Origin of the sequence: Stenotrophomonas sp. GD03819 (genome assembly GCF_029841665.1) — a bacterium.
Lineage (GTDB): Bacteria > Pseudomonadota > Gammaproteobacteria > Xanthomonadales > Xanthomonadaceae > Stenotrophomonas > Stenotrophomonas geniculata.
Map to the genome: position 1 here is coordinate 1 of NZ_JAOCEW010000036.1, position 49,410 is coordinate 49,410.

Below are 49,410 nucleotides of genomic sequence, written 5' to 3' on the forward strand. Positions count from 1 at the left end.
CCCCGCAACCGGACCCACCCCGCCATCCCTCAGGAAACCAGCTTTTGCTTCGGCTTCGGCTTCGGCTATGGCTGTTGCTTCGGCGGGTGCAGGGCGCAGCCCTGCCGTACCCCTACCCCCGTGCCATTGCCTGCCACCACTGCGACAGCAGCTCCGGCCTGCGCAGGCGCTCGCGCCACCAGCGCAACGCGGCGCCGTCCTCGCCGGTGCGCCAGGCCAGCCAGAAGGTTTCTTCCGGCTTGTGCTCCTCCACCTCACGGATCACCAGTTGGCCGCGCGCGACCGCGGCGCGCGCGCACGGCTCGGGCAGGAAACCGAAGCCCACGCCTTCGCACTGCAGTTTCAGCTTGCTGGCCATGTCAGGCACCGTCAGCATCTCCTGCCCCATCAACAGGCCCACCGTGCGCGGCAGCAGCCGTCGCGCCGAATCCGAGACCGCGATCGCGCAGTGCTCGACCAGGTGCTCGCGACCCAGCACACCCGGCACTGCAGCCAACGGATGATCGGGCACGACCGCGAACACGAACTCCACCGTGCCCAGCGGCTCGACCACGTAGCCACCGCCGCTGGGGCCCTCGCCCGGCGCGCCGACCAGCAGGTCGGCGCGGCGGTCCAGCAGGGCCTCCCAGGTGCCGGATAGGGCCTCGCCGATCAACCGCAGCCGGGTCGGTGCCTCGGCCTCACGAAACGCGGCGATGTCCGGGCCGAGCAGCCAGGTCGGAAACACCGAGTCCACCGCCAGCGTCAGCTCGGTCTCCCAGCCCGACGCCACCCGGCGCACCCGCAGTTCCAGCTCGCGGGCCGCGCGCAACAGGTGACGGCCCTCGTCCAGCAGGGCGCGGCCAGCGTCGGTCGGCTCGGCGCGCGGGCCAACCCGGTCGAACAGCTGCACGCCCAGGTCCTCCTCCAGCTTGGCAACGGTGTAGGAAATGGTCGAGGGCACCTTGTGCAGAGCCTTGCCGGCGCCGGCAAAGGAGCCGCGGCGGTCGATGGCATCCAGGATCTGCAGGGCATCGAGGCTGAGCTTGAGCATTCGGATTTTTCGATGATGGCTGTCAAAACTATCCGTTTTTCAAACCCAGGGCGCAAGCGGATACTTCTCTCCAACGGGGAAACACAGCGGCTACCGGCCCACCCCGCCCCATCGAAACCATCGAACAAGGAGATTCCATCATGCTGCAGATCCGCAAGAGCGCTACCCGTGGCCTGGCCGAGCATGGCTGGCTGTCCTCGCGCCATACCTTCTCCTTCGCCAACTACTACGACCCGCGCTACGTCAGCTTCGGCCCGCTGCGGGTGATCAACGAAGACAAGGTGATCGGCGGCCAGGGCTTCGGCACCCACGGCCACAGCAACATGGAGATCATCTCCTACGTGCTGGGCGGTGCGCTGGAACACAAGGACTCGATGGGCACCGGTTCGGTGCTGCGCTATGGCGACGTGCAGCGCATGAGCGCCGGCAGCGGCGTCACCCACAGCGAATTCAACCACTCGGCCGACGAGACCGTGCACTTCCTGCAGATCTGGATCTTCCCGGACACCGAGAACATCACGCCGTCCTACGAGGAGACCCACTTCGCGCCGGAGACCAAGCGCGGCCAGCTGCGCCTGATCGCCTCGCCGGACGGTGCCGACGGTTCGCTGCGCATCCACCAGGATACCCGCATCTTCGCCACCATCCTCGATGGCGGCCAGAAGCTGCACCATGCGCTCGGCAACGGCCGTGGCGCCTATGTGCAGGTGGCGCGTGGCCAGCTGCAGGTCAACGGCATCACCCTGGAAGCCGGCGATGCACTGCAGGTCAGCGACGAAGCCCAATTGACGCTGGAAAACGGCAACGATGCCGAAGTGCTGGTGTTCGACCTGCCGCTGTAACGACGACGCCCGCGATGCCATCCAGCATCGCGGGCGTACTTGTAGAGGCGAGCCCACGCTCGGCTGGTTGTCAAACCGCAGCCGAGCGTGGGCTCGGCTCTACAGAACCCGTGTCAGAACCTGTAGTTCAAGGTCAGCCGCACATTGCGCGGCTCACCCCAGGTGTAGGTGCTGTACCAGTTGAAGATCGTGTAGTACCGCTTGTCGAGCAGGTTGTTGACGTTGACCGTGGCCGACAGGCGATCGTTGAACTGGTAGCGCGCCATCGCATCGAGCAGCCAGTACGGCTGGGTGCGATGCACGACCTGCGCGCTGGTGGCCGGGTTGGTGATCTCGCCAAACGTGGAATCCTGCCAGCGCGCGCCACCGCCCAGCGTGAGCCCCTGCCAGGCACCGCGCAGGCGGTAGCTGGTGTGCAGGCTGAACTGGTTCTCCGGTTCCAGCGTGGTCACCTTGGTTCCCGCCTGGCGGGCGATCTTGTGGGAGAACCCACCCTGCACCTGCCAGCCCTCGGCCAGCTGACCCGACATTTCAAGCTCATAGCCCTTGGTACGCACGCCCATCAACGCGCGGTAGGCATCCTGGCCATCCGGCGTCTTGCCGCCGGTGGGCTGGGCGAAGTTGTCCTGATCAAGCTGGAAAAGCGCCGCGCTGGCATTGAGGCGTCCATCGAAGAACTCGGCCTTCAGCCCCATCTCGTAGCTGCGGCCTTCCAGCGGATCCAGTGCTTTGCCCTGCTCGTCGCGCTCGCTGTGCGGCTTGAAGATGGTGCTGTAGCTGGCGTACACCGAATAGTGCTCGCCGAGGTCGTAGACCACGCCGGCATACGGCACATAGACGCCGGTCTCGCGCGTGTCCGGCGAACGGTAGCTGGCCAGGCGGCTGCCGACGATCAGCTTCAACGGATCGGCCACGTCGAAGCGGCCGACCACGTACAGGCCGTTCTCACGGGTCACTTCATTGTTGTCGTAGCTGCGCTGCCATTGCGGCTCGGCAATGTCGCCATTCCAGCTGCGGTAGTCCGGCACCGTATCCGGGAACCCCGCCTGCGGGCCGTAGCCGGTATTGGTCCAGCGCTTGCGCGAGGCACTGCCGCCAACCACCAGCTCATGCTCACGCCCGAACAGGCCGAAATGCCCGCTCACGTAGAAGTCGGCGGCATTGCTGACGGTCTTGCCGACGTACTTGCCGAGCCACAGGCTGACGCCCTCGCCGGTCAACGGATCGGGATTGCCGGCGGCGGCACCGGCCAGTGCGGCGTCATAGCCGTTGACCTGGTGGTTGAACTGCAGCTTGGCGATCCAATCGTTGGCGAAGGTGTGCTCCAACGTAGCGAAACCGGTACGCACGTACTGGCGCCAGCCGGCCCATTGCGCACCATTGTTGAACGAGCGCGGCATGCGGTTGAAGTTGCCGGCGCTGTCCAGCAGCGGAATGCCGCCCCACGTCGAGCCCTTCGGGTCGCTGTCCATCACGTCGCCACCGACCGACAGCAGCGTGCGTTCGCCCAGATCGGCTTCCAGCACGGCATAGCCGACCTTGCTGGTGCGCTGGTAGTTGTCCAGGTTGGAGTGCTTGTCTTCCCAGGCCCCCACGGCTCGGCCACGCACGCGGCCATCGGCAGTCAGCGGACCACCGACATCGAGCTCGGCGCGGTAGTCATCCCAGCGGCCGACACCCAGTGAGGCACTGCCGGCGAAGTCCTTGCCCGGCTTCTTGCGCACCAGGTTGATGGTCGCGCCCGGATCACCCATGCCGGTCAACAGGCCGGTCGCGCCCTTGAGCACTTCGATGCGGTCATAGATCGCGGTATCACTGAGCGTGTTGCCCGCCGAGTAGGCCGAGTCACGCGACATCGGAATACCGTCGTACTGGAAGTTCTGGATCGCGAAACCACGCGCGTAGTACTCGGTGCGTTCGCTGTCGTAGGTGACGATGCTGATGCCGGGGGTCACCCGCATCACGTCATCGATGCCGTGCAGGCCGAAGTCATCCATCTGTGCGCGGGTGATCACGCTGATGGTCTGTGGCGTCTGTCGCGGCGTCAGCACCAGGCGGGTGGCGGTGGCGATGGTGCCGGGCGTGTAGGCGCCGCTGCCCTCGGTGATGGTACCGAGCAGGTTGGCGGTGACCTGCACGGTCTGCAGGGTCTGCGAGGCGGGTGCCGGTTTGGCCTTGTCCTCGTCCTGGGTGGACTGGGCAGCAGCGGTGCCGCTGCTCAGTGCAAGCAGTAGCAGGCCTTGAGCCAGTGCATGCGGCAGCGGCAGGCGACGCGGAAACAAGCGCGGAAAACGGACAGGCACAGACAGCACGGCGGGACCTCCACGATAGGGTGGGATCCTCTGGCGGCGGCTGGAGGGAAGAGAGGGACGCGGCCGGATGGCCGCAGGCGCAGGAGTGTACTCCCCTGCGCCCCGGCTGTCGTGCGGTGTACTGGTGCGGGATCAGGCGCCGATGGCGGCGCAGGCCTCCAGGATCAGCGCGGTCACTTCCTTCGGCTGCGAGGCCAGTGAGGCATGGCTGGCATCAAGCTCCAGCAGGCGCTTGGGCTGCATTCTTGCGGCCATGGCCTTCTGGTTTTCCGGCGCGATCATGCGGTCGTGGCGGGACAGCTGGTACCAGCTCGGCCGGTGCTTCCACGCCGGATCGCTGACCGTGTCGCCGAAAGTGCTGGCCAGCGGCGCCTTCTGGGTCACCGCCATCACCCGGCCCTCGTCGGCACTCAGGTCCTGGCAGAAGCTCTCATGGAACTTGTCCGCACGCAGCCAGAGGTAGCCATCGCTGTCCGGTGCCAGATTCGGCGCCGCCTCCGGCAGGTGCTGCTGGGTGATGCCACCCGGGCTCTCGCCGGCATCAGGCGCGAAGGCAGCGATGTAGACCAGGCCCTTCACGTTGGGCTCGTTACCGGCCTGGCTGATCACCGCACCGCCGTAGGAGTGGCCGACCAGCAGCACCGGACCGTCGATCTGCCGGATCATTTTCTGGGTGCGTCCTGCGTCGTCGGCCAGCGACGTGAGCGGCAATTCCACCGCCTGCACCCGGTCGTGGCCGTTGCGATGCAGTTCCAGGATCACCTTGGCCCAGTGTGCGGCCCCGCCCCAGAATCCATGGACGAGGAGGATGGTCGGTGTCGTGCTCATGTACGGATCTCCGGCAGCGGCCGGCGGGGTGCCGACCGTGCAGCCACTGTCCGTGGGCGACGTTAATCGCTGGTGACGCGATCGAGTCACTGCAATCGTATGCGTCGCCCGATGTCACGCATGGCACTTGCCGATCCGGCCTGAAAACGTTTTCATAAAAGTCCCCTGGAGCTTCGCATCGCGCATGACGCCTTCATCCCCACGTGCCCAGCAGCACGCCACCCGTGCCGCCTTCTTCATTCCCGGATTCGCCACCGCCGCGTGGGCGCCGATGGTGCCCTACGCCAAGGCCAAGGCCGGGCTGTCCGACGCCAGCCTTGGCGCCGTGCTGCTGTGCCTCGGGCTCGGCTCGCTGCTGGCGATGCCGTTGGCGGGCGCGCTGACCGGGCGGCTGGGTTGCCGACAGGTGATGGTGATCACCTGCGCGATGATGCTGTGCGCCCTGCCCTTGCTGGTGCTGGCGCCCTCGCCGGTGGCGCTGGGCGCGGCCCTGTTCGTGTTCGGCGCCGGCGTCGGTGCGCTGGATTGTGCGATGAACATGCAGGCGGTCGCGGTCGAGCGCGACGCCGGGCGCGCAATGATGTCCGGCTTCCACGCCTTCTACAGCATCGGTGGCTTCGTCGGCGCCGGCTGCATGACCGGCCTGCTGATCCTGGGTACACCGCTGTGGCTGGCCGCGCTGGTGTCGGTGGCGGCACTGCTGCTGGTTGCGGTGCTGTCGGCGCCGCACTGGCGACCGCAACGGATCCTGCACGAAGGCCCACTGCTGGCGCTGCCGCACGGCGTGGTGCTGTTCATCGGCGTGCTGGCCTTCGTGGTGTTCCTCGCCGAGGGCTCGATGCTGGACTGGAGCGCGGTGTTCCTGGCCGAAGTGCGGCAGGTGCCGCGTGACCAGGCCGGCGCCGGCTTCGCGCTGTTCACGCTGGCGATGACCGCGATGCGCCTGTTCGGCGACGGCATCGTCGAGCGCCTCGGCCGCACCCGCACCCTGGTCTTCGGCGGCATCACCGCCGCAGCCGGGTTCACGTTGGCCACGCTGGTACCGTCGTTCCCGGTGGCGTTGGCGGGCTATGTGCTGGTCGGGCTGGGCTGCGCCAATATCGTGCCGGCACTGTTCTCGATGGCCGGCCAGCAACGGGTGATGCCGGAGAGCATCGCCATCACTGCGGTGACCACGCTGGGTTACGCCGGCATCCTCGCCGGCCCGGCAGCGATCGGTGCACTGGCACACGGCACCAGCCTCGGATTCGCCTTCCTTTGCGTGGCCGCGCTGCTGCTGGGCGTAGCCGCATCCGCGCGAGCACTGGCACGACGGGTGGCCTGACAGAAAAAGGGGACGGAGGGGATCAAGTCGTTTCCTGCCTTGGTGTGCGGGAAACCACTTGATCCCCTCCGTCCCCTTTTCTCAGCTACGCGTCAGCCACTCGGCCTGGGCCGGCAGTTGCGGTGCCGGGCAGGCGCTCTTCGGGTGGTGCTCGTCGCGCGCCATCCAGTCGTCGACCACGCCAGCCAGCAGGTCCAGCCGCAGCGGCAGGGTGATGTGGTCCTCGCCGCGCATCTCGATGTAGTGGGCGCGCGGATTGGCCTGGGCCAGCTCGCGGCCCTGGCTGACGGGTATGTGCTGATCGCCCTGCCCGTGCAGCAGCAGCACGCAGGCGCGGGTATCGGCCAGCGCACGCGCTACATCCACGCGGTCCAGATCGACGTCGATGCGGCGGCTGGCGGCGGCGATTACCTGGTTGATGTCCTGGCCGCCGTAGCGCCAGCGCGCGTACGACGCCACCGCCTGCGCCTTCAGGCCTTCCGGCTGCAGTCCCATCAGGTGCGGGATCATCGTGCGGATCGCTACACCGGCATTGGCGAACGATTCCATCGCCACCACGCCTTCCACCTGGTCGCCGAGCTTGTCGGCGGTGAATACCGCTGTGGCGGCGCCGTAGGACACGCCGAACAGGTACAGCGGGCCGGTTACTTCACCACGTGCGCGCAGCTCGCCGATTACATCCACCACATCGTCGGATTCATAGGTGCCATAGCCCGACGGCCCAGTACCGGACTGTCCATGGTTGCGCAGGTCGAGCGTGACCACGCGGTAGCCGGATTCGGCCAGCTGCAACGACCACGGCAGCATCGAATCACCATTCATCATCCAGCCGTGCAGCAGCACCACGGTGCCGCGCGGTGCCTGCGCGCGGAACGGTCGCGGTACTGCCAGGCTCAGGCCGGTATCCAGCGGTAGGCCGTTCTCGTGGCGCTGCGGCAGGTAGTGATAACGCGCGCCGTAATCGCCAGGATCGAACACACGCCAGAAGATCGGCACGCCATCGCGGCCCGGCGCGAAGCCGTGGCGATTGGGCAGTTCGGCAATGGCCGCGGCAATGCGCGGACGATCGAGCAGGGTCGATACGCCACCCGGCGCGATCAGCCGATCGGCGAGCGAGGTGGACGAGGCATTGATCGAGGACGAGCATGCAGCCAGCCACAGGCCGGCGCACGCCAGCAACAACAGCAGCAGGCGCTTCATGGGCAATCGGGGAAAAGGTGCGACAGCGTGGCAGGTTAGCGACGCGCGCGTGGGCCATCTATCGCGCGTGGATGACGGCTTGATGACAACGCAGGAACGATTCAGCTTGGTGTAAAAGCTGTATCCGTTCAGTCATTGATCCGGATCAATGAACGCGCGTGCGGGATTGCCCACAGTGCCGCCATGCGCACCTCGTTCAAGCTCGCCATTGCCCTGGCCGCCACGCTGGCCGCCGCCTACGGCATCGCCCGCACCACGCCCTACTGGTTCGCACCGCGACAGACGGCGCAGGTCGACATCCACGATCCGGCGCTGATCACGCAGGGACAGTACCTGTCGCGCGCGGCCGACTGCGCGGCCTGCCACACCGCGCCCGGCGGCAAGCCGTTCGCCGGTGGCCTCGGCATGCAGACGCCGATGGGCACGATCTACTCGACCAACATCACGCCCGATCCGGACACCGGCATTGGCGCCTACGACTACGCCGACTTCGAGCGCGCGGTGCGCCGTGGCATCCGCCACGATGGCCAGCCGTTGTATCCGGCCATGCCGTACGCCTCGTATGTAATCGCCAGCGATGCCGAGGTCAAGGCGTTGTACGCCTACTTCATGGGCTCGGTGCAACCGGTGAAACAGGACAACGCCGACAGCACCATCCCGTGGCCGGCCAACATGCGCTGGCCATTGGCCTGGTGGCAGCTGCTGTTCGCGCGCCCACGCAGCTTCAGCCCGGATCCGAAACTGGATGCCGGCCAGCAGCGCGGCGCTGAACTGGTTGAAGGCCTGGCCCATTGCGGTGCCTGCCATACGCCACGCGGCCTGGCCTTCCAGGAAAAGGCCATGGCCGACGATGGCAGCCGCCAGTTCCTGTCCGGTTCGGTGCTGGAAGGCTGGTATGCGAAGAACCTGCGCAATGAATCGACCGGCCTGGCCAGCTGGAGCGAGGGCGAGATCGTCGACTTCCTGCGCACCGGCCGCACAGATCGATCGGCGGCCTTCGGTGGCATGGCCGACGTGGTCGAGCACAGCACGCAGTACCTGTCCGACGCCGACCTGCTGGCCATGGCCCGCTACCTGAAACAGCTGCCGGCGCGTGAGGGCCGCAGTGCGCAGTGGTCCCCCGGTACCGACACCACCACCGCTGCACTGCGCAGCGGCGACTACCGTGTTGCCGGTTCGCTGGCCTATGCGGAGCACTGCCAGGCCTGCCACCGTGCCGACGGGCGCGGCATGCCCCGCGTCTATCCGGCGCTGGCCGGCAACTCGATCGTGTTCGCCGATGACCCCAGTTCGCTGGTGCAGGTGACCTTGATCGGCGGCCGCACGCCGCATACCCCGCATGACCGCATGGCCTTCACCATGCCAGGCTTCGAGCAGCTGCCGAACGCGCAGCTGGCACAGATCCTGACCTTCATCCGCAGCAGCTGGGGCAACCAGGCCAGCGCGGTGAGCGAGGTCGACGTCGCGCGCATGCGCCGGGTGGTGCGCGACAAGCCGGTGCACTACGTTCCGCAGGAGACCGCACAATGAAGCGTTCGCGCACGCGTTCCCGCCTGCTGATCGGCAGTGCGATCAGCCTCGTGGTGCTGGCCGGCGCCGGTACCCTCGCCTACCGTCATCTGTATCCGGACCTGGATGCCGCTGTGGCCAGCACGATCGATATCCTCGATGCGCAGGGCAAGGTGGTCGGCCACTACCACGCACCCAGCGCCGAAGAGATCGCCGGGATCGGCAATGCCGAATCGGTGATGCTCGGCCGCCGCATCCTCAACGAGACCGCACGGCTGCTGCCGGACAATGTCGGCAACGATCTGAACTGCAACTCGTGCCACATGGCCGAAGGCAAGCGGCCGTTCGGCAATCACTACTTCAATACCGGCGGCGGCGCCTATCCGCGCTACATGCCGCGCCCGGGCAAGGTGATCGGGCTGACCGAGCGCATCAATGGCTGCCTGCAGCGTTCGATGAACGGCAAGCCGCTACCGAAGGACGCGCCGCAGATGCGCGCGATGCTCGACTACATGGCGTGGCTGAGTAGTCCGGTGCCCGGCGGTGCAAAGGTGGACGCGCCGAGCGAGGGGCCGATCGACAGCACGCTCACCCCGGACCCGATCCGTGGCCAAGCGCTGTACGCCGTGCAGTGTGCCGCGTGCCATGGCGACAACGGCGAAGGACGGCGCGACGCCAGCGGTGACATCGCCTTCCCGCCACTATGGGGCGACCACAGCTTCAACATCGGCGCCGGCATGGCGCGCTTGTACAAGGCCGCCGGCTTCGTCAAGCACAACATGCCGCCGGCGGTGACCCGCGAGCCGCCACTGGGACAGCAGGTGATGCCCGACCAGGACGCGGTGGACATCGCCGGCTATTTCATCAACCAGCCGCGGCCGGACTTCGCCAACAAGGGCAAGGACTGGCCGCGCGACCCGAAACCCAAGGACGCGCGGTACTGAAGCAGGCAGCAGGTGCCGGCCGTCACACAACACGGTTCCTGCATCTCTACGTCATGTCGATGTCATTGGTGCTGCCGACACTCGGGGGCTTCTCTCCCTTCAAGGTCCGGTATCGATGCGAACGATTGCGCGCTTTCCCCGTGTTTCGCTGCTTGCCCTGCTGATCGCCCCCGCACTGGACGCCCTGGCCGAAGCACCGCAGGGCGAGACGGCCGAAGCGCGCAGCAGCGATGCCCGCACCCTCGACCAGGTGCAGGTGATCGGCCAGGCCACCAGCTACGCCAAGACGTCGGTGCGCGCAGAAACACTGAACCGGCAGACGGTGATGAGCAGCGTCAACGATGCGCTCAATGAAGTGCCGGGCGTGGTGGTCAGCGAGGCCGATGCCACCGGTTCGTCGGTGTGGGGCACGCAGATCAGCATGCGCGGCTTCGTCACCAACCGCGATACGCAGCAGATCGGCACCACCATCGACGGCGTGCCGAACGGTGGTTCGGGCTACGGCGGTGGATCGCTGGCCAACCGCTACATCGACACCCTTGATCTGGAGACGGTGGAAGTGAGCCAGGGCACCGCCGATATCTCCTCGCGCTCGAACGAGGCGCTGGGCGGCACGCTCAACTTCCTCACCAGCGATCCGCTGCAGGACAGCCGCCTGCGCTTTGTGGTCGGTGCCGGTGACAACGAGGCACGCAAGTACTACGTGCGCTACGACACCGGCCTGCTCGGCGGCCACACCCGCGCCTGGGTCAGTGCCTCCTCGTCGAAGGTGCACGACTGGATCGACGGCACCGGCCACGCCAGCAACGACCACATCGCCGGCAAGTTCATCACCGAACTGGACCGCTGGACGCTGACCGGCTACCTGTCCTACAACGACGCCGACGAGCCCGAATACACCAGCGTTTCGCCGACGGGCTTCGCAACCAACCCGGAGCGCGACAACCTGGTCGGCACCCTCACCGGCATTCCCTACCTGGACCAGAACTACCGCTCCGGTTCACGCGCCCTGCGCGAGAACACCTTCGGCTACCTGCGTGCGGCCTTTGACGGCGGCAATGGTTTCAAAGCGTCGGTGGCCGCCTATGGGCATCGCATGCAGGGCCGCGGTGACTGGCTGCCACCGTACCTGGCGCAGGTCAGCGATGATGGTGCGGGCCGCCCCGAGTCGGAGTACCTCGGTGGCAAGACCGTGTACGGCGGCAGCAACCGCGGCCAGATCTTCTTCGTCAATCCTGATGGCAGCGCGGCACAGCGGCTGGCCAGCTGCACGCCACGGTTGGGCTTCACCGCCGAGTACGATCCGAACTGCTACGCCGGCAACGTGCTGGGCGCGCAGTCGTATCGCCACACCCACTACGACAACGATCGCATGGGCGTGACCGCCGACGTCGAGTGGCGGCAGACCTTCGGCGCGGTCGACAACACGATCCGCGGCGGCCTGTGGGTGGAGAAGCTGGACCGTTCGGCGCGCCGCGACTGGCACCGCCTGCTCAACGTCGGCCAGAGCATCGACTTCGACCACCAGCCGTACTGGGTTCAGTTCGAAGACAAGTACAAGGTCGACGAGCAGATGTACTACGTGGAGGACGTGGCGCGCTTCGGGCCGTTCAGTGCACGCCTGGGCGTGAAGCAGTTCTTCGTCGACCAGTCGCGTCGCCGCGTGATCGGCGCCAGCGAACACGTGACCTCCGATTCCAAGTCCGACCCGTTGCTGTCGACCGGTTTCACCTGGGCGCCGGGCGTGGAAGGCATGGAGTTGTTCGCCGGCTTCTCGCAGAACTTCGCCGCTATTCCCTCCGGCGTGCTCGGCGAGACCGACCCGCAGCGCTTCCGCAACGTCGAACCGGAGACCGCCGACAACATCGAAGTGGGCATGCGCATCAGCCGCTGGCCGCTGACCGCATCGGTGACCCTGTACAACATCAAGTTCGACAACCGCATCGTCTATCTGCCGGCAGGTTTCGTCAGTGGCATCGACTACCTGGGCGAGACCGACGGTGTCTACGAGAACTTCGGCGGCGTGGAAAGCAACGGCCTGGAAGCCGCGTTCGGCTATGGTTGGGACAACGGCTGGCGGCTCAACGCCGCCTACACCTACAACCGCTCCAAGTACCTGGGCAGTGGCGATGCAGCACGCGATACCCAGCTGGGCATCGTCGATGGCGCCAAGGTGATCGGCCAGCCCGAACAGACCCTGGTGCTGTCGGCGGACTGGCAGGGCGAGAACTGGAACTTCGGCCTGTCCGGCCGTTACCTGGGCACGCGCTATCTCGACGCCGCCAACGTCAACAAGCTGCCCTCGGCCACCGTGTTCAACGCCAACATCGGCTTCGACCTGCAGGGGCTGTCGCCGCGCCTGAAGGGCATGGGTGCCAACCTGGTGGTGAGCAATCTCACCGACAAGCGGTATCTTGCAGGGGTGGACGGCCGCGACAACGCCTTCATCGGCGCCCCGCGCACCGTCGGCATCTCCTTCCGTGTGGACCTGTGAGTGAGCCCGTGACCGATATCGGCCGACGCCGGTTGTTGCAGGCCGGCGTTGCCGCCGGCCTTTCCCCGCTGCTGCCCAGCATCGCCCGGGCCGCAGCGATCGCGCCTGCGGCGCAGACGCGCAGCCTCGAAGACCTGCAGCACATCGTGGTGTTCATGCAGGAGAACCGTTCGTTCGACCACTACTTCGGCACGCTGCCTGGGGTACGTGGTTTCGGTGATCGCTTCGTGGCCCCTGCCGCGGCCCTGCTGGCCGGTGGCCGCACCCGCAGCCTGTGGCTGCAGCCCGACGCGAGCGGCGCGCGCGCGATCGCGCCGTTCCCGCTGGATACCGCCGCGCACTTCGGCTACATGCGGGTGGAAGGCACACCGCACACCTGGCCGGACGCACAGCGTGCCTGGGACCACGGGCGCATGGGGCAATGGCCGAAGGCCAAGCAGAACCACTCGATGGGCTACTTCCAGCGCAGCGACCTGCCGTTCCAGTTCGCGCTGGCCGACGCCTTCACCATCTGCGACGCCTATCACTGCGCGATGCAGGCCGGCACCAACCCGAACCGGGTGTTCCTGTGGACCGGCCACAATGATGCACACGCGCGTGCTGGTGGCCCGGTGATCGCCAACTCGCACGACAATTTCCCCGAACAGGGCGGGTACCCGGCGTCGTACCGCTGGACCAGCCATGTCGAGCGCCTGCAGAACGCCGGCGTGTCCTGGCAGATCTACCAGGACATGGCCGACAACTTCACCGACAACCCGCTGGCCGGTTTCGAGGTATTCCGCCAGGCCCATCGCGCCGCGCCGGGGCATGACCCGCAGTTGCGCGCACGCGGCGTCAGCACCCGTGGCCTGGCGCAGCTGCGCCAGGACGTGATCGGTGGGCGCCTGCCGCAGGTCAGCTTCATCATCGCCGACGCGGCCGGCAGCGAGCATCCCGGCCCCTCCAGCCCCGCCCAGGGCGCGGCCTATACCGCGCGCGTGCTGGACGCGCTGACCGCCGATCCAGAGGTGTGGAGCCGCACCGCGCTGTTGCTGATGTTCGACGAGAACGACGGCTTCTTCGACCACATGCCGCCACCGGCACCGCCTTCACCGCTGGGCACCGGCTGGGCCGGTGCGTCTTCGGTCAGTACCGAGGGCGAGTACCACCGCCATCCGGCACCGGGCGACGAGAAGTACGACCTCGCCGAACTGCGTGGCCGCCCATATGGGCTGGGTCCGCGCGTGCCGCTGTATGTGATCTCGCCGTGGAGCCGCGGTGGCTGGGTCGATTCGCAGGTGTACGACCACACCTCGGTCATACGGTTGATCGAACGTCGCTTCGGTGTGGCCGCACCGGACATCTCGCCGTGGCGCCGCGCGGTCTGCGGCGACCTGAGCAACGCGTTCGACTTCGCCCAGCGCGATACCCGCCCGTTCGTACGCGGCCTGCCGGACGTGAGCGCGGTGGCCGCGCGCGCCGCCGCCCTGCCGGGACGCACCGTGCCCGCGTTGCCCGAGGGACTGAAGCCGGCGAAACAGGAAAGCGGCGTGCGCCCGGCGCGTGCCCTGCCCTACCGGCCGCAGGCATCGATTGCCGCTGTCGACGCCTCGGGTGTGGATCTGGCGCTGTCCTGCGAAGGCGCAGCAGCAGTGCTGCATGTTTACGACCGGCTGCGGCTGGATGCGGTGCCACGCCGCTACACGCTGCTGCCGGGCATGCCGCTGCGCGAGCGCTGGCCGCTGGACGCCCAGGGTCGCTATGACCTGTGGCTGCTGGGCCCGAACGGCTTCCACCGCCACTTCCAGGGAGCGGCCACGGGTCCTGCCGTGCAGGCTTCAACCGATCGTGCGGATGGCCAACTGCGGCTCCGCCTGCGCAATCTGGGTGACAGCGCGCAGCAGGTGCGTGTGCAGCCGGGCGCCTATGCCGGGCATATGCCCGAGCAGACGCTGGTGCTGCCCGCACATGCAGAGACCGCGTTGGCGTGGGACGCAACGCCCACCGCAGGCTGGTACGACCTGCTTGTCGGTGCGGGCGACAGTGCCCTGCGCCTGGCCGGCCGCGCCGAGGATGGGCGCCCCGGCACCAGTGATCCGGCGATGGGCAGCGAGCCATTGCGGTTCGAGCACGATTGAAGGATCTCTGTAGAGCCAAGCCCATGCTCGGCTGCTCTTCGATAACTGACCGGAAAAGCAGCCGAGCATGGGCTCGGCTCTACAGGCCAGACCGGTAGGATCAGGCCTCCTGCAGCCCCGGCCGGCCGTGCTCCACCGCGTAGCGCTTCCAGCTCTGCACCGCGCCATTCGGCTGCATCACGGTATCCAGCGTCTTCATATCGCCGATCCACGCATCGCGGGTGACATCGCACAGCACGTAGCCACGCTTGTCGGTGGTCGCTTTCAGATAGGGGCTGTGCGTAATCTGGTTGCTGGCATACGCGTCCACACCCTGGCCATCGGCGCCGGAAGTGATCGACGTGGCGAGGAACTCGCTGGAGATCACGCCCGAGTCACGGTGGTCCTGCACCAGATCACTCGCATAGTGGCGATGCGCGTCGCCGCAGGCGGTCACCACGTTGCCGAAGCCCACCTTCTGGATGTGGTCAAGCAGGCGCCGGCGGCTGTCCAGATAGCCTGACCACTGGTCGTCGGACGACTGCACCACGCCGTCCTTCTCGCGCATGTAGTTGCCCAGCGCCACCTGGTGGGCAATCGTGTGCCAGCGTGGTGCAGCATCGGCCAGGCCGTCGAACAGCCAGCGCTCCTGCTTCGCCCCCACAATGCTGCGCTCTGGCGATTCCACCTCCTCACGCAACGCCATGTTCACCTGCTTGCTGCGGTACTGGCGGGTATCGAGCAGGTGCAGGTCCATCAGCGTGCCGTAGCGTGCGCGCCGGTACATCTGCATGTGGCCATCGCGCGGGAATGCAGAGCGGCGCAGTGGCATGTTCTCGTAGTAGGCCTGGAACGCCTGTGCGCGACGCAGCAGGAACACTTCGCTGGGCGTGTCATCCTGGTCTTCGGCACCGGCCCAGTTGTTGTCCACTTCATGGTCGTCAAAAGTGACGAACCACGGTGCCGCCGCATGCGCGGCCTGCAGGTCGGGATCGCTCTTGTACTGGGCGTAGCGGCGGCGGTAATCATCCAGCGTGTAGATCTGCGGGCCGACGTGGTTGCGCAGGTTGGTGAACGGCTGGCCGTTCATCTTCCGCAGGCCCGGCTGGCTTTCGCCTTCGTAGATGTAGTCACCGTAGTGGAAGACGAAATCCAGCGGTTCCTCGGCGATGCGCCGCCACGCGGTGTAGTGGCCTTCTTCGTAGTGCTGGCAACCGGCCACCGCAAAGCGCACACGATCCACTGCGGCCGTGGCTGCGGGCAGCGTACGGGTACAACCGACCGCACTGGCGTGGCCGCCTACGGTGAAGCGGTACCAGTAGGGCCGTCCGGGCGCCAACCCGTCCAGCTCCACGTGCACGGCGTGGCCGAGTTCGGGATGCGCCATTGCCGAACCCTGGCGCACCACCTTGCGCATGCCATCGTCTGCTGCCAGTTGCCATTCGACCGCCATCGGCCGGGTCGGCATGCCACCGCCGAACACCAGCGGTTCGGTCGCCAGGCGCGTCCACAGCACCACGCCATCGGCCGAGGGATCACCCGAGGCCACGCCCAGGGTGAAGGGTGTGCTGGCAAAGCGCGGCTTGGCCAGCAGGTTGCGCGGGTTCAGCGCGGTGGCATCGGCCTGCGCGGCCAGCGCGTGTGCCGTGCCCATCCAGGCACCGGCAGCGGACAGGCCGGCCAGGGCCAGGAATCGCCTGCGATTGATCGTCTCCACGGCTGTGCCCTCAGTTGTAGATGATGTGGAAGTAGAAGAAGCGGCCGTAGTCGTCGATCTCGGTACGGAAGCGCCCGTTCGGGCCGGTGCTGTAGGTCGGCTGGGTGTTGAACAGGTTCTTGGCTTCGTACTTCAGCGTCACGTGCCTGCTGAGCTTGTGGCTGAAGGCCATGTTGAACGTCATGTACGGGTCGTAGTACGAATCCAGCCATTCGGTGTCACCGAAGTCGACCAGCATCCGGCTGCGGTAGGTGCCGGACAGGCGCAGCTGCGCGCTCTTCCACGGCATGCGCCAGATCACCGAACCATTGAGCGACCAGTCCGGCTGGTACAGCAGGCGATCCAGGCGGCGCTCGGTGCCATCGCTGATGCGGTAGTTGGTCTGGCCTTCCAGCCGTGTAGCGTTGAAGTACATGTCGAAGCGCTGGCGTCCCCACTGCAGGTTGCGGTTGGCCACCGCGAACTCGACACCGCGCAGCGTGGACTCATCGGTGTTCATCGGCTGGGTCACCCGATAGCGGGCATCACCCACGTTCTCGAAGGTGGTCAGGGTGTAGATGTCGTCCTTGATCACCTTGTCGAACAGCGCCACCGAGACCAGGCCGTTGTTTCCGTTGAAGTACAGGTCCCACGCCAGGTCGATGTTGGTGGAACGTCGCGGCTGCAGATCGGCATTGCCCTGCTTGATGCTGCAGAAGCCCCTGCCCTCCTCGTCATCGCCACAACTGGTACTGGTGGCCTGGGCGATGTTGCTCGGCGTCGGCCGGCCCAGCGTGCGGCTGGCGGAGAAGCGCAGGCGCTGGTCCTCGCTCAGCTTGAACGTCGCATTCAATGAAGGCAGCAGGTTGTTGTAGCCACCGCTCGTATTGCGGAAGGCGGAGGTATAGGTAGTGCCGCCATCATCGCTGAACGGGCTGTAGGCATCGAAGCGGGTGTGGTCGTAGCGCAGGCCGCCGATCAGCAGCAGCCGGTCCCAGGCGTAGTGCGCGGATACATAGGCATTGGTGATGTCCTCCACATACGTGTAGTCGCTGGTGAAGTTGGCATTCGGATACGCCGCATTGTTGTTGCCCAGTTTCGGCAGCAGCTCCTCGTTCCACTTGCGGTTGTCGATCAGCGGGAAGCCCGGCACGCTGCCCAGCAGCGTCGAACCCGGATACAGGTAATCGTTGAGCGTGGCACTGCTCTTGAAGTAGTCGAAGTCGATGTCCTGCCAGATCTTCAGATGGCGGTACTCGGCGCCGGCGGCCAGGCCGAAGCCACGCGCATCGGCGTCGATGTTGTAGCTGAAATCGGCGCGCAGGTTGTCGATGCTCTCCTTGGCATCGCGCGGGGAGACATAGGCCTGCGCCGGATTGAGCTTGAACGCGGAGCTGGTCAGCAGGCTGGAATCGGAAACCGCCACCGCGTTGGGGAACCCATGGCTGTCGTTCTCGTAGTCGACGAACAGATTGCTTGGGTAGGCGCGCACACCCCAGTAGACCTGGTTGTTGTGGAAGGTCTCTTCGGTATGGCCGCCACGCAGGGTCAGCCGCGAACGGTCGCCCATGTCCCAGTTGAAACTGGCGACGGCACCACGGTTGCTGCGGTCCCAGCGGTCGTGACGGTTCTTGATGTAGATGCTGTTGATCTGGGTGGTGCCGCTGTCCTCGGTCTGGTTGCGGATCGGGAACTTGGCATTGCCGTACAGATCGGTCTTGTTCATCGTCGAGTTCTCGTAGAACCGGTACGAGTACAGCAGCAGCGATGCGTAGAACGGATCATCCGAGGGCTTCCACTCAAGCTTGGCGGAGCCACCGAAGTTGGTGATGAAGTTGGTATAGGTGCCGGTGCTGAAGTTGCCAGGAGCACGCAGCCCGTTCCAGCCCTTGGCCTCGTCCGGACCGGTGGTACCGTCGGTGAGGTATTTGCCAGCGTCGTTGTAGTAGTAGTTCGACTCCACCCAGCGCTTGACGCTGTTGCGTGAACGCTGCTCGTAGCGTGCCACCGCAACGATGCCGAACTCCTGGTCGGCGCCGAACTGGTTGGAGAACACCATCTTGGCGCTCTTGCCGAAGTGGCCCAGAGTCTCGTGGTTGCCGCCTGCGCTGCGCTCGACGTTGGTCTCGGCGGTGGAATAGATGCCCGCCACATCGGCAAACACGTACTTGCCGGACCGGTCGAAAGCACTGCGGCTGATGATGTCGATCACGCCGCCGATCGCATCCGGTGCCTGCTCCGCACTGAAGCTCTTGTAGATGTCGGTACGGGTGCCGATGTCGCTGGGAATCAGCTGCAGGTTGTTCATTCGCTCGCCGGAGCCACTGCCTCCCACGCTGGCAATCGCGATGCCATCGATGGTGGTGTAGTTGAGGTTGGCCTGTACGCCGCGCACGGTCACGTAACGTGGCTCGCCGGCATCCTCCACCGCACTCAGGCCTGGAGCGGCCATCAGGCTCTCGGCCAGGGTCTCGTCGCCGTAGCTGTCCATCTCGTCGTAGACCACCGAATCCTTGATCACTGGCGACGACTTCTTCTGGTCGATCACCTCGTGCGCGGCAATCACCTTGACGGTGTCCAGGGTCGGCGCCACCACCGCCTCGGCCTCGCGCGGCTTCGGCGCGGCCGGCTTCGGCGCGTTGCTTACGGGCGCCGGATCGATGGCGATGACATTGCCATCGACCACGGTGTAGCCCAGGCCGGTACCGGCCAACAGTGCATCCAGCGCCTGCTTGACGGTGGCACCGCGCGGCACCGCACCGGCCATGCGCGCATCACCGCCGGCCGAGTACAGGAACTGCACTCCGGAACTGCGCGACAACTGCTCCAGTGCACGTGCCAACGGCTGCGCCGCGATCGGCGCCGAAACGCGGGCCTCAAGGCCATCGGCAGTGGCCGCGACCGCCAGCGGCACGCTGCAGGGAGACAGGGCGAGGATGATCGACAGGTAGAGCGTGTTGCGCATCACGGGTCCTTGGAAGAGAGAAGGCAGCAGGCGCCGCTGCGTGGCTCGGCAGTGGCTTCTCCCAAGTAAGAGCCCGCATCCACCGAAGTGGAGAACGCGGATTCGATGAATTTTTTCTGACAGTCCACGGCCACGTCGGCCTCAGCGACTGCCGACCCGCACGGTGTCGCCTTCGCGCCTCACCAGGAAACGCGGGTCGCGTTCGAGGAAGGCCTGCAGCGCACCGATGCGATGCGCATCGAGACTGCCCGACAACCGTGCCGATGCAGCGCCTTCGTCCAGCACGCGGACCTGTACCTGGTTGTGCCGGTTGAAGGCAGCGGCCACCTCGTCCAGCCGCTCATCCAGGAAGGACACCTTGCGTTGCTGCCAGTCCAGCAGCATCGACAACGGTACATCCAGCGACTCCACCGCATGGCTGCGCGCGTCGACCTGCACCACCCGGCCTTCGCCCAGTTGCGCAAGACGCCGGGCGTCCGCACCCTGGCTCCAGATCTCCACCTCGCCGGAAACCACGCCGATGCGCGTGCTCTGCAACCGTCGCGCGACATCGAACACCGTGCCAATGTCTCGAATCTCGAGGCCGTTCACCTCCACCTCGAACGGACGGCGGTCGCGGGCGATGTCGAACGTGGCCTCACCCTGCAACAGCTCCACCTTGCGGCTGAACCAGCCCATGCGTACCCGCAGGCGGCTGTCCGCGTTGAGCCGCACCTGGGTCTGGTCGGGCAGCACCAGGTCACGCAATTCACCATGGTCGGCGCTGTACAGCTGCGCGGTGGGCATCAGCTGCGGAACCAGGCCCACGCCGAGCAGGGCCGTACAGGCTGCGGCAGCCATCACCCACCAGCGCGCACGCCCCCGAGGCCGCACAGCGCGCGGCGGCGCATGCACGCTACCGAACAGCGGCACCACCTTGGCGGCGACCTGCCGCGGTGGCACCGGCGCCTCTTCAGGCAACGGCGATTGCAGCGCCTCACCGACCTGCCGGTGCAGCGCGAGGGCGTGCATATAGGCGCGCACATGCTCCGGCGAGCACTTCATCCAGTCCAGGAACGCAACCCGCTCGGCCTCACCCAGTGTTCCGTCGCGATTGCGCAGGAACCAGTCCATGGCCTCGCAGGCGATCGTGTCGTCGGCCACGGTCGATGAGTTCCGGCTCATGTGTGCTCCCTGGCGCCCAGCGCCTTCCTGCAGGCCTCCAGCCCCCTGCCGATGTGCTTGCGCACCATGTGCACCGACACCTGCAGCTGCTGGCTGATTCCCGGGCAGTCCAACCCGTCGCGGTAGTGCAGCTCCATCACCCGCCGCGTGGTTGCCGGCAGTCGTGCGATGGTGCTGCGGATATCACTCCAGCGCTGCGCATGCTCGAATTCACCCTCGATGTCTTCTTCGCTTTTCAGCACTTCGGCCAACAGATCGACATCTTCCAGCGGCGGCAGCGACGACCGCGCGCGCGCATGCTCGCGCGCCAGGTTGGCCGCCACAGTGAACAGGTAGGCTTCCGGGTTCTCGACCGCATCGGCATCTTCGCCGGTGCTGCGCAGCAGGCGCAGGTAGACCTCCTGCGCCAGGTCTTCGGCATCCTCACTGGCCGAACCGCGACGCAGGAAGAAGCCACGCAGCAGCCGGCGCCGCAGTTGGTAGCTCTTCTCCCAGATCCTCACGCTGTTCACGGCCGGCCAACCACCCCGAGGCTGGAAAGCCCCGCAGGGTGACCGCCATCGATGACAGTGGCGTTTCAACGACCGGCGGGCAGCCGCTAGAATGCGGCCCCTGCACTGTCCCGGCAGCCCGCACAAGGAGTGCTCCCATCAACGCACGCACCGCCATCAACACCCTCAGCAGCCTGCTGTTCCTGCTGCTGGTCGCCCACACCACCGCCTACCAGCAGCAGATGTGGCCGCCCAGCCGGGTCATCCATGTGCATCCGGTAGTCGTCGTCCTCGCCTATGCGCTAGGTGTGCTCACGCTGCTGCTGTGGATCGGCGGCCGTCGTGCACCGGAATCCGCCCAACGCCTGGCGCGCTGGCTGCCCATCGTCGCCTGGTGCCTGCTGGGCGTCGGTGTGGCGATCATCCCGGTGTTCCTGCCTGGGCTGTCCCCGGCCTGATCAGCGGGCGCACCCAGCGCATCGGCCCATGATACGGCGCGCGGCGCCAACCCTTGCTTGCCAGAGACCCAAGCCCCGCCCGCCTACCGAAGCGTGGGGGGCAGGCCTACGCTTGTCTTCTCGGTGGCCGCCACGGTCGCCCTTCGCGTCACGGCCCTGCCGTTGCGACCCCGCTCCAGTGCTGTGCGCCCTGCCGGTGTTGTCGCCCAGGCAGAAGTCCGACCGGCGCCCTCTGGAGACCGTCATGAACCAAGCCCTGATCCCCTTCGATACCGACCCGCTGGAAACGCGGGAGTGGCGTGAATCGCTGGAGGCGGTGATGCAGGCCGGCGGCCGGCCGCGCGCGCACTACCTGATCGACCAGCTGAGCGATCTGGACGCCCAGCAGCACGGCGACCTGCATACCCGTGCCTGGACCGCCTACGTCAACACCATCCCGCCCGAGCGCCAGCCGGCCTACCCGGGTGACCTGGCCATCGAGCGCCGCCTGAACGCGATGATCCGCTGGAACGCGATGGTGATGGTGCTGCGTGCCGGCAAGCATTCCAATGTCGGCGGCCACATCGCCACCTACCAGTCCGCGGCAGTGCTGTACGACGTCGGCTTCGATCACTTCTTCCGTGGCCGCACCGACACCTTCGACGGCGACATGATCTACATCCAGGGCCACTCCGCGCCGGGCATCTACGGCCGCGCGTACGTGGAGGGCCGCATCGATCCGGCACGGATGGACAACTTCCGCCGCGAAGCCGGCCGCGAAGGCCTGTCCTCGTATCCACACCCACGCCTGATGCCGGAGTTCTGGCAGTTCCCCACCGTATCGATGGGGCTGGGCCCGCTGACCGCCGCCTACCAGGCGCGCTACATGCGCCACCTGGAATACCGCGGCCTGAAAGAACACCAGGGCCGCAAGGTCTGGGCCTTCCTCGGCGACGGCGAAATGGACCAGCCCGAATCGCTGGCGGCAATTTCCCTGGCTGGCCGCGAGCGGCTGGACAACATCGTGTTCGTGGTCAACTGCAACCTGCAGCGCCTGGACGGTCCGGTACGCGGCAACGCCAAGGTCATCCAGGAACTGGAAGGCACCTTCCGCGCGGCCGGCTGGAACGTGATCAAGCTGATCTGGGGCAGCGGCTGGGACGACCTGCTGGCCCGCGACCACAGCGGCCTGCTGCGCCAGCGCATGATGGAATGCGTGGATGGCGACTACCAGACCTTCAAGTCGCAGAGCGGCGCCTATGTGCGCGAACACTTCTTCGGCCGTTACCCCGAGCTGCTGGAGCGGGTCGCGCACATGAGCGACGACGAGATCTGGGCGCTGGCACGTGGTGGCCACGATCCGCAGAAGGTGTACGCCGCCTACCAGCAGGCGGTGAAAACCCGCGGCCGGCCGACAGTGATCCTGGCCAAGACGGTCAAGGGTTTCGGCATGGGCGAAGCCGGCGAAGGCCAGAACATCAACCACCAGCTGAAGAAGATGAGCGCCGATGCGGTGCGCGCCTTCCGCGACCGCTTCAACCTGCCGGTCAGCGACGAGCAGCTGGAGGACATGCCCTATCTGCGTCCGGAGCCGGGCAGCGCCGAGGCCGCCTACTTCGCCGAGCGCCGCCGCATCCAGGGTGGCCAGCTGCCGGCACGGCTGGCGAAGGTCGATCCGCTGCCGTTGCCGCCGTTGTCGATCTTCAACACCCAGCTGCAGGGCAGCGGCGATCGTGGCCAGTCCACCACCATGGGCTTCGTGCGCATCCTCACCAGCCTGCTGAAGGACCCGGACCTGGGCAAGCTGGTGATTCCGATCGTGCCCGATGAATCGCGCACCTTCGGCATGGAAGGCCTGTTCCGCCAGATCGGCATCCACTCCTACCTGGGCCAGCTGTACACCCCGCAGGATGCCGGCCAGCTGAGCTATTACAAGGAAGCCAAGGACGGCCAGATCCTGCAGGAAGGCATCAATGAATCCGGTGCGATCTGTTCGTGGATCGCCGCCGGCACCGCCTACAGCAACCACGGCCTGGCCACGATTCCGTTCTACATCTTCTATTCGATGTTCGGCCTGCAGCGTGTCGGTGACCTGGCCTGGGCCGCTGCCGATGCACGTACCCGCGGCTTCCTGCTCGGTGCCACGTCGGGCCGCACCACGCTGATGGGCGAAGGCCTGCAGCACGATGACGGCCACAGCCACGTGCTGTCGTCGGTGATTCCGAGCTGCGTGTCCTACGACCCGACCTACAACTACGAGCTGGCGGTGATCATCCATGACGGCCTGCGCCGCATGTATGTCGACCAGGAAGACATCTACTACTACATCACCGTGCTCAACGAAAACTACCCGCAGCCGGCACTGCCGGAGGGCGTGGAAGCGGGCATCCTGAAGGGCCTGTATCTGCTGCATCCGGCAGCCGCCGATACCGCCTCGCAGCCACGCGTGCAGCTGATGGGCAGCGGCTCGATCCTGCGCGAAGTGGAAGCCGCGGCAGAACTGCTGCAGCAGGACTTCGGCGTCGCCAGCGATGTGTGGAGCGCCACCAGCCTGACCGAACTGCGCCGCGACGGCCTGGCCGCCGAACGCTGGAACCTGCTGCATCCGGCCGAGGAGCCGCGCGTACCCTACGTGCAGCAGTGCCTGCAGGGCCATGAAGGCCCGGTGGTGGTGACCACCGACTACATGAAGATCGTAGGCGACCAGATCCGTCCCTTCATCAACGACCGCCGCTTCACCGCACTCGGCACCGATGGCTTCGGCCGTTCCGACACTCGTGAATCGCTGCGCACCTTCTTCGAAGTGGATCGCCACTTCATCGTGCTGGCCGCCCTGAAATCACTGGCTGACGAAGGTCGCATCGAACGCTCGCGGATGCAGGAGGCCATCGACAAGTACGGCATCGACGCCGGCAAGCGCGACCCGGCCGCGGTATAAGGCTGCTGCATTCACCACGCCCGCTGTGCGGGCGTGGTGCAGGCGGCGCCGCTACGGTATCCGCTTGAACAGATTGGTCTGCAGGATCGGCGTGCCGTCGTGACCGTAGAACGCCTTGGTCTCGGTCATCGTCGTACGGTCGGCCGCCACGGTATAGATGCGGGTGGAGGCCGGCGTGCCGTGGTCCACCAGCTGCATCACCAGGGTGTTCGGCGCCGGCAGTTTCAGGTTGGCCTTGTCCGCACCGTAAGTACCGGACAAGGGCCCCGGCGTGCCGTCCAGCGCCAGCGTGCCGTCGGACTTCATGGTCTTGCCGTCGTGCAGGACGATGTCCACATGTGAACTCCAACGCCCCGCACCGGCGTCCTTGAACTCGAGCACCACATGCTTCGGGCGCTGCGCTTCGGGAAGTGCAGACGTGGCGATATCCAGCGACCAGCGCCCCAGCAGCGGTGAGGGCGAAGCTTCCACTGCCAGCGCCGGAACGGCGGAGAGCGAAAGCGCAGACAACAACACAGCGGACAACAGTTTCATACGTTGCTCCGTTGCAGTGAAGAAAGCGCTGCGTGACGCGTGGTGGGGGCAGCAGGGCAAATGCTGCACGCCCGCGGCAGGGGGTGCAAGCCACGCGCTGAATGCCCGGCCACCCGCCATGTCAGGACCATGTCACACAGGGGTAGTAGAACGATCCAGCATCTCCGGCTCTTCTCCCCCAGTACACGGCGTTGAACGCGCAGCCCTCGCCACGGCACCTCTATGCCGCCGGCCACTTTGCCCGCACCCTGGCCTGGTCATTCGTGGATCTGGTGCTGGGCTACTACCTGCACGCCCGGCTGGGGCTGTCGGCGGCCCACACCGGCCAGCTGCTGGCCATTTCACTGGCCTACAGCAGCCTGCTCGATCTGCTGCTGGCCGCCGTGTTCACCCGCCTGCGCAACCAGCAGCGCCTCGCCCTGCGCCTGCAGCTCATCGGCGGGCTCGGCACGGCGGCCAGCGCCTGCCTGCTGTTCAGCCCGGGCAACGCAACCGAGCCCGCCTTCCTGCCATTGCTAGTCGCATCGTTGCTGTTCCGTACCTGCTATGCAGTCTACGACGTGGCCCAGAACGCGTTGACGTCGTTGCTGCCCCGTGACGAGGTCGAGGCCATGCGCTATGTCTCCACCCGCGCCGTGGTAGTGCCGATCTCCAAGCTGTGCATTGCCTCGGCGCTGTTCGTCGTGGTCGGTACGCCTGCGTCCCAGGGCAGTGGCAACGCGTTGCTGATCTGCATGGTCATCGGCGTGCTGATCGCGGCCGCTGCGCTTCCTTTGGCCTGCGTCGCAACGCCCCCACGGCCCAGCGCAACCAGGCCCGCTGCTGTTGCCCTGCCCCTGCCAGCGCTGCTGCCGGTTCTGCTGGCCGCGGCGGCGGAGACGACGCTGGTCGGCCTGGCAGGGCGTCTGTTCCCCTTCGCCGAACATGGGGCAGCGCTGACCTTCGCGATGGTGGCGGGCATGGTGGTTGCCCCCTGGCTCTGCCTGCGCCTGCGTACAACGCTGCACAGCGAGACCGGGATGCTCGCGTTGATGTCGGTGCTGGCCGTCGGAGCCGTCGGCGTGTACCTGGCCCTCCCCTCCACGCCCATAGCGATTGCATGTGCCGCGACCCACGGGACGGCGGTGGCCAGCGTCGGCCTGGTACTGTGGCGACGCACCGCGCTGATCGCCCGTCGCCACGCCATCCATGGCGGACGCGACGATGACCTCAGCTGCTTTGCACTGCTCACCGGAACCATGAAGCTATCCATCGCGGCCTCTTCGTTGCTGCTGGGCGAAGTGCTGCCCGGTATACAGGCGGGCGATCTGGACACCTCGGTCGCCCTGGTCTCGCTGGTCGCCATCGGCAGCCTGCTTTCGCTGGCCGCATTGGCCTGGCCCATCCCTCCAGCACGCAGCGAGGGCCTGCGCCCGTGAGCCTGGCCCCGACATCGCGGCTGCGCCGCAAGCCGCTGATCGCGCTCGAGGCCGACCATAAGCGCATCATCTGGCTGTTGCGCACGATGGGCGCGGTTCCCCGCATCACCATCGCCCACCAGCTGGGCATGCACAACGGCGCGTTGACCCGCCTGGCGCGTGAACTGCTGATGCTGGAAGTGATCGAGGAACAGGGACAACTGTCCGATGGCCAGCGCGGCCGTCCCTCGGTGCCACTGGCGCTGTCCGGTCGGGGCGGCTATGCCGCCGGTGCCACGGTGCATCCCGGTTGGCTGGAGATCGCACTGGTGGATTTCGCCGGCCAGGTCATCGCCCGCGATGCCACCGCATTCGACAGCGCAGATCCCCTCGATTTCGTCCATTGCGTGGACCAGCGCCTGCGCAGCCTCACCAGCAGCACCGGACTGATGCGCGCGCGCTTTCTGGGCCTCGGCGTGGCCGTTCCGGGGCCCGTGGTCGAAACCGGTCCGGCACGCCGGCACGCGGTGGACTGGCTGCATGGCTGGCGCGACATCGACAACGACCAGTTCTTCGAAGACTACTTCGGCTTCCCGGTGTGGGTGGAGAACGATGCAACCCTGGCGGCGTTGGCGGAGTACTACGACAGCGGGCTGATCCGCGACTGCGCTTCGGCGCTGCTGCTGTATGTCGGCCACGGCGTGGGTGGCGGCGTGATCCACCGGCGTGATGTGATGCGCGGTGAGTTCGGCAATGCAGGCGACATCGGCCGCCTGTTCCGCATGGACGCACCGCGCCCCTCGGGCATCGACCTGCTGGCCACGTTGCGCGACGCCGGCGCCGGGATTCCTTCGTTGTTCGAGCTGGAGGCCTGCCTGGAAAGCCATGCCGGCATCATCAGTGCCTGGGCCGAACGCGCGGGAAACCAGCTGGGCGCAGCGGCCAATACCGGCGTGGCCTGGCTCGATCCGGGCGCCGTGATCCTGTCCGGTTCCCTACCCCGCCAGGTACTGGAAGCGTTGGGGCAACACCTGCAGCAGCCGGCACGCTGGAGCAGCGCGCTGGACAGCCTGCGCCTGCCGCAGGTGCATGTGTCACGGCTGGGAGGATCCGCGGTATCGGTGGGCGCGGCGCTGCTGCCGATCCACCAGCTGGGCGCCGATGCCACCGTTTAATTGTTTATTTCCGCCGAAGTAAACAATTCCGTCATCGCCCGGACCTACCGTGCAGCGGTCCCCCTTTCCTGCATGGCCGCCCTCCGATGAACATCAGCCCCCTGGTCCTGGGAATCTCCCTGGCCTTGATATCCCTGCATGGCAACGCTTCTGCGCAGGACGCCTCGGTCCAGAACCAGGGCAGCGTCGACGCCGCAACGCTGGATGCGGTAGTGGTCACCGGTGCGGCGCGCACCCAGCGTCGTTTCGATGCGTCCTTCGCAGTCAATTCGCTCAGCCGCGAAGACGTGCAGAAACTCGCACCGAAAAGCTATGCCGACCTGCTCGGGTCCGTGCCCGGCATCCATGTCGAGGCCACCGGCGGCGAGGTGCAGAACATCACCCGGCTGCGCGGCATTCCCACCGATCGTGGCTTCATCGCCTTCCAGCAGGACGGCCTGCCGCTCTACCAGGAGCTGGATGGCCACTTCTTCAATTCCGGCGACGGCATGAACCGGTTCGACGTGATGAACCAGCGGGTGGAGATCGTGCGTGGTGGTCCGGCGCCGATCTATGCGAGCAGTGGCGGCGCCATCGTCAACAACATCCTGGCCGAGGGCTCGGAACAGACCCACGGCAAGGCCCAGCTGACCGTCGGTGACACCGGGCTGTACCGTGGCGAGATGTACCAGTCCGGCGCCCTCGGCAAGGACACCTTCTATGCGGTCGGTGGATTCCTGCGCCAGCACGATGGCTACCGCGACAACGGCTTCCCGAACGACAAGGGCGGGCAGATCAGGGGCAACATCAAGCACTACTTCGATGACACCAGCTGGTTCAAGGTCAGCGGTACCTTCGTCGATGACCACAATACGTTCTACCTGCCGATCCCGGTCGCCGATCCGCGCAATCCCAGCGTCCCGCTGGACCCGTACATCGACTACTTCGACGGTACGCTGAACTCGCCGTCGCTGCGCAGTGTCAACCTGAAATACCTCGATGGCGGCGGCGTCCTGCAGGGCATGAACCGCGACCTGGCCGATGGCCGGCACATGCGCTTCGGCAACATCGGCTTCCAGTACGAGAATACCGCCAGCGATTGGACGATCTCGCTGAAAACCGGTTACACCAAGGGCCGCAACACCTTCGACGCACTGTACTCGACCACCAACCCGGTCGACGCACGCACTTTCGCCAACGGCTATCTGGGCGCGGCCCGTAGCGCCTTCGGCGCCGGCGTCGCGCGGATGGGCTACGCTCTGGCCGGCAGCAACGGGGCGAGCGCCTACGACCCCTATGCCGACTCCGGCCTGGTGATCTCGGCCCAGTACCGGGCCGCAGATTCGGACTTCTACTCCGGCCAGGCCGACTTCAGTGCGACGCGGTTGTTTGAAACGGCCTGGGGCAGCCACGATCTGAACATCGGCGCATACACGGCCTTCTTCGGCACCACGGCCTTCAGTCTGTACCAGGACATGCTGATGGAGATGCGCGGCAAGCCACGCCTGCTGGATCTGGTGGCCTACGGCAACGATGGCGCCCCCTTGGGATACGTCACCGACAAGGGCGCGCTGCGTTACACCACTACCCTCAATCGCGGCAAAGTGGATGCCCGCATGTTCGCGGTGTATGCCAATGACACGTGGGCACTGACGGACCGCTTCAAGCTCGACGCCGGCATCCGCCATGAACGCTACCGCTATGAAGGCTATGCAGAGCAGACCGCCCAGGTCGACCTCGGCGACCGCAATACACTGGCCGACAACACCACGCGCCGGTTCACCGGCGTCGTCCAGAACCATCGCCTGGATCCGTCCGCGACCAACTGGACCGTCGGCGCGAACTTCGATTTCACCTCTTCGGTGGGTGCTTACGCCCGTGTCTCGCACATGGAGATCGTCCCCAACTCGTCGGTGGCACGCTCGATCGATCCCACCATCGTGCAGACGCAGCTGGACCAGTACGAGCTGGGCCTGAAGGCCGGATTCGGCCGGTCCTACCTGTACCTGACTGCGTTCTACACGAAGTTCGACCCGCTCAACGCCTCGTTCGTGGCGTTCAACCCGACGACCGGCCGCAATGACCAGTCGGTGCCGTTCATCGGTACCGCCGTCTCCAAGGGCATCGAACTGGATGGGCTGTTCCGGCCGCTCGACTGGTTCAGCATTGCCGGTTCGATCACGGTCAGCGATCCGCAGTACGACAGCCTGCAGAACGATTCCGGCGCCGATCCGGCCGCCGTCAACGGCAAGCAGATCGTTCGCGAGCCCAAGCTCTACGGCAACCTCCGCCCGACCTTCAGCTTCCAGCACGGCCAGGACCAGTTCGAGACCTGGCTGCGCTATGACGTGGTCGGCAAATCCTATGTTGATCTGTTCAACCAGACGGCGCTGCCTGCCTACCAGACCCTGGGGCTGGGCGTTTCATGGAAACGCGGCAACTGGGGCGCACAGCTGGTGGGCGACAACCTGACCAATGAAAAGGGACTCACCGAGGGCAACACCCGCACCGATGCCCTGGCCGGACAGGGTTCGGCCGAGGCAATCTATGGACGGCCGCTGTTCGGCCGCAACGTCCGCCTGATGGTGAGCAGGAGCTGGTGATGCATCGACGATTTGCCTTGTCCCTTGCCCTGCTTGCCGCGGCGGCGCTGCCGCTTGCGGCGGCGGCCGACGACCGCGACAGCGCCGCGCTGGCCGCACGACTGTTCCCGACCCTCATGCAGTTGAAGCCCGATACGCTGCCCGGTGATGCGCGCGCCCTCCTGGCCGAACGCATGCAGCAGCTGGCCGACTGCCGGACCGCCACCTGCACGCTCGCGTCCGCACACTGGACGCCCACGCAGGCCGGCCTGTTGATCGCCGCGGCTCCCGCGCACGCCCAAGCCATCGAACGGGAACTGGCAGGCCTCAACAACATTCTCTCCGTCTATGGCCAGGGCCAGCCGCCCCGCTACGACGCCATCGACGGCCCGGTCGGCGCGGCGGGCAGCACGCGACTGGCCGGCGACGTCGCCATTGCCGTGCAAATGAGCGAGGTGGACGCCAGCGCGGCCTACACCGCCTTCGATCGCAGCATCGCGGTGGCGGTAGGCCTGCTCGATGCCAATGACCGCCTCGATGCGATCCGCTTCGAGCCGATCAGCGCGGGAATGAACGCCGCGCCGTTTGCGCGTGCGCGGCAGCTCGATTGGAATGCGCATCCGTACACCGCGATCATCGTGCTTGGCCAGGGACCGGACGAATTGACCACCCCGCTCAGCGCCGGCAGCAAGCTGCGCCTGAAGGCGGCCGCGCAGCGCTACGCGGCAGGTGATGCACCCTTCCTCATCGTCTCGGGTGGTGCGGTACATCCACGCGGCACCCGCAGCGTCGAAGCGGTGCAGATGCGCGAAGCGCTGATGGCACGCTTCGGCATTCCCGCAGATGCAATCATCATCGAGCCGTATGCCCGCCACACCACCACCAATCTGCGCAATGCGGCCCGGTTGCTGGCGGCCCTGCAGGCACCGCCGCGGCAACCGGCATTGGTGGTCAGCAGTCCATCGCATATCGATTCGGTCGCCAGCAGCGCCTTCAGCGAGCGCAACCGCCATGAACTGGGTTACGTTCCGGGCAAGGTCGGTTCACGCGTTTCGCCCTACGCGATCCCGTTCGTGCCGGCTCCCGAATCGCTGCGCATCGATCCGATGGATCCGCTGGATCCCTGAACCGCGCGACGGCATCTTCAGTAACCCACCTTCACCGTGAACATCACGTTTCGCGGTGCCCCGTACCAGCCCTGGTTGTAGAAGCCGATCTGCGAATAGTAATGGCGATCAAACAGGTTGTTGATGTTGACCGCCGCCGACACATTGGAGCTGAACTGGTAGCGCGCCATCAGGTTCACCAGTGCGTAGCTGGGCTGCTGCACCGGCACCCGGCGATTTCCGGGCGCGGTGGCGGTCTGATACATGCGGTTCTGCCAGTCCACGCCACCGCCGATGGTCAGCCGGTCCCAGGCACCCGGCAGCCGCCAGGTAGTGAACAGCTTGAACAGGCTGCGCGGCTTGGCGGTGTTGATCGCCCTGCCCTGCGCGTCCTGCGCGATGAAGGTGGTGAAGCTGGTGCCCAGGCTCCACCCCGGCAGCGGCTCACCGGCCAGTTCCAGTTCCAGGCCGTCTACCGTTGCGCCCTTCACTGCGCGGTAGGCCGCCTGCGTGCTGCCTTCGACCAGACCACCGGTGGCCTCGGCCAGGTTGTCCTGCTGGGTGCGGAACAGCGCCACCGACGCATTCAAGCGCTCCTGCAGCCAGCTGCCCTTGACGCCCAGCTCATAGCTGCGGCCGCTGACCGGGTCGAGGATCTGTCCGGATTCGTTGCGGTTGTTCTGCGGCTTGAAGATGCCGGTGTAGCTGGCGTAGGCGCTGCTGTAGTCGTTGAGGTCCCAGACCACACCGGCATACGGCACGAACTCGTTGCGGTAGCGGTACTTCCGTTTGCTGCCGAAGTAGACCTGGTCGGTCTCCCAGTTGCTCAGGCGGCCACCGACGATCACATGCAGCGGATCAGCCAGCGACAGCCGCGCCACGGCATAGGCACCGCTCTGATGATTGTCCAGATCATCGGCCTGGGTCTTGTTGCTGGCCCACACCGGCTCGGGCGTGCCCGGCCCGTGCCAGTCGAAATAGCTGGCCAACGGCGGCAACGGGGCCAGTGCGCGGTACTGCCCCAGTGCGATCTCGTCGCGTGAGCGCGACCAGCCGACGGACGCCGTGTGCTGGCGGCCGAACAGCTGGAAGGGACCGGTCAGGCTGGCACTGACCGCCTCACGGCGCACCGGACCGTCGTAGCGGGTGAAGCTGTTGCCATTGGGCATCGCCCCGGTCACCGGATCGGGATAGCCGCCCCGGTAGAGATGCTTCATCTCCATATCGGTATGCGAGCGGCTGTAGGACACGCGTGCCTGCCAGTCGTTGCCGAAGCGATGGTTGAAATCGAAGAAGCCGTTGCGGGTATCGGTGCTCATCCGTGCCCACGGCGCGGTGGCCGATAACGAGCGGTCGAAGCGGGTACGCGTGCCGTCGGCATTGAACAGCGCAAAGCCGCTGCCGAAGCCACGATTGTCGTTGGCCTGGTAGGAGATACCGGCGATCAATCCGGTGCTCTCGCCCAGGTCCACGCTGACCACGCCGTAGAGCGTCTTCGCGGTGCTGTCCAGGCCCGCCGTATAGCTGTCCCCCTCGGCCTGCGCGGCGACCATGCGGCCACGCACGCGCCCTTCCCTGCTGAGTGGGCTGGACACGTCCACCCACGCACGGCGCGCGTCCCAGCTGCCGAAGCTGATGCCGCCACTGGCCGCAACGTCGCGCAGCGGGCGCTTGCGCACGTAGTTCACCGCCGCCGACGGATTGCCGGCACCGGTCATCAGGCCATTGGCGCCGCGCACGATCTCGATGCGGTCGTACACCACCATGTCCAGGTTGTTCTCGCCGAAATTCCACGGCGACAGCACCGGCATCACCACGCCATCGAACTGATAGTTGTCGATGTCGAAGCCGCGTGCCGAGAACGAGTAGCGGTTGGCATCACTGCGCGTGACCGAGATGCCCGGAGCAGTGGCCAGCGCATCGGCGGTGCTGAGCAGGCCCCGGTCCTCGATCTGCTGGCGGGTGATGACGCTGACCGACTGCGGCGTCTGCCGCGAGGTCAGTGACAACCCCGTCGCCGTGCCCATGGAGTCGGTGGTGTAGGAACGTGAGGATTCGGTGCTGCCATCGAGATCGGCCGTGACCTGCACGGTGGGCAGCTGCGAGGTGTTCGCGGCGGGGGCGCGCTCGGCGCCGTGGGCAGTATTGAACAGCGCCAGGGTCGTGCCGATGGCGGTTGCCAGGGCGCGCGGGCGGATACAGGCGGGCATGGGAGATCCAGCAGGAGAGAAAGGCTGGATGAGAATTATTGTCATTTGATCGTGAGCACACGTATGCGTAGACGCAGCAGATGTATGCGCACTGCCGACGCTGATCCGGCGTCAGCGCAGCTGGCTGGGCGCGATGCCGTAGCGCGCACGGAACGCGGTCGCGAAATTCGTGGCATGCCGGTAACCGACGAAATGCGCGGCCTGCTGTACGCTGCAGCCCTGCCGCAGCTGCGCGCAGGCCAGTTGCAGGCGATGCTCGCGCAGCCAGCCGAACACCGAGCACTGATACACCTGCTGGAACTTCAGGCGCAGGCTGCTTGGGCTCATGCAGGCCAGGCCCGCCAGATCCTCCAGGCTGTGTTCGGCGGCCGGTGCCGCCTGCAGGCAATCGATCACCCGCTGCAGCATGCGGCGGTCACGTGCTGAAACACGCAGGTCCGGCGATGCCTCCCTCGCAGGCGACCCCAGCGCCAGGGCCAGCATCTGCAGGCCGATACTCTCGCACAGCAGTGCATGCATCGCGCCGTGCCAGCTGCCCGACAGCAGCTGGTCAGCGGCGTGCTCGAGATGCCCGGGAACCTGCCAACCACGTAACCGCGGGTGACCGGTGCGATGCGCGGTGGATAGCAGTTCGCTGATCATCGGGTCGTCAATCCCGGCAGGTGCGTCAAACGAGACATTCAGGCTGCGCATCCGCTGCCCGGCGGGATGAATCGCGGTCATCGGTGCTGCCTCTGCCAGCACCATCGTGCCGGCACCCGGGTTCATGCCGATCACTGCCTGCCCCGCCAGCCGCGCCCCTGCGCGTCCCTCCAGCATCACGATCGCCGAGAAGGCCGGCGGCGATTCCGAAGTTGCCTCGAACGGCTGATGGGCGATCACGTCCGACAGCGCCAGGGTCATGCCCGGGCGCAGGCGACGCTGCTCCACCCTGCCTTGCACCACGCACTGTTCACCCGACAGATCGGCGGCCGACGCCGGCAGGCGATAGCGGAAGCCGCTGCTGCGGCCCAGGCGATCAAGGTCGGCAAGGGTGAGGTTGAGCATGATGGGACCAGAGGGGATCGTCCCGCATTTTCATATGAGAACCATTCTCATATCTACCGCCTGCCGCAAGGCCCATTTCGCCCTTGTCGATACAAATAGTTACGTTATAACATTGCACATTGTTTTCACGGATCATGCCATGCGTCGCCACCTGCTTGCTGCTGCCATTCTGTTCGCCGTCCACACCGCCCAGGCCGCGGACGAACCCACCCTCCCCACCCTCCAGGTCCAGGCCTCCCAGCCCTCGCGCATCGACACCCGGGTCACTGTCGACAACCCACAGGCGCAGAACCGCACCCTCGGCGGCCTGCTCGAACACGTCTCCGGCGTGCAGAGCAGCGCCTTCGGGCCAAACGCGGGCGCTCCGGTCATCCGCAGCCTCAGCGGCAACCGCGTGCAGATCCTGCAGGACGGCCAGTCCATCCTCGGCATGAACGCGATCAGCGGCGACATCAACATTCCGTTCGATCCGCTGTTCGTACGCAGTGTGACCGTCAACAAGTCCTCCGACACCGTGCGCTACGGCGGCAATGCGATCGGAGGCAGCGTGGAGATCGATCCGGGCCTGATCTCGCGCAGCATGGAAGACAAGGACCAGTCGATGGAACTGGTCCTGCGCAAGGGCTTCAATGCCGCCGACGCGCAGGGCTTCCGCATGAACTTCAACAACCAGCGCAACCTCTCGACCAACCTGCAGGTCTCTCGGCAGCGCATCTCGCACTACGACATCCCCGGCAACAGCAAGGCCAGTGTCTGCAACACCCGACTGTTTCCGCCGACCGGCGGCGTCAACTCGGCGCTGGCCGACAGCTGCCAGAAGGAGGCGCGCGTCCAGCAGATCTACAACAAGGCCTCGCAACCTTACATCGACCAGTTCATGACCGAGAACCCGGACTGGGCCGATGGTGATTTCTCGTTCTACACCAACAACCCGACTTCGGTCTGGCAGCGCCGTACCTATATCAATCCGGTCAATCCGGCCTATGTCGCCGGCACGCCGTCTTACGTACAGAAGCAGATCAACAATGATGTGACGCCCGATTACCATCACCGGTTGGGCAACAGTTACGCGCGCAATTCGCAGGTGGCGTTCGGGTCGACCCTGTTCTTCGACCGTGGTTACGTGGGTGTCAGCATCGATGCCAAGGACAGCGAATACGGCGTGCCCGGGTTCTCGATGCAGAACCTGTCGTTCGGTTCCAACTACGCCAACGCATTGCCGGTGGGCGTGGTGATCAAGCAGGAACGCTACGCACTGGAAGCCCTGTTGCGCGACCCGCTGCCGTGGTTCGAGCGCGCCGAACTGCGTGTTTCGAAGCTGGACAACACCTCGGGCGAACGGCTGGGTGCCTCCCGGGCCAACGACTACGATTTCGAGAGCACCCAGGCCGAACTGCTGCTGAGCCATCAGCGTGTCGGTCCGCTCAGCGGCCTGCTCGGTTACAGCCACCAGTCGCGTGATGTCACCGGCAGCGGCTCGCTGCGCTACCTGCCTGACGTCGACACCCGCAGCAATGCAGTGTTCCTGAAGGAGACGCTGGACTACGGCTGGGCCAGTTTCGACGCTGGCCTGCGCCACGAGCGTGTCGACCACGAACTGCAGCCGAGCCGCTTCAAGACCGCGCGCAATGCCGCCAACACGAAACTGCAGGATCGTTCCTACCGGCTCAACAGCTACGGCCTGGGTTCGTATGTCGAGCTCGGTCCGTTGTTCGCCGCCAAGGTGCGCTACTCGTCCTCGCAGCGCGCACCGGAGATCAATGAGTTGTATGCGAGCAACGCGCACTACTCGGTGATGACCCAGGAAGAAGGCAACCAGAACCTCGAGCCAGAGCGCGCGAAAAACCTGGAGCTGACCGGCCTGTTCCATATCGGAGGGTTCGAACTGTCGGCCACCGCGTATCGGATGAAGTACGAGAACTATCTGTACCTGGGTTACTCGGGCGTGCAGACCGCCAACCGCCTGCCGCTGAAATACTGGAAGCAGACCGACACCACGGTGAAGGGCTTCGAGATCGACGCATCGCAGGCCCTGGACCTTGGCCGCTATGGCACGTTGAACATCTCCGCCTTCGCCGACCTGGTGAAGAACAAGGCCGATCACCCCGATTCGCTGCGTGCCCACAACGACGGCGAGTACCTGCCGAACATGCCGACCAACCGCTACGGCGCCAATCTGCAGTGGCAACGCGAGGGTTGGAAGGCGCAGCTGTCCAGCACCTACTACGACACGCAGAAGTACCTCGGCCGCAATGTCAGCGAGGAAGTGCCACTGGATGCCTTCAACCTGGTCGACCTGCAGGTCAGCCGTGAGCTGCCGGTACGCAACAGCTACATCGCCGGCATGGAGGTGTTCGTCAACGGCAGCAATCTGCTCAATGAAGAAGCACGCCCGCACAACTCGCCGTTGAAGTACATCGCGCCGTTGCCGGGGCGTGGTTTCCAGGTGGGGGTGACGGTGAGGCTCTGACGGTCAACCGATGGCGCCGCCCGCGGTTCGATGAACTGCGGGCTCGGCGTAGTGGCGGCAACGTTGCGCTTCAAACCCGGTCTGATCCACCATCAGCAGAAAATGGAGATGGGAATGAACTGGATGCGCCCCCTGTCACTTGGCCTGTTGCTGTGCCTGTCATCCGGCGCCAACGCGGCCTCCGCCATCGTCTACGACGACGATGGCCGCTACGGCTACGCCATGAACCACAGCACGCTGTCGGCTGCGATGCAGCGCGCACTGCAGCACTGCGCCGTTCGGTCCCGCAACTGCGCGCAGACTGCCACGACCACCGCGGTGGGATATTCGGCGATCGCTACCGGCACCGTCGCCATGGGTTTTGCACTTGGGGAAAAGACGGCGGACGCCGCACAACGCAAAGCGGAAAGAATGTGCAGGCAACGTGCCAATGACTGCACACTGGCAATTCTCTGGCGCGAAACGCCAAGCGGCATTGCGCCGCCCGCTCATCCGGGTCATGCGGTGCCGGAGCCCAGGCTCTATTCCTCGCCCGAAGTCGGGCAGGACGCGGCTGGCACCACCCACTAGGCCTGCACAACGCCCGTGCGGCGCAGCCGTGTATTACCGCGTTGAACAAAGAAAAACGCCTGCAGATCGAGGATCTGCAGGCGCTTCTTTGCATCTGGCGGAGTGAGAGGGATTCGAACCCTCGATAGAGCTTTTGACCCTATACTCCCTTAGCAGGGGAGCCCCTTCGGCCACTCGGGCATCACTCCGGGGTTTTCTCCGCGTCTGGTGCGTTGCACCTCAGCGGGGCGTGAATCATAACGTTAATCGAGTGCGAAGGTAAAGCGTTATTCGGCAGAATTTTCGCTACCGGTGCCACCGGCTTCATCACCACGCTGGATGCGCTGATAGATCTCTTCGCGATGCACAGCGACGTCCTTCGGCGCGGTGATGCCGATACGCACCTGGTTACCCTTGACGCCAAGCACGGTGACGCTCACCGAGTCACCGATCATCAGGGTTTCGCCGACGCGGCGAGTCAGGATCAACATTTTTGCAAGTCTCCATGGAACCGTGTGGAAGGGTATCCCCCACCGGCTTGGCGCTCCGTCAAGAAGCGCTACCACGACAAAGGGAAAAGATTCGCAATGGTACCGTCAGCCGTCCCGCTCCTACAAGGAGGGGGACGGCCAGGTTCATCACAGGCGGGGGCTGACCCATTCGACGACTGCAGCCAGCGCAGTGGCAAGGGCGGGCCCGTCCTCGCCACCACCCTGGGCGAGGTCCGGGCGTCCGCCGCCCTTGCCCCCGATCTGACTGGCGATATGGGACAACAGTTCCCCGGCCTTGACCTTGCCCATTGCACTGCCGTTCACACCCGCAACCAGGGCAGCCTTGCCGTCCTGGGCACCGGCCAGCACGATCACCGCATCGCCCAGCTGCTGCTTCAGGCGGTCCATGGCGTCACGCAGGGCCTTGGCATCGAAGCCCTCCAGGCGGGCAGCCAGCACCTTCACGCCGGCAACCTCGACAGCCTGGCCGGACAGGTCGGCCGTGGCACCGGCGGCGACCTTGGCCTTCACGGCCTCCAGCTCGCGCTCCAGCAGCTTCTGGCGCTGGCCAAGGGCACGGATCTTCTCGACCACGTCGGCAGCGCTGCCACCGAGCAGGTCGGCGGCCTCGGCCAGGCGGGCCTCTTCGGCGTCCACGTAGTCCAGGGCGCCCTGGCCGGTGACCGCTTCGATACGGCGTACGCCGGCGGAAACACCGCCCTCGGAGGTGATCTTGAACAGGCCGATGTCGCCGGTGCGGTTGACGTGGGTACCGCCGCACAGCTCGGTGGAGTAGTCACCCATCTTCAGCACGCGCACGTGCTCACCGTACTTTTCGCCGAACAGGGCCATGGCGCCGAAGTCCAGCGCTTCCTGCATGCCCATGTTGTGCACTTCGGCAGCGTTGTTCGCGCGCACCTGCTGGTTGACCTTGCGCTCGATCACAGCCAGCTCTTCCGCGCTGATCGGCTGGAAGTGCGAGAAGTCGAAACGCAGGCGGTCCGGAGCGACCAGCGAGCCCTTCTGCTGCACGTGGGTGCCCAGCACTTCGCGCAGCGCGGCATGCAGCAGGTGGGTGGCCGAGTGGTTGAGGATGGTGGCGCCGCGGCGCTCGCCATCGACCTGGCCGGACAGCACGTCGCCGACCTTCAGGCCGCCTTCGGACAGGGTGCCGACGTGGCCATGGAACTGGCCGGCGAACTTCTGGGTGTCTTCCACCACCAGGCGCACGCCGTTGCCGGTCAGCACGCCGGTGTCGCCGACCTGGCCGCCGGACTCGGCGTAGAACGGGGTCTGGTTGGTGATGACGATGACTGCGTCACCCGCATCGGCCGACTGCACCGGACGACCGTCCTTCAGCACGGCCAGCACGGTCAGGCCGTCGGCCTGCAGGCGGTCGTAGCCGAGGAACCGGGTCGGGCTCAGGGTCGCCACCAGCTCGGCCGGCAGGGTCACGCCGCCACCGAACTTGCCGGCCGCACGTGCGGTTTCGCGCTGCTGTTCCATCGCAGCATCGAAGCCGGCGATGTCGACGGTCAGGTCGCGCTCGCGGGCGATGTCCTGGGTCAGGTCGAGCGGGAAGCCATAGGTGTCGTACAGGCGGAAGGCATCAACGCCCGGGATCACGCCATTGCTGGCCTTGCCCGCGACGTCTTCGAAGATCTTCATGCCGGCGTCGAGGGTTTCAGCGAAACGCTCCTCCTCGGCCTGCAACGCACGGGTGACGGTGTCAACCGCTGCCGGCAGTTCCGGATAGGCCTCGCCCATCTGCTCGACCAGGGTCGGCACCAGCTTGCTGAAGAACGGCTGGCGCACACCCAGCATCCAGCCATGGCGCAGGGCGCGGCGGATGATACGGCGCAGCACATAGCCACGGCCTTCGTTGGAAGGCAGCACGCCATCGACGATCAGGAACGAACAGGCACGGATGTGATCGGCGATCACACGCAGCGACTTGTTTTCCAGGTCGGCGGTGCCGGTCAGCTCGGAGGCCTTGCGGATCAGGGCCTGGAACAGGTCGATCTCGTAATTGGTGTGCACGTGCTGCAGGATCGCCGCCAGGCGCTCCAGGCCCATGCCGGTATCCACGCACGGCGCCGGCAGCGGCACCAGGGTACCGTCGGGCTGGCGGTCGAACTGCATGAACACCAGGTTCCAGATCTCGATGAAGCGGTCACCGTCTTCATCCGGGGAACCCGGGGGGCCACCGGCGATATGGTCGCCGTGGTCGTAGAAGATCTCGGTGCACGGGCCACAGGGGCCGGTGTCAGCCATCTGCCAGAAGTTGTCCGAAGCGAACGGCGCGCCCTTGTTGTCACCGATGCGCACGATGCGCGCTTCCGGAATGCCGACCATGTCGCGCCAGAGTTCGTAGGCTTCGTCATCGGTCTGGTAGACGGTGACCAGCAGGCGCTCGGCCGGCAGCTTCCAGACCTGGGTCAGCAGTTCCCAGGCCCAGGCGATCGCGTCCTTCTTGAAGTAGTCGCCGAAGGACCAGTTACCCAGCATTTCGAAGAAGGTGTGGTGGCGTGCGGTGTAGCCGACCTGGTCGAGGTCGTTGTGCTTGCCGCCAGCGCGCAGGCAGCGCTGGACGTCGGCCGCGCGCACATAGCTGCGCTTCTCCGCACCAAGGAACACGTCCTTGAACTGCACCATGCCGGAGTTGGTGAACAGCAGGGTCGGATCATTGCCCGGCACCAGCGGCGCCGACGGCACGATGGTGTGGCCTTTGCCCTTGAAGAATTCAAGGAAGTCGCTGCGGATCTGGGAAGTCGTGAATTTGGCGGATGCGTTCATTGGGGGCTGGCAGTCTGCGGGCCGGCGGGCCCGGACCACCGGCCGCATTGGCCAGGGTCGCGAGGGACCGCCGAAAACCTAAAGGGTATCAGGCCCGGCGCCGCCAGTCTCAGTCATCCGGGTCGTAGCGGGTCGCACGGCGGATGCTGTCGCCGTCGAAGCCGCGTCGGGCCAGCAGATCGGCGGCCTTGCGCCGCTGCGTCAGGTCCTGCGGGCCGGCCTCGCCAAAGCGTCGGCGGACCAGGTCACGGGCGTTTTCCTGCCAGTCGCCTTCGTAGCTGTCCATCGCCGCGGCAATCGCGGCACTGTCCAGGCCGTGGGTCCCCAGCTCGGCGCGGACATGGATCGGCCCATAGCCGGTGTTGGCACGCATCCGCACCAGATTCTCGGCAAAACGGGTGTCGTCCTGCCAGCCGGCCTCGGTGAGCTTGGCGACAGCCGCCTGCGCCGCATCGTCTTCGATGCCGCGTGCGGTCAGCTTGCGGGTAAGTTCCTTGCGTGAGTGCTCGCGGCGAACCAGCAGGCCCAGCGCCCGTTGCACGGGGGTCTGCTCACGCGGCCGGCGTTTGCGACCGTTGAGAATGTCGTCGGCGTCGGACATGCGTACTCCAAGGGTGGCGCCATCCGTGGCGCCCAGCCCATCCCTGGGCGATTCGAACCTGCGGGACAGGGCGACGTCACTGACGGCGCCGCCCTGCCCCACAGCAAGCTTTACTCGTCGTCGCCTTCGTCGTCGCCTTCCTCACGGCTGGCTTCGGTCGGCTGGAACTTCTCGCGCAGCTCGGCTTCGAGCTTCGCAGCAACTGTCGGGTTGTCGCGCAGGTAACCGCGGGCGTTGTCCTTGCCTTGGCCGATGCGTTCTTCGCCGTAGCTGTACCAGGCACCGGCCTTCTCGACCAGCTTGGCATCCACACCCATGTCGATCAGCTCGCCCTCGCGGCTGATGCCCTCGCCGTACAGGATCTCGGTGATGACCTGCTTGAACGGAGGCGCCAGCTTGTTCTTGACGACCTTGATCTTGGTCTGGTTGCCGATGATCTCGTCGCCCTTCTTGATCGCGCCGATACGGCGGATGTCCAGGCGCACCGAGGCATAGAACTTCAGCGCGTTGCCGCCGGTGGTGGTTTCCGGGCTCTGGCCCGGCATCATCACACCGATCTTCATGCGCAGCTGGTTGATGAAGACCACCAGAGTGTTGGAGCGCTTGATGTTGCCGGTCAGCTTGCGCAACGCCTGGCTCATCAGGCGGGCCTGCAGGCCCGGCAGCTGATCGCCCATCTCGCCTTCGATTTCGGCCTTCGGGGTCAGTGCGGCGACCGAGTCGATCACCAGGATATCGACCGAACCCGAGCGGACCAGCATGTCGGCGATTTCCAGCGCCTGCTCACCGGTATCCGGCTGCGACAGCAGCAGGTCGTCCACGTTCACGCCCAGCTTGGCGGCGTAGATCGGGTCCAGCGCGTGCTCGGCGTCGATGAAGGCCGCGGTGCCGCCCATCTTCTGGCATTCGGCGATGGCCTGCAGGGTCAGCGTGGTCTTGCCCGAGGATTCCGGCCCGTAGATCTCGACGACACGGCCCTTCGGCAGACCGCCGATGCCCAGTGCGATGTCGAGCATCAGCGAACCGGTCGGGATGGCTTCGACGGGCTCGACCACGCGGTCGCCCATGCGCATCACCGAGCCCTTGCCGAACTGCTTTTCGATCTGGCCCAGAGCTGCAGCGAGGGCGCGCTTCTTGTTCTCGTCCATCGGTTGGGTCCTTGCAGAGGTCGTGTCGTTGGAGGTGCTGTCTTTGGGGGTCTTCTTTGCCATGGGCTCACTTTAAGTCGGACGTATCGCACAGGCTGAGATTCTGCCCGGCGCTCTGAAAAGAATTATCGGACATCCGTACCAACCTCAGTGGAACCAGAGAATCGCCACAAAAGACCGCGGGGTAATGCGCTATGGAACGGGTCAACGGTTGGGTCGCAACAGGCCGCAATAGAGGCCTTCGATCGAGAAGTCCTGGTCCGGCTGCACCTCGATCGGCTTGTAGTCGGGGTTGCGCGGCAGCAGGCGGATACGATCCTTGGCGATCTTCAGCAGCTTGACGGTGATCTCGTCATCGATGCGGGCCACCACGATCTGCCCGGAATGGGCGTCGCGGGTGCGGTGCACGCCGATCAGGTCACCGTCGAAGATGCCCTCGTCGATCATCGAATCGCCCTGCACCTTCAGCAGGTAGTCCGGCGCTGGCGAGAAGAACACCCGGTCCAGCACCACGAAATCGTCCGAGCCGATATCGGCGCCGATCGGCAGGCCCGCCGCAACCCGGCCGAGCACCGGCAGGCGCAGCACGCTGTCGGGCAGGCCTGGCTCGGCCAGTTTCTCGACCGGCGGCGCCTGCACCAGGCGGATGCCGCGGGCCTGGCCCGGGATGCGACGGATCGCACCGGCCTGCTCCAGGGCCTCCAGGTGGTACTGGGCCGCGCGCACGCCCTTGAAGCCGAACGCACGTGCGATTTCAGTCTGCGACGGCGGTGCGCCTTCGCTCTCGATACGCTCGGCGATCAACTGCAGGATCGCCTGCTGGGTGTCGGTCAGGTCCATGTTTAGTAGTATTACTACTAACGTGAAGAACTGCAAGTGCCGGAGACGACACGGCGACATCTGTAGTGCCGAGCCGTGCTCGGCAATGTGGCGAATGGCTGGGCTGGGCTGGGCTGGACTGGGCAAGAGCAGCCGAGCATGGCTCTGCTCTACAGCAATTGCTGCGCGATTCCGCGGTTCCCGCAAGGAATCGCTGCGGCAAGCACACTAGTTGTGCTTGCCGCTTCTCCAGATCGAGAACAGGATCCACACACCGCAGAAGCCGGCGCCGATGAAGCCGCAGACCCCCAACGCCAGCAGCCAGCGGCTGGAGACGCCACCGACGCTGTGCATCACGATCGACGAGCCGATGATCAGCGCAGCAGTGACGATGCCCATCACCAGCCGGTTCGCGGCCCGGTTCACCTGTTCGCCAAAGCCCTGCAGTGCGGTGGTTTCCACCTTCAGCTGCAGGCGCCCACGGCGCGCTGCCTGTACCAGCTTGCGCAGGTCGCGCGGTAGTTCGCCGGCGAAGTCGACCAGGCCCAGCAGGCTGCGTCGGCCACGCTTGAGCAGCGCCGTCGGGGCATAGCGCTGCAGCACCACCCGCTCCAGGAACGGGCGCGCGGCGCTGGCCATGTCGAAATCCGGGTCCAGCTGCCGCCCCATCCCTTCCAGGGTCAGGAACGCCTTGATCATCAACGCCAGGTCAGCCGGCAGGGTCAGGCTGTAGCTGCGCAGCAGCTGGGTGATGTCGCCCAGCATCAGGCCGATGCGCAGGTCCTTCAGCGGCACGCCACGGTACTGGTCGACGAACTGGCTGATGTCGTGCTGCAGCCGGTTCTCGTCCACCTCGACACCGCCGGCCCAGTCCAGCAGCACGTCGGCCACGCCCTGCGGGTCCTGCTCGACCAGCCCGTGCAGCAGCTGAGCCACCTGGAAACGCCGCACTTCCGACAAGGCGCCGACCATGCCGAAATCGATCACGCCGATGCGGCCGTCACGCAGGTAGATGATGTTGCCCGGGTGCGGGTCGGCATGGAAGCTGCCGTCCTCCAGCACCATCTTCAACACGATGTCGGCACCGCGTCGCGCCAGTTCGCGGCGGTCCAGCCCAGCCGCATCGACACCGGCCAGGTCACGCCCTGGAATGCCTTCGACGAAGTCCTGCACGTTGAGGCTTTCGCAGGTCCACTGCCAGTGCACGCGGGGAATCAGGATGTCATCACGACCATTGAAGTTGCGCGCGATGCGCTCGGCATTGCGGCATTCGGCGGCGAAATCCAACTCGCGGCGCAGCGACACGGTGAACTGCTGCACGACTTCGGCCGGGCGGTAACGTCGCAAATCCGGCAGTCGGGCCTCGACGATCTCGGCCAGGCGGGCCAGCAACCGCAGGTCGGCCTCGACCACATCGCGGATGCCGGGGCGCCGTACCTTCAGCACCACCTCGCGACCGTCATGCAGGCGCGCACGATGGGCCTGCGCCAGCGAGGCGGCCGCCATCGGGGTTTCGTCGAGGAACGCGAACACGTCCTGCGGAGACGCACCAAGATCGGCTTCGAGCTGCTCGCGGATGTCCGCATACGGCAGCGCAGGTACCGCGTTCTGCAGTTCGGACAGCTCGGCGATCCATTCCGGTGGCAGCAGGTCGACGCGCGTCGCCAGCACCTGGCCGAGCTTGACGAAGGTCGGGCCGAGATCCTGCATCGCGCTGCGCACGCGCACCGGTGCGGTCATCCGCAGCAGCTCCTGGCGGTCCTCGTTCCAGTGCAGCAGGCGCCCTGCCCGCTCCAGCGTGGTGGCCAGGCCGATGCGCCGCACCACGTCGCCGAAGCCATAGCGGATCAGGACAACGGCGATTTCCTGCAGTCGGCCCAGGTCACGGACCGTGCCCAGCGTTTCCCACATCATGCGTACTCCGGACGATTACCGGAGCAGCATGTCACAGCTGGGCGTCGATACCGCGCAATGCCGCCGCCACGGTTTGCCGGCGGATGGCTTCGCGGTCACCATCAAACTGGAACAGCTCAGCGCGGGCGTAGCCGCCACGGCGCTTCCAGCCGATCCAGACGCTACCGACCGGCTTGTCCGGGCTGCCGCCGCCGGGGCCGGCGATCCCGGTCACCGCGACGGCGATACCGGCGCCGGAGTTGACCAGGGCACCGGACACCATTTCCAGCACGGTTTCGCGGCTGACCGCGCCGAACTGCTCCAGGGTCTGCGCGCGTACGCCCAGCAGGCGCTGCTTGGCCTCGTAGCTGTAGACCACCATGCCGCAGTCGAAGAACGCCGAGGAACCGGCAATGTCGGTCATGCACTTGGCGATCCAGCCACCACTGCAGCTTTCAGCGGTCACCAGCTGTAGCGAGGCCTGCTGCAGGCGCTGCCCGAGCGCGGCGGACTGGGCGTTGAGTTCAGCGTCGGTGGGGATGGACATCGGCATGACGGTGGGATGAAGAGCCAGCACGTTGTACCGCAGATGACAGGCTGATGTCGCGCGCCGCCGCGATAGCAGTCGCCGAGCATGGCCCGGCGCTGCCTCACCACTCCGGCAGCTTCTCCGGCAGCAGCGCCCGGATCGGTGCGCCGTCGGCACTGGCGGCCAGCTTTTCGGCTTCGGCGATCGGCAGGTCGACCTGCAGCAGCCAGCCTTCCTCGTCGGCCTGCTCACTGCGGATCACTTCCAGCTGGTGCAGGCGCGCGCGCAGGCGGCCCGCATCCGGCGGCAGGCGCAGTTCGCCGGTGACGTGCTGCAGTCCCAGGCGCTTGCCCAGCACCGCCTGCAGCAGGTCCAGGCCCTGCCCGTCACGCGCGGAAATCCACACCCGCTCGCGGCGCGACTCGTCCGGGATACCGTCCTGGCCGTCGTGACGGACGTCGGCGCCTTCAATGCGGTCGATCTTGTTGAACACCAGCAACTGCGGCAGATCACCGGCACCGACTGCGGTCAGTACCTCGTCCACCTGGGCGATGCGCTCCTCGCGGTGCGGATCGGCGGCGTCGACCACGTGCAGCAGGAAATCGGCCTCGCGTGCCTCCGACAGCGTCGAGCGGAAGGCGGCAACCAGGTCATGCGGCAGGTCACGGACGAAACCGACAGTGTCGGCCAGCACCACGTTGCCACCGGGCACCGCGATGCGGCGCACGGTCGGGTCCAGCGTGGCGAACAGCTGGTCGGCGGCATAGGCCTCGGCGCCGGTCATGGCGTTGAACAGGGTCGACTTGCCAGCGTTGGTGTAGCCCACCAGGGCCACGCGCGGCAGCTCGCTGCGCACACGCGCACGGCGCATCTGGGTACGCTGCACCTCGACCTTTTCCAGGCGCTTCTGCAGCTGCTCGACCCGCTTCTGCAGCAGGCGCCGGTCGGTTTCCAACTGGGTTTCACCCGGACCGCGCAGGCCGATCGAACCGCCGCGCTGGCGCTCCAGGTGGGTCCAGCCGCGCACCAGCCGCGTGGCCAGGTGACGCAGCTGCGCCAGCTCGACCTGCAGCTTGCCCTCGTGGCTGTGCGCACGCTGGGCAAAGATGTCCAGGATCAGGCCGGTACGGTCGATCACCCGGCGCTCCAGGAACCGTTCCAGGTTGCGCTCCTGGCCCGGGCTCAACGCATGGTTGACCAGGACCAGGTCGGCACCACTGGCGTCGGCCGCCGCCTTGATCTCGTCCAGCTTGCCGCTGCCGATCAGGGTCGACGGATTCGGACGGTCCAGGCGCGCGGTGATCGTCGCGGCAATGCTGGCCCCAGCCGAGCGGGCCAGATCACCGAATTCTTCCAGCACATCGTCTTCCAGCTTGCCGAAATGGGGCTGGATCAACAGGGCGTGTTCGCCCTTTTTCGAGCGGTCAAACATTCACCGCTCCGGTATTACTCGTCTGCTTCATCACCTGCCTGACCACCTTCACCCGACTGCACGTAACCACCGCCCGGACCGACCTTCACGTTGCGTGCCGGAACGACCGTGGAAATGGCGTGCTTGTAGACCATCTGACTGACCGTGTTGCGCAGCAGGACCACGAACTGGTCGAACGACTCGATTGTGCCCTGCAGCTTGATGCCGTTGACCAGGTACACCGAAACCGGCACGCGTTCGCGCCGCAGTGCGTTCAAGAAAGGATCCTGCAGCGATTGCCCCTTGGACATTGCACACTCCTGATTATTGTTCTTATTGGGTTGCCGACGGTTGCCACGGCCCCCGAGCCACCCGCCGACCGATGATGTTACACGGCTGGCGGGGGTTCAGCGTGCGACGAAGGTCGACACCGCGCCGGCCAGGCGCTCCCTGTCCATATGGGGGTCGAACCAGCGCGCATCAAGCTCGCCACGCAGCCAGGTCAGCTGGCGCTTGGCCAGCTGGCGGGTGGCGAAGATCGCCTTGTCACGGAAACGGGCGGCATCGCCCTCGCCGTCGAGGTATTCCCAGGCTTGGCGGTAGCCGACCGCACGCACCGCCGGCAGGTCCAGCGGCGCCGTCACGGCGGCCATTTCCGGCATTGCACGCAGTGCCCGCACCTCGTCCAGGAAGCCCTGCGCCAGCATGGCGTCGAAGCGGGCCTCGATGCGCTGGTGCAGGACGGCGCGGTCACGCGGGGCCAGGATCAGTTTGAGGGTGCGTACCGGCAACGGCGCCACGCCCGGCCGACGCTGCCATTCGGTGATGGGGGTACCGGTCAGGCGGTAGACTTCCAGCGCCCGCTGGATGCGTTGCGGGTCGGTGGCATGGATGCGCGCGGCCGCTGCCGGATCGACCTCGGCCAGCTCCGCATGCAGTGCCGCCCAACCACGCTCGGCCGCCTCGGCGCTGAGCGCCTCGCGCATTACCGGGTCAGCCTCCGGCATCGGCGACAGGCCCTGCAGCAGGGCCCGGAAGTACAGCCCCGTACCACCTGCCAGGATCGGCGTTTTGCCACGCGCCACGATGTCGGCCACGACCCGGCTGGCATCGGCCGCGAACTCGGCCGCCGAATAGGTCTGCCACGGATCGCGCAGGTCCAGCAGATGATGCGGCGCCTGCGCACGCTCGGCAGCGTCGGGCTTGGCCGAACCAATATCCAGATACCGGTAGACCAGCGCCGAATCGACGCTGACGATCTCGCCGTCCAGTTGCCGCGCCAGGGCGATCGCCGTGGCGGTCTTGCCACTGGCAGTCGGCCCCATCACGGCGATCGCCAGCGGCCGCCGGTCGATGCCCATCAGTCTTCGTCCGGCCAGCGGATCGACGGCGTGGCATCGGCACGCGGCGTCGGCACGGCGTCGACGGCCTGCCAGATCCTCAGCGCATCAACGGTGGCCGCCACGTCATGCACGCGCACGATGCGCGCACCGCGCTGCACCGCGATCAGATGTGCGGCCACCGACGCCGCGACCCGCTCGGATGGCGTGTCGCGGCCGGTCAGTTCGCCCAGGCTGCGTTTGCGCGACAGGCCAGCCAACATCGGCACGCCCAGTTCCAGGAAGCGTTCCGAGCGCGCCAGCAGGGTCATGTTGTGGGCGGTGCTCTTGCCGAAGCCGAAACCGAGGTCGATCAGCAGGTTCTTCTTCGCGATACCTGCCATCTCGGCGGCGAACAGGCGCTGCACCAGGAAACCGTGCACCTCGGCGACCACGTCGCTGTAGTGTGGATCTGCCTGCATGTGGCCCGGTTCGCCCTGCATGTGCATCAGCACCACCGGCACGCCGGTTTCAGCGGCGGCGTCCAGCGCCCCGTCCTGACGCAGGCCGAAGATGTCGTTGATCATGCCGGCGCCAGCGGCCACCGCCGCGCGCATCACCTCCGGCTTGAAGGTGTCGATGCTGATCGGCACCTGGGTGCGGGCGGCCAGCTGCTCGATCACCGGAATCACCCGGCGCAGCTCATCCTCGATCGACACCGGCGCAGCGCCCGGGCGGGTCGATTCGCCGCCGATGTCGAGCAGGTCGGCGCCCTCCTCGACCAGCTTCAGACCGTGGGCGACGGCCGCCTCGGTGGTGTCGTGCGCGCCGCCATCGGAGAACGAGTCCGGGGTGACGTTGACGATGCCCATGACCCGGGCACGGTCCAGGCGCAGGATGCGGCCGGCGCAATCGAGCTGGGGCGAGGTATCGAACATGGGCAATCCTGCAGGGACAACGAAAGGTAGTTTAGTTCGGCAGGGCGGCGCCCTGCACCCGCAGAGGCCAGAGCGACAGCAACAGCCGGAGCAACAGCGGGTTCACTGAAGAATGGCGGGGTGGGTCCGGTTGCGGGGGCCGC

Annotated in this window: 36 protein-coding genes and 1 tRNA gene; 14 read left to right on the forward strand and 23 right to left on the reverse strand. The window is 66.2% G+C overall.

From position 1 onward, the window contains the following. Positions 1-112: 112 nt before the first annotated feature. A complete protein-coding gene (locus N5D45_RS18335) occupies positions 113-1,033 on the reverse strand; it encodes a LysR family transcriptional regulator (protein WP_279939431.1) in 921 nt (306 codons plus the stop codon). A 140-nt stretch (positions 1,034-1,173) separates the two neighbouring features. Here N5D45_RS18335 and N5D45_RS18340 point away from each other — a divergent pair, with 140 nt between their 5' ends. Continuing rightward, positions 1,174-1,875, forward strand: a complete 702-nt coding sequence (locus tag N5D45_RS18340) for a pirin family protein (protein ID WP_197657202.1) — start codon at positions 1,174-1,176, stop codon at positions 1,873-1,875. Positions 1,876-1,988: 113 nt separating this feature from the next. Here N5D45_RS18340 and N5D45_RS18345 read toward each other — a convergent pair whose 3' ends face one another. Both N5D45_RS18345 and N5D45_RS18350 read right to left on the reverse strand, forming a co-directional pair. Continuing rightward, a complete protein-coding gene (locus N5D45_RS18345; RefSeq protein WP_279939432.1) occupies positions 1,989-4,187 on the reverse strand; it encodes a TonB-dependent siderophore receptor in 2,199 nt (732 codons plus the stop codon). A gap of 132 nt (positions 4,188-4,319) precedes the next feature. Next, positions 4,320-5,015, reverse strand: a complete 696-nt coding sequence (locus N5D45_RS18350; protein WP_043402402.1) for an alpha/beta hydrolase — start codon at positions 5,013-5,015, stop codon at positions 4,320-4,322. Between the two features lie 184 nt (positions 5,016-5,199). Between N5D45_RS18350 and N5D45_RS18355 the strand changes: the two genes are divergently transcribed. Continuing rightward, on the forward strand, positions 5,200-6,339 hold the full coding sequence (locus N5D45_RS18355; RefSeq protein WP_197657200.1) for an MFS transporter: 1,140 nt from the start codon (positions 5,200-5,202) through the stop codon (positions 6,337-6,339). Positions 6,340-6,420: 81 nt separating this feature from the next. On the opposite strand, the gene N5D45_RS18360 is transcribed toward N5D45_RS18355, so the two are convergent. Further along, positions 6,421-7,539 (reverse strand): alpha/beta fold hydrolase, encoded by a 1,119-nt coding sequence (locus tag N5D45_RS18360; RefSeq protein WP_134959218.1) that lies wholly within the window; start codon positions 7,537-7,539, stop codon positions 6,421-6,423. Between the two features lie 183 nt (positions 7,540-7,722). On the opposite strand from N5D45_RS18360, the gene N5D45_RS18365 reads away from it, so the two are divergent. From N5D45_RS18365 to N5D45_RS18380, 4 genes are all read left to right on the forward strand, one after another. Beyond that, a complete protein-coding gene (locus N5D45_RS18365; protein WP_134959217.1) occupies positions 7,723-9,069 on the forward strand; it encodes a cytochrome c in 1,347 nt (448 codons plus the stop codon). Further along, entirely contained in the window at positions 9,066-9,992 is a 927-nt protein-coding gene (locus N5D45_RS18370) for a c-type cytochrome (protein ID WP_134959216.1), read from the forward strand. Before N5D45_RS18365 ends, N5D45_RS18370 begins: the two co-directional genes overlap by 4 nt. A 115-nt stretch (positions 9,993-10,107) precedes the next feature. After that, positions 10,108-12,486, forward strand: a complete 2,379-nt coding sequence (locus N5D45_RS18375; protein WP_057502724.1) for a TonB-dependent receptor — start codon at positions 10,108-10,110, stop codon at positions 12,484-12,486. 8 nt (positions 12,487-12,494) lie between these two features. Further along, a complete protein-coding gene (locus N5D45_RS18380; protein WP_279939436.1) occupies positions 12,495-14,603 on the forward strand; it encodes a phospholipase C, phosphocholine-specific in 2,109 nt (702 codons plus the stop codon). Between the two features lie 100 nt (positions 14,604-14,703). On the opposite strand, the gene N5D45_RS18385 is transcribed toward N5D45_RS18380, so the two are convergent. The 4 genes from N5D45_RS18385 to N5D45_RS18400 all read right to left on the reverse strand — a co-directional run bounded on the left by N5D45_RS18385 (position 14,704) and on the right by N5D45_RS18400 (position 20,919). Then, positions 14,704-16,299, reverse strand: coding sequence for an alkaline phosphatase D family protein (locus N5D45_RS18385; RefSeq protein ID WP_057502723.1), 1,596 nt, complete (start codon positions 16,297-16,299; stop codon positions 14,704-14,706). 10 nt (positions 16,300-16,309) lie between these two features. Beyond that, positions 16,310-19,243 (reverse strand): TonB-dependent receptor, encoded by a 2,934-nt coding sequence (locus N5D45_RS18390; RefSeq protein WP_164192165.1) that lies wholly within the window; start codon positions 19,241-19,243, stop codon positions 16,310-16,312. Positions 19,244-19,384: 141 nt separating this feature from the next. Beyond that, the gene (locus N5D45_RS18395; RefSeq protein WP_057502721.1) at positions 19,385-20,407 is read right to left on the reverse strand and encodes a FecR domain-containing protein; all 1,023 of its coding nucleotides are present in this window, start codon (positions 20,405-20,407) and stop codon (positions 19,385-19,387) included. Then, the gene (locus tag N5D45_RS18400) at positions 20,404-20,919 is read right to left on the reverse strand and encodes a sigma-70 family RNA polymerase sigma factor (RefSeq protein ID WP_057502720.1); all 516 of its coding nucleotides are present in this window, start codon (positions 20,917-20,919) and stop codon (positions 20,404-20,406) included. The genes N5D45_RS18395 and N5D45_RS18400 overlap by 4 nt, the downstream gene beginning before the upstream one ends. 38 nt (positions 20,920-20,957) lie before the next feature. On the opposite strand from N5D45_RS18400, the gene N5D45_RS18405 reads away from it, so the two are divergent. Next, positions 20,958-21,356 (forward strand): hypothetical protein, encoded by a 399-nt coding sequence (locus tag N5D45_RS18405; RefSeq protein WP_010484265.1) that lies wholly within the window; start codon positions 20,958-20,960, stop codon positions 21,354-21,356. Positions 21,357-21,600: 244 nt separating this feature from the next. Next, complete coding sequence (aceE, locus tag N5D45_RS18410) at positions 21,601-24,273, forward strand: pyruvate dehydrogenase (acetyl-transferring), homodimeric type (RefSeq protein ID WP_279939438.1); 2,673 nt, start codon at positions 21,601-21,603, stop codon at positions 24,271-24,273. Between the two features lie 51 nt (positions 24,274-24,324). On the opposite strand, the gene N5D45_RS18415 is transcribed toward aceE, so the two are convergent. Then, positions 24,325-24,807 (reverse strand): hypothetical protein, encoded by a 483-nt coding sequence (locus N5D45_RS18415; RefSeq protein ID WP_010484263.1) that lies wholly within the window; start codon positions 24,805-24,807, stop codon positions 24,325-24,327. Positions 24,808-24,998: 191 nt separating this feature from the next. On the opposite strand from N5D45_RS18415, the gene N5D45_RS18420 reads away from it, so the two are divergent. The 4 genes from N5D45_RS18420 (at position 24,999) to N5D45_RS18435 (ending at position 31,067) form a co-directional block, all read left to right on the forward strand. Next, complete coding sequence (locus N5D45_RS18420; RefSeq protein ID WP_164192168.1) at positions 24,999-26,225, forward strand: MFS transporter; 1,227 nt, start codon at positions 24,999-25,001, stop codon at positions 26,223-26,225. Further along, entirely contained in the window at positions 26,222-27,379 is a 1,158-nt protein-coding gene (locus tag N5D45_RS18425; RefSeq protein WP_279939439.1) for an ROK family protein, read from the forward strand. The genes N5D45_RS18420 and N5D45_RS18425 overlap by 4 nt, the downstream gene beginning before the upstream one ends. A gap of 86 nt (positions 27,380-27,465) precedes the next feature. Further along, entirely contained in the window at positions 27,466-29,961 is a 2,496-nt protein-coding gene (locus N5D45_RS18430; RefSeq protein ID WP_279939440.1) for a TonB-dependent receptor, read from the forward strand. Next, a complete protein-coding gene (locus N5D45_RS18435) occupies positions 29,961-31,067 on the forward strand; it encodes a YdcF family protein (protein ID WP_279939441.1) in 1,107 nt (368 codons plus the stop codon). The genes N5D45_RS18430 and N5D45_RS18435 overlap by 1 nt, the downstream gene beginning before the upstream one ends. A 17-nt stretch (positions 31,068-31,084) precedes the next feature. Here N5D45_RS18435 and N5D45_RS18440 read toward each other — a convergent pair whose 3' ends face one another. Continuing rightward, positions 31,085-33,256: a TonB-dependent siderophore receptor gene (locus N5D45_RS18440; protein ID WP_279939442.1), complete on the reverse strand. Its 2,172-nt coding sequence runs from the start codon at positions 33,254-33,256 to the stop codon at positions 31,085-31,087. A 111-nt stretch (positions 33,257-33,367) separates the two neighbouring features. After that, entirely contained in the window at positions 33,368-34,303 is a 936-nt protein-coding gene (locus N5D45_RS18445) for a helix-turn-helix transcriptional regulator (protein WP_279939443.1), read from the reverse strand. Between the two features lie 139 nt (positions 34,304-34,442). On the opposite strand from N5D45_RS18445, the gene N5D45_RS18450 reads away from it, so the two are divergent. Further along, positions 34,443-36,773, forward strand: coding sequence for a TonB-dependent receptor (locus N5D45_RS18450; protein ID WP_279939444.1), 2,331 nt, complete (start codon positions 34,443-34,445; stop codon positions 36,771-36,773). Positions 36,774-36,887: 114 nt separating this feature from the next. After that, positions 36,888-37,343 carry a DUF4189 domain-containing protein gene (locus tag N5D45_RS18455; protein ID WP_032953406.1) on the forward strand — a complete coding sequence of 152 codons (456 nt, stop codon included), beginning with the start codon at positions 36,888-36,890 and terminating at the stop codon, positions 37,341-37,343. Between the two features lie 95 nt (positions 37,344-37,438). Here N5D45_RS18455 and N5D45_RS18460 read toward each other — a convergent pair. The 12 genes from N5D45_RS18460 to folP all read right to left on the reverse strand — a co-directional run bounded on the left by N5D45_RS18460 (position 37,439) and on the right by folP (position 49,267). Beyond that, positions 37,439-37,531 (reverse strand) — tRNA-Ser (locus tag N5D45_RS18460). Between the two features lie 78 nt (positions 37,532-37,609). After that, positions 37,610-37,813 carry a carbon storage regulator CsrA gene (gene csrA, locus N5D45_RS18465; RefSeq protein ID WP_004152909.1) on the reverse strand — a complete coding sequence of 68 codons (204 nt, stop codon included), beginning with the start codon at positions 37,811-37,813 and terminating at the stop codon, positions 37,610-37,612. Positions 37,814-37,960: 147 nt separating this feature from the next. Continuing rightward, positions 37,961-40,609 (reverse strand): alanine--tRNA ligase, encoded by a 2,649-nt coding sequence (gene alaS, locus N5D45_RS18470; RefSeq protein ID WP_279939445.1) that lies wholly within the window; start codon positions 40,607-40,609, stop codon positions 37,961-37,963. 109 nt (positions 40,610-40,718) lie between these two features. Continuing rightward, positions 40,719-41,210, reverse strand: a complete 492-nt coding sequence (recX, locus tag N5D45_RS18475) for a recombination regulator RecX (protein WP_279939446.1) — start codon at positions 41,208-41,210, stop codon at positions 40,719-40,721. A 110-nt stretch (positions 41,211-41,320) separates the two neighbouring features. Then, entirely contained in the window at positions 41,321-42,358 is a 1,038-nt protein-coding gene (recA, locus tag N5D45_RS18480) for a recombinase RecA (RefSeq protein WP_010484252.1), read from the reverse strand. Between the two features lie 204 nt (positions 42,359-42,562). Beyond that, positions 42,563-43,198 carry a transcriptional repressor LexA gene (lexA, locus tag N5D45_RS18485; protein ID WP_010484251.1) on the reverse strand — a complete coding sequence of 212 codons (636 nt, stop codon included), beginning with the start codon at positions 43,196-43,198 and terminating at the stop codon, positions 42,563-42,565. Positions 43,199-43,405: 207 nt separating this feature from the next. Beyond that, a complete protein-coding gene (gene ubiB, locus N5D45_RS18490) occupies positions 43,406-45,088 on the reverse strand; it encodes a 2-polyprenylphenol 6-hydroxylase (RefSeq protein ID WP_279939447.1) in 1,683 nt (560 codons plus the stop codon). A gap of 34 nt (positions 45,089-45,122) precedes the next feature. Next, entirely contained in the window at positions 45,123-45,617 is a 495-nt protein-coding gene (locus tag N5D45_RS18495) for a nicotinamide-nucleotide amidohydrolase family protein (protein WP_010484249.1), read from the reverse strand. 103 nt (positions 45,618-45,720) lie between these two features. Continuing rightward, positions 45,721-47,031 (reverse strand): ribosome rescue GTPase HflX, encoded by a 1,311-nt coding sequence (gene hflX, locus N5D45_RS18500; RefSeq protein ID WP_019338214.1) that lies wholly within the window; start codon positions 47,029-47,031, stop codon positions 45,721-45,723. Positions 47,032-47,045: 14 nt separating this feature from the next. Next, positions 47,046-47,321: an RNA chaperone Hfq gene (hfq, locus tag N5D45_RS18505; protein WP_004152891.1), complete on the reverse strand. Its 276-nt coding sequence runs from the start codon at positions 47,319-47,321 to the stop codon at positions 47,046-47,048. A 96-nt stretch (positions 47,322-47,417) separates the two neighbouring features. Beyond that, a complete protein-coding gene (miaA, locus tag N5D45_RS18510) occupies positions 47,418-48,371 on the reverse strand; it encodes a tRNA (adenosine(37)-N6)-dimethylallyltransferase MiaA (RefSeq protein ID WP_049412635.1) in 954 nt (317 codons plus the stop codon). Next, positions 48,371-49,267, reverse strand: a complete 897-nt coding sequence (gene folP / locus N5D45_RS18515; RefSeq protein ID WP_057502484.1) for a dihydropteroate synthase — start codon at positions 49,265-49,267, stop codon at positions 48,371-48,373. The genes miaA and folP overlap by 1 nt, the downstream gene beginning before the upstream one ends. Between the last annotated feature and the right edge of the window lie 143 nt (positions 49,268-49,410).

What these genes read in the sequence shown, in the direction of transcription:
- N5D45_RS18495 (WP_010484249.1), bottom strand. Translation starts at nt 45,617, where the DNA reads ATGTCCATCCCCACCGACGCTGAACTCAACGCCCAGTCCGCCGCGCTC.
- N5D45_RS18455 (WP_032953406.1), top strand. Translation starts at nt 36,888, where the DNA reads ATGAACTGGATGCGCCCCCTGTCACTTGGCCTGTTGCTGTGCCTGTCA.
- N5D45_RS18365 (WP_134959217.1), top strand. Translation starts at nt 7,723, where the DNA reads ATGCGCACCTCGTTCAAGCTCGCCATTGCCCTGGCCGCCACGCTGGCC.
- N5D45_RS18335 (WP_279939431.1), bottom strand. Translation starts at nt 1,033, where the DNA reads ATGCTCAAGCTCAGCCTCGATGCCCTGCAGATCCTGGATGCCATCGAC.
- N5D45_RS18415 (WP_010484263.1), bottom strand. Translation starts at nt 24,807, where the DNA reads ATGAAACTGTTGTCCGCTGTGTTGTTGTCTGCGCTTTCGCTCTCCGCC.
- N5D45_RS18355 (WP_197657200.1), top strand. Translation starts at nt 5,200, where the DNA reads ATGACGCCTTCATCCCCACGTGCCCAGCAGCACGCCACCCGTGCCGCC.
- N5D45_RS18440 (WP_279939442.1), bottom strand. Translation starts at nt 33,256, where the DNA reads ATGCCCGCCTGTATCCGCCCGCGCGCCCTGGCAACCGCCATCGGCACG.
- N5D45_RS18350 (WP_043402402.1), bottom strand. Translation starts at nt 5,015, where the DNA reads ATGAGCACGACACCGACCATCCTCCTCGTCCATGGATTCTGGGGCGGG.
- recA (WP_010484252.1), bottom strand. Translation starts at nt 42,358, where the DNA reads ATGGACGAGAACAAGAAGCGCGCCCTCGCTGCAGCTCTGGGCCAGATC.
- N5D45_RS18450 (WP_279939444.1), top strand. Translation starts at nt 34,443, where the DNA reads ATGCGTCGCCACCTGCTTGCTGCTGCCATTCTGTTCGCCGTCCACACC.
- N5D45_RS18390 (WP_164192165.1), bottom strand. Translation starts at nt 19,243, where the DNA reads ATGCGCAACACGCTCTACCTGTCGATCATCCTCGCCCTGTCTCCCTGC.
- N5D45_RS18375 (WP_057502724.1), top strand. Translation starts at nt 10,108, where the DNA reads ATGCGAACGATTGCGCGCTTTCCCCGTGTTTCGCTGCTTGCCCTGCTG.
- N5D45_RS18370 (WP_134959216.1), top strand. Translation starts at nt 9,066, where the DNA reads ATGAAGCGTTCGCGCACGCGTTCCCGCCTGCTGATCGGCAGTGCGATC.
- alaS (WP_279939445.1), bottom strand. Translation starts at nt 40,609, where the DNA reads ATGAACGCATCCGCCAAATTCACGACTTCCCAGATCCGCAGCGACTTC.
- N5D45_RS18445 (WP_279939443.1), bottom strand. Translation starts at nt 34,303, where the DNA reads ATGCTCAACCTCACCCTTGCCGACCTTGATCGCCTGGGCCGCAGCAGC.
- N5D45_RS18395 (WP_057502721.1), bottom strand. Translation starts at nt 20,407, where the DNA reads ATGAGCCGGAACTCATCGACCGTGGCCGACGACACGATCGCCTGCGAG.
- recX (WP_279939446.1), bottom strand. Translation starts at nt 41,210, where the DNA reads ATGTCCGACGCCGACGACATTCTCAACGGTCGCAAACGCCGGCCGCGT.
- lexA (WP_010484251.1), bottom strand. Translation starts at nt 43,198, where the DNA reads ATGGACCTGACCGACACCCAGCAGGCGATCCTGCAGTTGATCGCCGAG.
- ubiB (WP_279939447.1), bottom strand. Translation starts at nt 45,088, where the DNA reads ATGTGGGAAACGCTGGGCACGGTCCGTGACCTGGGCCGACTGCAGGAA.
- hfq (WP_004152891.1), bottom strand. Translation starts at nt 47,321, where the DNA reads ATGTCCAAGGGGCAATCGCTGCAGGATCCTTTCTTGAACGCACTGCGG.
- aceE (WP_279939438.1), top strand. Translation starts at nt 21,601, where the DNA reads ATGAACCAAGCCCTGATCCCCTTCGATACCGACCCGCTGGAAACGCGG.
- N5D45_RS18360 (WP_134959218.1), bottom strand. Translation starts at nt 7,539, where the DNA reads ATGAAGCGCCTGCTGCTGTTGTTGCTGGCGTGCGCCGGCCTGTGGCTG.
- N5D45_RS18430 (WP_279939440.1), top strand. Translation starts at nt 27,466, where the DNA reads ATGAACATCAGCCCCCTGGTCCTGGGAATCTCCCTGGCCTTGATATCC.
- miaA (WP_049412635.1), bottom strand. Translation starts at nt 48,371, where the DNA reads ATGGGCATCGACCGGCGGCCGCTGGCGATCGCCGTGATGGGGCCGACT.
- folP (WP_057502484.1), bottom strand. Translation starts at nt 49,267, where the DNA reads ATGTTCGATACCTCGCCCCAGCTCGATTGCGCCGGCCGCATCCTGCGC.
- N5D45_RS18340 (WP_197657202.1), top strand. Translation starts at nt 1,174, where the DNA reads ATGCTGCAGATCCGCAAGAGCGCTACCCGTGGCCTGGCCGAGCATGGC.
- hflX (WP_019338214.1), bottom strand. Translation starts at nt 47,031, where the DNA reads ATGTTTGACCGCTCGAAAAAGGGCGAACACGCCCTGTTGATCCAGCCC.
- csrA (WP_004152909.1), bottom strand. Translation starts at nt 37,813, where the DNA reads ATGTTGATCCTGACTCGCCGCGTCGGCGAAACCCTGATGATCGGTGAC.
- N5D45_RS18435 (WP_279939441.1), top strand. Translation starts at nt 29,961, where the DNA reads ATGCATCGACGATTTGCCTTGTCCCTTGCCCTGCTTGCCGCGGCGGCG.